Origin of the sequence: Moorena sp. SIO4A5, assembly GCF_010672005.1 — a bacterium.
Classification (GTDB): Bacteria; Cyanobacteriota; Cyanobacteriia; order Cyanobacteriales; family Coleofasciculaceae; genus Moorena.
On sequence record NZ_JAAHHZ010000046.1, the window covers coordinates 1 to 50,456 of the forward strand.

Consider the following 50,456-nt stretch of genomic DNA (forward strand, 5'->3'; position numbering starts at 1 on the left):
AATCCAAATCACATTCAGGGTCTGGGTTGTTCAAATTTATCGTTGGTGGAATCTGGTCATGGGCAATTGCCATCACTGAAGCCACTGCTTCAATGCCACCAGACCCTCCCAACAAATGACCTGTCATGGATTTGGTGGAGCTAATTGCTACTTTATAGGCATGGTCTCCTAAAGCTTTTTTAATCGCTGCTGTTTCAGTTTTATCATTGGCAACTGTACTAGTCCCGTGGGCATTGATGTAGCTAACCTGTTCGGCCGTCAAACCAGCATCCTTCATCGTCAGTGCTATAGCCCTGGCTGCTCCTTCGCCACCTGGTACAGGGGATGTGATGTGATGGGCATCACAGGTCATGGCATAGCCAACGATTTCGGCATAAATTTTTGCTCCACGACTGAGGGCGTGTTCTAGTTCCTCTAGGATCAGAATCCCAGAACCTTCTCCCATCACGAAGCCATTGCGAGCGATATCAAAAGGACAGCAAGCTGACTCAGGAGTATCGTTACGAGTAGATAAAGCTCGTGCTGATGCAAAACCCGCCATTGCTAGGGGAGTCACCGCCGCTTCAGCACCGCCACAAATCATGGCTTGGGCATAGCCTCGCTGGATTAAGCGAAACGCATCACCTACGGCATTAGACCCTGCGGCACAAGCAGTAACTGGGCAACTATTGGGTCCCTTCGCTCCCGTATGAATTCCTGTCTGACCAGCTGCCATGTTAGCAATCATCATCGGGATCATAAAAGGACTACAGCGGTCAGGTCCACGTTTAATAAGAACTGTTTCCTGGTCTTCCAGTACCTTGAGACCACCGATACCAGTGCCAATCATTACACCGACCTGTTCTGCGTTCAGGTCATTGATCTCAAACTGGGCATCAGCTAATGCTTGCTTACTGGCAGAAACCGCCAATTGAGCAAAGCGGTCCATACGCTTTGCTTCCTTACTCTTCATGTAGTCATGGGGATCAAAGCCCTTAACCTCACCAGCAATACGACAAGCGTGCTTGGAGGCATCAAATAAGGAAATTAAACCAATACCATTGCGTCCGTTTAACAACCCTCCCCAGTACTCAGCCACCGTGTTGCCTATTGGCGTAATTGCACCGAGACCTGTAACAACGACCCGTTTTTTATCAAAGTTTGTCATCATGCCATTAAAACTAGGCTTATCGACCGTGAACGCAGAACTTGCGGTAATAAATCAGGCTGATTAAGCTGGAGTTTCTGCTCCTGCTCCTGCTTTTTCCCCAATGTAATCCACAGCCTTTTGAACAGTGTCGATCTTTTCCGCCGCTTCATCAGGGATTTCGATGTCGAAAGCTTCTTCTAACGCCATCACCAGTTCAACTGTGTCTAGGGAGTCAGCGCCCAGATCGTTGGCAAAGTTGGCTTCTGGGGTAACCTCGCTCGCCTCAACGTCCAACTGTTCTGAAACGATTCCCTGAACTTTCTCGAAAATGTCGCTCATATAAATATTCCTCAGCCTTTTTAGCTAGAACCTCTCAAGTACTACTTACTGATTTTATGGGTTTTCTGATCTTATCCGAAAGAGGTCTCATCTTGTAGGTAGGTAATAAGGCTTCAGAGCCTGACCCCACTTCCCTTAATCCTCGGCTTTGGTGCCTTTGTCCCCCGTGTCATCTATATTAATTTGCTCAAGACCCCAGAACTGCTTAGTTTCCACAACATTTGATGGTAACCCAAGAGACATCCTTAGGAATTGTACACCAAACCTCAAAAAACCGCTCCTTTTCTCCTCACATGACCGTTGCCTTCCGAGACTTGACCCAGCCAAACTTTAGAGCTTCATGGACATAATTTCAACATCGTCCCTTGGAATTTGAGTTTCTGGCATCCGAGCTAACCCTGTTAATTCACGATGGTCGATCTTGTAAATTTGAAGTTTTTTTGTATTTTTGTCAAGCTAATCAAACAAAACTTTACAAAAAGCCGTGATTAGCGGGAAGCTGATTTATCAAGCCTTCCTTTGGGTTTGACGGAGTTGCGATCGCAGCCATCGCGCCGACAGTATCGGTATGAATACTGAATACATAATTATACCAATTCTTACAATTATTACTGCTCACACGACTACACATTCATTGGATCTGACTATCTGACCATCTGACCATCTGCATCTGTAGTCCTACTTTGAAGAATTGGTACTATATCATTTCAGGATAATTACCCTTAATAAAAATCTCCCCTATCTCCCCATCTTCCCCTCCTGGGAGGGGTTAGGGGTGGGTTCCCATCTCCCCATCTCCCCATCTTCCCCTCCTGGGAGGGGTTAGGGGTGGGTTCCCACCCTCCCCACCCTTCCAACGCTCTCCTTAATTATGGGTATTCAAGCAGAGTTGATATTAGTTGATGGGCTAACTAACCAATCCCTACTAAAAGGGCAGCAGTAAAAAATTTTTGTTTGATCAAGATGAGCTTTTCAAAATACACGACTTCGGTGAAATTCCTCGTAAGATCAGTTTTGGAATGAGTTAGCTCAGTTAGCTCAATTATGTATTTACACGGTTGTCGTGCTAGGTCAAGTTGATCCTAAAATTGATGTAATCACTTAACAAGGAAAGTCTCATGAATTCAAGTATTATTTTTTGGTTATTCAGCTGGTTTTTATTGGCAATTTATGATTATCCAACCAAAAACAATACTATCAAAGATAGCCATCAAATCCAAAATTTATTAATTTATTGTTTTTTTTTATTTTCAATAACTATGAAGCCATTGAACAAGATCTAAATTTGGCTAATGATAAAATCAAGTGGCTGGACTATGAACTTAAAGAAAGTCATCAGCAAATCATCGGGATAATCAATAAGTTTATTGTAGTTAATAACTCCTTAAGGAGGTTGCATAAAAAAAATGTCTCACTCCAAGAGAGGGTTGAACAGCTGGAGCTGGAAAAGCAGGCTTTTCTTGAAGAGCTTGATGGGGGAGTAGAAACTTCAAATTGGGATTATCAAGCCTGGGAGTTGATGGTACAGAAAACCAAAGGAATAATTGTGGAGCTAAACCAAGTCAAGACGGAAGTTAAATCACTCCTAAGACAAAACAAACAATTGGCATGGGATAAAGCATGCTTAGAAAAGCAACTTGAATTGGAGAGGGCAGAAAATCAATGCCTGACTATGGAAAAACAACAACTAAAGCAGCAAAAAAGTATCTTGGCAGGGAAACTGAGACAGAAGCATCTTGAAACTCAATCCCTACTCACTGAAATTGAAGCACTAAAGATGTAAAAACCAAGATGTGTTGATGATAAATTTTGATCACTCTACAAGCTTAAAGCAGGACAGTGACGGTCATGAGTAATATCGTGTCCGGTTGACTACTTATCATTCTGGGGTTTTAGTTAATTGAAAATTGAAAATTGAAAATGGTCAATCAACAATTAACAATTAACAATTAACAATTAACAAGTCATGGGCATAGGATCAACCATTTTATAAGTGATTAACCGGACTTAATCTTACCACTTACTAATTTCTAATTATTGACTCTACCAGGTTAATTTAGTAGCCGAATAGTACCACAACACATTTGATAGTTAAGTGACCCTTGAGCATACACAGAAAAACCAGGCAATAGCCAAGACAAAATACACAATGGTGATGGGTATAGGTGATGGGTATAATTTATTCAAGTCATTAGTAACCCGTCAGTGGGGCTAGCCCCAAGGGTACCAGAATAAACTAAACCCCGCTGTGTGTCCAGAGTCAAAATTGCCCCATCCCGAATCAATTGGGTCGCATTCTTTACCCCCACAATTACTGGCACACCCAAGCGTAAGCCAATCACTGCTGCATGGCTAGTTATACTATCTTCCTCAGTGATAATTCCTGCTGCCTTGCGAATAACTTCCACAAATTTGGCATTGGTGGAAGGAGCGACTAGGATTTCTCCGTGGTTGAAGTTAGGTAGATCACCATCAGTGTCAGCCACCCGAGCAACACCACTTACTGATCCCTGACCAATACCAACTCCCTGACCCAAAACTGCTTTGACTAACTCTACTTTAATTAAGTCTGTTGACCCAGCCACACCTTGGATTGTCCCCGCCGTCATGACCACCAAATCTCTTTCTGTTAGAAGCTGTTTTTCCTGAGCCACGCTGATTGCGGCTTGGAAGGTCTGACCAGTTGAGGGTAAATCCAGGACTAACAAAGGTCTGACCCCCCAAACTAGCTGGAGTTGTCGAGCCACATCTACATGGGGTGTTACTGCTAATATGGGAGTCTGGGGTCGGAATTTAGAAACATTCCGTGCTGTAGCACCAGTTTTGGTCAGAGTCATGATGGCTGCTGCGTCTAACTGCTCCGCAATGTGACCAACTGCCTGGGATATAGCATTGGGAATGGAACGGCTGGTGTCACGAGCATTACCGATAATCTGTTCTTGCTCAATGCGCACCGCAACCGTGCCCATGGTCTTTACAGCTTCTACTGGGTATTTACCAACAGCTGTTTCGTTAGAGAGCATGACTGCATCAGTGCCATCAAGGATAGCATTAGCTACGTCAGAAACCTCTGCACGAGTTGGTCGGGGTGAGTGAACCATACTGTCCAACATTTGAGTGGCAGTGATGACTGGGATTCCCCGTCGATTGGCTGAGGCAATCAGTCGCTTTTGTAAGATTGGTACATCCTCTGCTGGCAGTTCTACCCCTAAGTCACCCCTAGCAACCATCACCCCATCGCACAGGGAGATAATTGCCTCCATTTGCTCAATGGCTTCATGCTTTTCAATTTTGGCAACGACGGGTACCTGCTTGCCAGCACTGTTAATCAGTTCTTTGATTTCTAATATGTCCTGAGGATTACGAACAAAGGAGAGTGCTACCCAATCCACACCTTGATCCAAACCAAACATTAAATCTCGTCGGTCTTTATCGGTTAGAGCTTTGATGGATAGGTAGACACCAGGGAAGTTAACTCCCTTGTTATTTGAGAGGGGTCCACCGACGGTAACGGTACAGTGCAAGGCTCGTTGCTCTCGGTCTACCTCATCTACCCGCATCTCAACTTTGCCATCATCTAATAGGATGGTGGCTCCCGCAGGCACTTCGTCCGCTAGGGGTTCGTAGGTAACTGAACTGATTTCCTGTTTACCAACCATGGATTTGCTGGTTAAGGTGAAGCGATCGCCATTGTTGACAACAATGGAACCGTTTTCAAACCGCCCCAAGCGAATTTTCGGTCCTTGCAAGTCTTGCAGGATCGCTACAGGCTGATTGAGTTCAAAGGCCGTCTGGCGAATCAGGCGAATATTGCGCTGATGGTCTTCGTGGGTGCCATGGGAAAAGTTAAGTCGTAAAGTGGTGGCACCAGCTTGAATTAGTGCCTTGAGAACATCTGGGCTATTGCTCGCAGGGCCAATTGTGGCAACAATCTTTGTCCGACGTAGGGAATTTGGCGATTGCATAAACGTGAAAGGGATTAGGTTGGTTTCCCGAACAACACCTTAGCATGGCACATTACTGTTTTTTGTCTGATATTAAGTTTTCCTAAATATCTTTACAAAGACTTGTTATGAGTCATTAGTTATTAGTACCAAGCCAGGTTTAATAAGATTCGGTAAACATTCCCCAATCTACACTAAGTCCGGTTAGTGGGGGATGAATTTCCAGGCAAAAAATTTTTGTCGTAATCGAGTCGTAATCAATAAGATAGTATTGCAGGGTAAGCGCAAGAAAAATTGAGCCAAAATGTGATATGGAGTAAGGATTATGACAATAATAAGCCTTAATTCTCAGGACTATTGCATATTTATATCAATATTGTTGATAATAATGCGGCCTTATTGATTCTTGCGTTTCCCCTGGATAGTATTGGAAGAATTAGACTTAAGCAAAGTCAAACAGTTCACGAAAACTAAGGGTGCATTAAGGCCATAGGGAACGACAAAGGAAGCACTGATTACACCTTTGGCTTAGTCGAGGGGACTTCACGGGTCACTATTGCGGTATTGGATCCGGTAAATGCGGTTGTTGGCTTCTTCTGTGACGAGCAGACTGCCATCTTTTAGCACCAGCAACCCAACTGGACGTCCCCAGGTGGTTGGTCCTGAGGAATCGATCAGAAAACCAGTCAGAAAATCTTCATAGTAGCCTAATGGTCGTCTATCAGTTTTAAAGGGAACAAAGACAACCTTGTAACCGGTGCCTCGGTTACGATTCCAAGAGCCACGAAACGCTACAAAGGCACCGTTACGATACTTTTCTGGAAAGGTCTGTCCATCATAAAATTGTAATCCTAGTGCTGCTGAGTGCGATTGGAATAAAACATCGGGAGTTCGGGTTTGGGCAACCAGTTCAGGTTTAATGCTTTGACCATTGGTGGTTTGACGGGGATCGATCAGATGGGGGGCTAAATAGGCATAGGGCCAACCATAGAATTCCCCTTGGCGAATACGGGTGAAGTAATCAGGAACTAGGTCATCTCCGATCAGATCTCGTTCATTGACAGTAGTGTAAAGTTCACCAGTAATTGGGTGAAAGTCTAGGCCGACAGGATTACGTAAGCCATAGGCAAAGGTCTGTTGGTTTGAGCCGTCCAGGTTCATCACCTGTACCGATGCTCGGGGTAGGGGTTCCCTATCGACATTAGACCGTGAACCAATCGAGACGTAGATTTTGTTTAGGTTGGGAGATACTACCACATTGCGGGTCCAATGCTGGTTGTAGCCACCACCAGGAAGGTCAGCAATTTTTTGACCTTTGCCAGTAAGTTGCTCTTGACCTTTTGTGTAGGGAAAGCGGAGTACAGCATTAGTGTTGCCCAAGAAGAAGTATTGATCAGCAAAGGCCATGCCAAAGGGAATATTTAACCCATTACTAGCACTAGCAAAGGTTTTTTTGACATCAGCAACTCCATCACCATTGCTGTCGCGCAATAAACGAATACGATTTGCCCGAGTTTCTGTGACCAAGATATCCCCAGTGGGAGTAAGTGCTAGCCAGCGGGGACGGTCTAATCCATCAGCAAATACGTTCACTTGGAAACCCGCTGGTACTTTTAGGCTTGGGTTGGATGGCACTGCTACCACATTTGGAGGTCGAGAGGCGCTAGTAGTAGCAAAGGGTTGGGGTAAATCCTTCAGGGTAATTTTAATCGGTTGGGGTGTCAGAGGTTTGGTATCGATTAGGGTTTTTGTCAATAAAGCATTTGTTTGTGTAGGTGCCTGAGCAATTTGGGGAGATTCCTCAGACGAGGACTTTTGTAAAATCGGTGCAGCAGGTGCTTGAGTTGAGGTGCTGGTTGAAGCACAGGCTACTACCGTAGTCATCAGCAGTTGCAGGATCAGGAAACGTGGGAAATTCATGGTCAGGACCAAAGGGTGATTTGGGATTGATCGTGACATCCTCCTACACTAACGCTTCGCGTATAGTGTAGGCTTCCCATCTTCACAAACGGGTATTCCTGCCCAAAGCCACTTATCTAGGATTTCTCCCCCGACAGATCGACTATTTGACAGGCGGTTTCCATTTCCCGAATTGTCCACGGGTACTAATTCCAATCCTCGCCATCTAATCACCTGAGCAGCTGCATGATCTCTGTGGGCTGTGTAGCCGCATTCAGGACATTTATGCTCTCTAACGCTCAAATCTTTCTTCACTGTGGCCTGACACTCAGGGCAAGTCTGACTAGTTCCACGGGGGTCTACTCGTTTAAAGTAGTCGGGTAAGGTGAGAAATGTTACCATCTCTCCCTCCCCTAAGAACCGGACTTGAGACTTTCATACTCATCCGGCTCAAGCCTAATCAGGTATCCTGGTGAAGCTTCTTATGTTTGGCTTTGTGACAGTGACTATGTAGAATCTGTAGATTCTTAGTTTCACTGTTTCCGCCTCGCTTGATAGGTATGGTATGATGTACCTCGAAGTTATCATCGAGTTCGATAGGTAGATTGCAAATAGGACATATCCCTTTTTGGTGAATATATACCTTTTCGTATTTGCTACCTTTGGTAAATTTGGACTTCCCCCATTTAGTCTTCCTTTTCTTCCAATATTCTTTTAGGTCAGGGTCAAAGGGGGATGAGTTTCCTTTTACCTTTTCAAATCTGATAATAGGTACATCTTTGGCTGCGTTGACTAGGATTTCCTCTTTCTTTCTTTTTCCACTTGATATGGTGAAGAAGTTCAAGGTATCTTTGTCAATGGTTTTGAAGTATTTCCTCTTAATCCACTTCCAGGCTTTCTTTGGATGTTGTCTCTTTAGATACCTGTATATGGAATTGAGAATTTTATACCTTACATTGTTGAATGTTTTCTTGGAGCATACGAATCTGTAATAGTTTAGCCATCCTCTAATCTTCGGATTTAGCTTTTTGATTACATCTTCTGTATTTAGTGCCCTAGCTTCATTCTTGAGTATGCTACGAATTTCCTTTAAGAATCTCTTAACTTCTTCCTTGTCAGGTGTTATTATACATGAATAGCATATTTCCTCCCTGATTTTGGCGTTTGGGGTCGGGATTCTTATAGCATTTGGTTTTAGATTTTTAAGCATTTTTCGTGCTTTCTTCTTGTACCTCTTGCTATCTAATCTCAGGGTTTTTGTCTTTCTTTGTTGAATCTGGAACCCCAGGAAGGAAAAACCTTCTTCTATTATGTTTCTGATTTTGGTCTTTTCTCTGTTGAGTTCCAGCCCCCTTTTTCTTAGCCATTTTTCTACTCTGGGGATTATTTCTTCCAGGTTTTCTTTTGTTTGGCTGGTGATTACGAAGTCATCTGCGTATCTAGCAAATCTGTATTTATCTACCTCCTTTTTCTTATTTATGGTTTTCCCTCTACTTCGAGTTGTGTAATCTATCTTACATTTTTCGGATATGACTTCTTGGAGTCCATCGAGGGCTATATTTGCGCTTTTGTGGGCTGATGATTCCGCCTTGGGGTGTTCCTGAGTTGGTTGGATGGAATATCCTGTTATCCACGTATCCACATTTTAGCCATTTCTTGATTAGACTTCTTTTCGGTAGTCCTTCCAATTTATCCATGATGAAGCCATGAGATATATTGTCAAATGCTCCTTTAATATCTGCATCAAGAACCCAGTGGTGTGAGCTACCCTTTTTGAGGCCAGTGAACACTTCTTGGATGGCGTCGTGACAGCTTCTTCCAGGTCTGAATCCGTAACTATTGGGTTCAAAGCTTACCTCGAATACTGGTTCATATGCCATTTTTATTATGGCTTGACCTATTCGGTCTTTTATGGTTGGTATTCCTAAGGGTCTTTTCTTCCCATTTGATTTAGGTATATAGACTCTCTTGGTGGGGCTTACTTCACAGGGTAATCGCATTGAAAGAAAGTGATAAAATCACTGTAAATTGACCGAAAATTTGACAGTGAAAACTTGACAGTGTATCATAAGCCATGAAGAGCACTTAAGCCAAAGAAAATCTATCTAAGTACAACAGGGATATTGGATTTAAGCTATCAAAGAATATTCCTGACTTCTAAGGTATTCATAGAGAGAGTTTCCCTTAGAACCCCACCACTCTAGGACTCAGCTACACTCGCACTCAGAATTTTCATCAGAAAGCTATTGTCGATTCCGGCCCTGTAACGCTTCATTTTCAGACTCTGCTTCGAGGGTTCGCGCTTGAGCAAATTAACACTTAAACGGCGCAACAAACCTAGGTTTTCTGCTCCGTGACCCTGACGCACTCGACTGGCATCTTCCTTAAATGTGACATCGAGAACCCAATGTAAACTATTTTCAATACTCCAGTGGGAGCGAATCACCTGATTGTGCCACTGGGCATCCGCTTCCAAGCTACTGATGTAGAATCTAACCTCTGTGGTGGTTTTATTCCATAATTGCCTGTGAGTGCAAACCATCACCACCGTGGTTAAACCCAGCCACTGACTTTGGCGATGCAAAGATGGTAACTGATTTACTGGTACTGCCCAAACTTCGCGAGTTTCCAGGCGATGATGCCCACTTTCAGTAGTTCGATTATAGCTGTAGTCAATTCCCTGCCAATGTTGAGCTTGGGCTTGCTTGAACCAAGTTTTTACCTGCTGATTGAGCCTAGGGTGGTTACCTTTGAGAGCGAGGACATAATCCCCTTGTCCCTGTTTGATTTGCTGCGCAATTTCCCGTTGAGTGCCCATAGCATCCAAGGTTACTACAGCTCCCTTGAAATTGACCAACTTCAGGAGTAGTGGCACTGCTGTGATTTCATTGGACTTGCTCTGTACTTTTTGCTGTGCCAGCACTAACCCATGCTCACTACTCCAGGCACTTACACTATGTAGTGCTTTGAGCTTACTTTCTCTGTCGTAGGAGCCTTTTGCTGTCTTGCCATCTACATGAATCAGTTCCAGATTTAATTTCTCTGTAATGCTGCCGATCCAATCGAGGAAGCTGTGGTTTAGTTCCTCTGGCTCTAGCTGGGACAATACTCTTCCGAAGGTATCATGTGACGGAATACCATTGGGTATCTCGACAAATGTTTCTAGCCATTCTTGCTTTGCTTTTCCATAGGTTTCTATTCCTACAAATCCTTCTGCCCCTGAGAGTATGGCTAAGATGGCTATGGTGATAATTGCCACTAGACTATGAGCTTTCCTCGAACCCACTCTGGGGTCTTCGAGATCCTGAAAATGTTTGATTACGCTTTTTCTGAGGATTTCTACCTCTGGTTCTTCAAGGTCGGTCATAACGCCCTTGCCAAAGCCTTTTGCCATGATCAGTAAACGGGGAATGGGACTCTTAATTTCTCTGATGATAACTTGATAAGATCCTCCAAAACTGCTTCGATTGTTGCCAAGGCCGAGTTTGATTATCCTCTTTATTTCTTTTGTCAAGTACAATTTATACCAAATTCAATGCGATTACCCTGGCTTACTTCATTCCAGTTCCAGTTTTTCATTAGTCGGTTTTTCTCTTTGGTTTTGATGGCTACATAACCGTCTATTCCTGGAGTGTTCCTTCCTTTGTTTTTAACCGTAACTGTCTGTATTGCTAAGGCTAATGCTGACTTGCTATTTATAATTAGTTTCATCAGATTTTTCACCTTATCCCATCCGCTGCCTTTTAGTTGAGCTTCTTTGGTTGCCCTGAATATTCTTCTTTGAAGTTTGAGAACCTGTTTATTGATGACTTTCCAGTCTATCTCAGTCCAGTCCCAGACTCCAGTACCAGTATTGGTTCTACTTTTCATCGGGGTGAGTCTCTATTCCTCAATTCTTGGAACATTCTGATTAGACCAACCTGACGTCTGCTACCTCTCGGTATGATTCATAGGAATCTATATGTCCGGTTATGATTTCCCGTTGACTTTCGTCGTGACATCATTTGCTTTTTCAGGTCTCCTACTCCCTGTCAACCCTGGGCTTCTTTTGCAATCCGCTTTGCCATTTATTGGCGGTTGAAATTTCAGGGGTTACCGTGTTCATCAAGTGAAGTTTTCGATATCCCTTTAGGTTCATCCTTTGCTCCGGAGTTCTTCGTTGCATCAGATTGAGAAGGACACAATCCCCAATCACTTATTATCGAACTCGGTGCCCTTTTGGCTACAGTGTTTCAATCACGTTTCACTGTTCAAGCGTTACGAAGCTTTTATAGATGTTCACTTTCGTTAACCATTGGGTATCTTCCTGCTAGCACTTGCGGCGGTGTGATTCCGACCTTGGGTGCTACTTCCTGTATTTCTACAGGACTTTATCGAGAATCTGCACTCAGGTTCCGATTACTCTTCCCCCCTCATCTCGGCAGGCTGGAGGATGCACTCTCCAGAAAGCCATTTCAGGCTTTGGTTCAACTTGACGCTTTCACGTCGCGCACACCCACGCTTCCAAGCTACCCATTTGAGGAGATCTAAGAATTGACCAAAAGATGCATCAATGCAGTCTTTTCTTAGCATTCCTCGATTCAGTCCTATTGTGTTTAGATCTTCAGCAAAGATTGTCTCAGCCTGGTCACAGAGCAAATGTGCTGTTTTTAGATGGAAGTCTTTACGAGCGTTGGCAATCTTGTGATGCAATCTGGCCACCTTCAGTTGTGCTTTTTCCCAGTTGTTAGAACGCTTCTGTTTTTTAGCTGCTCTACGTTGTAGCAATTTCAGCTTACCTTGCAGTTGCTTGAAAAACTTAGGACGCTCAACTGTGAAACCATCTGAAGTTGTCAGAAACTTTTCTAACCCAAGGTCTATCCCTATTGCTCGGCCAACGGCAGGATGATCTGGGATATCAACTTCCATTGCAATTGATATCACAACATACCATTCTGTTTGTCTAGCCTTAGCCAGAACTCTAACCTGTTTGACTTGGAATCCAACAGGAATTTTTCGATGGAGTCGAATAGGAACTAGGCCAATTTTAGGAAGCTTGATATGTTCGTTTCCTACTGGATTTGACTTGAATTGCGGGAATAAAAACGACTTGTATTGACCCTTTTTCTTAAATCTTGGAAAACCAAATCCGCGCTTACGCATTGCTTCCCATGAATCATGCAACCTTCTAACGGTTGTCTGTAACACCTGGGAATGCACTTTAGCTAGAAATGGGTTGGTTTTCTTGGCTAATGGTAGATTATTTTGTTGACGGTGATAACTAGGAAACGGTGTATCGGCAGGAATAATGTACTCACTTTGCAAAGAACACCTATCCACAGGACATTTACGGCTTGCAATCCAGTCTTTTAACTCTCTTAGCGAATAGTTATAGACTCGTCTACAAGTCTCAAGCCATTCTTTCATGATCTGTTCTTGATTTTGACTTGGGTAAATCCTGTATGTGTAGTTAATTGTCAACATACTCTTATTATACCATAGAAAAAAACAATGGTAAATACAAATAAAGAGGGCATCGAAGAGACGAAACCTTAGAGAGTGGAGCCTTATTACAAAAGCCTTAACCCCTGGTTGACTGACAAATCTTGCTTTGTAGGTTGGGTTTCACTATGTTCAACCCAACCTACGTAAAATCAAGGGTTTGAGGAGTTTTGTCAGTCTAGGTCATCTGCTAAGCTGTTCAGCATTTAGATTGGGATACCCAAATTGGTCAAAGGGAACAGGGAACAGGGAAAAACTAATTTAAATGCACATCAGCTTAGTAGGTGTTGCCGGTTGCTGCTTAGAACCTTGGCCAAAAGGCCACGCTACGGGAACAACCCACCCTACACCGAACGCCACAAGCGAACAACCGGTTAACCTTGACCTTTCAGCCACGCTACGCGAACAACCCTATCTCCCCATCGCCTCCAGTTATCCGTACTTCAGGCAAAGCGTATCGATATATACCATATTTTGGTTATCAAAATATAAATAAATGTTGCAAGTATCCCCAAAATAGGTTAACTTATATTACAGAAGCTAACAAAACCCTAGGAGATCTATAACAATGACTCAAGAGCAAGAATCTAAGTTCGGTTTCACCAACTTTGCTGAAACCTGGAATGGCCGTTTGGCAATGCTTGGTTTCGCCATTGGCTTGGCTACCGAGTTGCTGACTGGTAACGGAATTCTGCAACAACTAGGTCTGATGTAATCGACCATAAGCAATAGGGCGCACACCGTGCGCCCCTAAAGTTGATTTGTGTTCTACTCGATATCTGAAGCGCTATGGTCAGTTAGCCTTGCAATTAAGTAGCCAAAAATCCTGCAGTTAAACCCTAAGGGCTGACCTACTAACCCCCTTTTATCTATTAGTAAATCTGATCGAAACTGCTTTCGATCAGATTTACTAATGACTAATGACTCATGTGAAAATAACTAAAACTCATAACTAATGTAAAAAGTGGCGCATACCGGTGATCACCATTACTAATCCCAGTTCATCTGCTGCCTGAATCGAGTCTTGATCTCGTAAACTACCACCCGGTTGCACAATTGCCTCAATCCCCGCTTTAGCAGCTGTCCGCACTGAGTCATCGAAGGGGAAGAATCCATCACTAGCAAGGATAGCGTTTTTGCTATTTTCCCCAGCCTGTTCTAAAGCTATATTGACTGCACCTACCCGATTCATTTGACCGGCACCCACACCTAAAGTTGTGCGATCGCGTGTCACGACAATGGCATTGGATTTAACATGCTTACACACCTTCCAAGCAAATAATAATTCTGCCATTTGGTCAGGAGTAGGTTGCTTTTGGCTTACCACTTGCCAATTCTCAGGATTATCCATGGCATCATCCGCAGCTTGTACCAGAAACCCCCCTGCAATAGCTTTCACAGTTTGCTTTGATCCCGTCTGTAAGTCTGGTAATAGCAACACCCTTAGCTTCGACTTAGCACTGAGAATTTCTTGAGCTTCTGGTTCACACCCTGGTGCGACTACACATTCTAAGAAAGTTTTCTTTAACGCCACAGCTGTAGCAGCATCAATGGGTTGATTTAATGCCACGATTCCACCGAAGGCAGAAATAGAGTCAGCATTGAATGCCTTCTGATAGGCTTGCGATAGGGTTTCTGCCAAGGCTACCCCACAAGGATTGGTGTGCTTGAGAATTGCTGCGGCTGGAGTGTCAGTAAATTCATTAATGATCCGCCGTGCAGCTTCTAAATCCACCAGGTTGTTGTAACTGAGTTCCTTACCCTGAAGTTTAGTGGCTGCAGCCCAACCTGTGGGAACTGTTCCGGATTGATACCACGATGCCGGTTGATGGGGATTCTCGCCATAGCGTAGAGATTGGCGCTGTTGTCCAGATAAGGTAAATCGTTTTGGTAGGGACACTGGATCTTCGTACCCGATCAGGTAGGATGCGATCGCATGGTCATAGGCAGCGGTATGACCAAAAACCTCTATAGCGCAAGCCTGACGGAATTCGATTGATGGTTGATTTCCATTCTGGCGCAACTCCTCTAAGTAATCCTGATACTGACTGGGATTACACAGCACTGTCAAGTGAGCATAGTTTTTCGCAGCTGCCCTCAGCAGTGTTGGACCACCGATATCGATAGTTTCAATTGCTTCTGCTAAACTCACGTCCGGTTTAGCAACAGTCTGTTCAAATGGATAGAGATTCACCACCACCAAATCAATGGGACGAATCTGGTTTGTCTCCATTTCTGCCACATCTTCGGGCAAATCTCGCCTTCCCAAAATTCCACCATGAATTCGTGGATGTAGGGTTTTGACCCTGCCACCCAAAATTTCTGGAAAGCCAGTGTAATCAGACACTTTCGTTACCGGCAAACCTTCTGATTGCAAGGCTTTAGCCGTTCCGCCACTGCTGATTAAATCAAATTCCAATTCTTCTACTAGCTGACGGGCAAAGTCGATTAGTCCAGTTTTGTCAGATACACTCAGCAGTGCCAGATTTGCCATTTCAAACAATTTTACAAAAAGTCAACCGAATTCTGAATTATCAATTCAGAATGCAGAATTATTAGTTGCTAAATTCAGGATTCAGCAACTTAATAATTCAGAAATAGTTCAGAAATATTCCACCTTACTTCTGGATTATGGATTCTGCACTCTGAATTTTTTTTTTAAATTGTCAAGAGGTTTTTTAGGGTAAATTTCAATAATTCAGCGAACTAAGTAGGTACTTATATTTAATTAGCTTACCTACCAATACCGAATGAATTATTTCCATCTTTTACCCATTCTTCCTAATTACAACGGATGGAAAAGTAGATCAGGGAAAAAGCGGTTAAATTCAATCAAAATTCCAGCCGTAACGGTCATCCAAAGAGCCAATAACACTGGTGCTAGGGACAAATACTTAACTAAATCCTGCATGGAACATTCTCCTAAAATCGATAACTATTTCAAGACATCTTGGCACATCAAGATAATGCCCTGTCTATAAAGCGCGAAAATTTGATTAGCGAGAACGGCAGTAGTTTTTAGCTAACTTTTCAGTGCTAAAAGCGTTCCCGCGAGCGAGTCTAAGTATGATTGCTAGCGTGGTGAGACAGGAATCTCATCATCTTTAGCAAACATTTCACCAGTGGTGATTTCTTTGAATGCTAACAAAGGCCATGAGGCAGCCATTAGCATCTTACTAACTGCCAAGGGGACATCAATGATGACTTCTTTGTCTTCTGGGTTCTTACCCTTTTGAATCGCTTGTAGATAGCTGCGACCTGCCCAGCCAATCCAGCCAGTGATATAGAGGAAGAGTAAGCTAGGAATGAGGAAGTCACCCATATGGGAGAAACGACCATCCACAATCAAGTGAGGATATCCCTCATCACCACAAAGTGCTTGAGAATACCGCTCAAATCGGTTCGCCCCGGAATTGGGGTTAGCTGTAGTGTTTAGGAATTCAGCCTTCCGGGCTTGGAATGCAGCAGACTCACTACAAGGGGTGAGATGATCCAAAGAAGCAGAGGCTGGGCTGATGGCGCAAAACCACACAGAGACGGCAAAAATTAAAGCTAACAATCGTCGCATAGAAAGTGTCTCCTTTTGTTAAGAAACAAAAAGTTTTTTGTACAAACCAAAAGATCAAATTATTTGTACACTCAGGCAATCTTACTCTGAGCCGTGTATCTAGTAAAGTTTAATTAACTAAAAGTAGTGTTTCAATAAAGGTCATTGGTGAATGGCTTGTGTTTTAGCAATAGAAACCAGTTGTGATGAAACAGCTGTGGCGATTGTTAAAAATCGTAAATGTTGTAGCAATATCGTTACTTCCCAAATTCCTATGCATCGGCAGTATGGCGGTGTGGTGCCAGAGGTAGCATCCCGTAGCCATCTAGAAACCATCAATAATGCGATCGCGCAAGCCCTAGAAGCAGCTCAACTGGACTGGGGCGCAATTGACGGCATTGCTGCTACCTGCGCTCCCGGCTTAGTGGGCTCTCTACTAGTGGGGGTCACAGCTGCCAAAACTCTGGCCATTGTCCACCACAAGCCGTTTCTGGGTGTCCATCATCTAGAAGGTCATATTTACGCCACCTATCTCAGTGAGCCAGAACTAGAACCACCATTTTTGAGTCTGTTGGTGTCTGGTGGTCACACTAGCTTAATTTATGTCAAAACCTGTGGTAGCTATGAGATACTGGGCGCAACCCGTGATGATGCTGCCGGTGAAGCCTTTGATAAGGTAGCACGATTATTAAAGTTAGGCTATCCCGGAGGACCAGCTATAGATAAGTTAGCACGAGAGGGCAATCCCAAAGCCTTTCCCTTGCCAGAAGGTAAGATTTCCCTTGCTAGTGGTGGTTATCATCCCTATGACTCCAGTTTTAGCGGCTTGAAGACAGCGGTGCTAAGGTTGGTGCAAAAATTCGAGCAGGAACACTCAGAAATTCCAGTGACCGACATTGCTGCCAGCTTTCAGGAAACCGTAGTGCGATCGCTTACCAAGCGTACCATTGCTTGTGCTCTCGACTATGGTCTGGACACGATTGCGGTTGGGGGTGGGGTGGCTGCTAATAGTCGATTGAGACAACAGTTGCAAGCTGCAGCAACTGAGCATAATTTGCGAGTTATTTTCCCTCCCCTGAAGTTTTGTACCGATAATGGCGCAATGATTGGCTGTGCCGCAACTGACCATTTAAATCAAGGACATACTTCCCCTTTAACTTTGGGGGTGCGATCGCGAATGCCTATCACTAAGGTGATGGAACTTTATTCAGAGGTTTAAGAGGTTGAAGGTTTAAGAGGTTGAAGGTTTAAGAGGTTGAAGGTTTAAGAGGTTGAAGGTTTAAGAGGTTGAAGGTTGAACGCGATCGCGTGGCCTTTTGGCCAAGGTTGAAGAACCTGCTAACCTGTAACCTGCTAACCTCTAACCTGCTAACTTTTAAAGTTATTGCACAAGTACAATCGGGATGACAGGATTTGAACCTGCGACCCCTTCGTCCCGAACGAAGTGCGCTACCAAACTGCGCTACATCCCGATAAAGTCATAATTTAAGATTTCATCTATTTTATCATGCCTTAGGGGCAATCCGCCCCTAGCTTGTTAGGATCAAGATTAAAGTAACGTAACTTAAATTTATATATATATATAGTTGGAGTATAACCAAGAGTGGTAGTTAAACCAGAATGGTTGCGAGTCAAAGCGCCCCAATGGCAGCGTGTCGGCAATATTAAAGAAACCTTAAGAGATTTGGATCTCAATACTGTCTGTGAAGAAGCCTCTTGTCCCAATATCGGAGAGTGCTTCAATGCTGGTACTGCCACCTTTTTAATTATGGGACCAGCCTGTACCCGTGCTTGTCCCTACTGCGATATTGACTTTGAGAAAAAACCCAAAGCCCTTGACTCCACTGAACCCACACGGCTAGCAGAAGCCTTGCAGCGCATGGGTTTAAATCATGTAGTTATTACCTCTGTCAACCGGGATGATTTACCCGATGGTGGAGCTTCCCAGTTTGTACAGTGCATTGAAGCCATTCGCCTGGTCTCACCTCATACCACTATTGAGGTTTTAATCCCAGACTTGTGCGGGAACTGGGATGCCCTCGAAACAATTCTTCAAGCTAAACCGGAAGTCCTCAATCACAATACAGAAACAGTACCCCGACTCTATCGGAAAGTACGGCCTCAAGGGGATTATCAGCGTTCCCTTGAATTACTGATGCGGACGCGAAACTTGGCTCCATCGGTTTACAGCAAATCTGGTATAATGGTAGGTTTAGGAGAAACTGATGCGGAAGTCCGGCAAGTCATGGCGGATTTAAGGCAAGTAAACTGCGACATCTTAACTATTGGTCAGTATCTTCAACCCACTCAAAAACACCTAAAAATTTCTGAATTCATAACCCCTAAACAATTTGATACCTGGAAAGAGTATGGTGAATCCCTCGGTTTCCTGCAAGTTGTTTCCTCTCCCCTCACCCGCAGTTCCTATCATGCCGAGCAAGTTCGAGAATTAATGCAGCGGTATCCCCGATGAACGCTTTCATGGTTGCAAAACAATTGAAACTAACAACTAACCAAGAAAGCGTTTCTTATACTGATCAGGTAAATTCAATGTTCTTACCCCTACTCCCTACTCCCTACTCCCTACTCCCCAGGGCGAAAGCACCTCACCTAATTGAGAACTGCAATAACAAATAACAAATGACCAAAATAACTATAATCGGAGCTGGTGTTTGGGGTACAGCCCTCAATAGCCTAGCCTCTCAAAACGGTCATCAGGTTTGTTTGTGGTCCCGTCGGAGTCAGACAAAATTAGCAGATGCCATAGAATCTAGCAGTATTATCCTTTCTGCTGTTTCCATGTCGGGGGTAAATTCTGTAGCGCAACAGCTAAAGGGGTTATCAGTATCTCCTGAGGTGATATTGGTCACAGCGACTAAGGGGTTAGATTTGCAAACCACCCGTACTCCCTCCCAAATCTGGCAAGCTGAATTTCCCAACAATCCTGTAGTCGTGCTATCAGGTCCTAATCTCTCCAAAGAAATTAAACAAGGACTCCCAGCCGCTACAGTAGTAGCTAGCACAGATGTAAAAGCAACTCAGATACTACAACAGGCGTTTTCTTCGCCAAATTTCAGAGTTTACACCAATCGAGACCCCCTCGGTGTAGAACTAGGGGGTACCCTGAAAAATGTGATGGCGATCGCATCTGGAACCTGTGATGGTTTACAACTAGGAACAAATGCCAAAGCAGCTTTACTAACCCGTGGACTTACAGAAATGATCCGTATTGGTGAAGATTGGGGTGCTAAGGTAGAAACATTTTACGGTTTGTCGGGACTAGGAGATTTACTGGCAACCTGTAGTAGTAGCCTCAGTCGCAATTATCAAGTTGGTTATCAGCTCGCTCAGGGTCAGAAACTTGCAGATATTCTCGCCAACTTGGAGGGAACAGCAGAAGGGGTCAACACTACAAAGGTTGTGATGGAACGAGCTAAGCTCAAAAGAATTTCAGTACCCATTACTTATCAAGTCCATCGATTGCTCCAAGGGGAGATTACCCCCCAAGCTGCTGTTGAAGCTCTAATGCTACGAGATACTAAGCCAGAGTAAGGAACCTGACTGAGTTGTTATATCATGTCGGGATAATTACCCTTAATAAAAATATCCCCATCTCCCCATCTCCCCATCTCCCCATCTCCCCATCTCCCCACCCTCCCTCTAATTATGGGTATTCAACCTGACTTGATATTACCCTTGCTCCCTGACTGCGAAAGCTCTCCTGCTCCGGAAGCTCGCCTGCTTTAAAACTCAGACAGGAAAACTCAGACAAAAAACTGCGACATTTTGCTGTTGTCTATGACAAAAAACTGAGACAAAAATTGAGACATTTTGCTGTTGTCTATTAGGCATCCTGAAAATATAGAATCTTTAGAGACATGCCACTGCTTGAGCTGAAGCGACTGGATCAATAGATTGTAATCTTTTGTAAGGTTTTATAAAGTTTTGTAATATCATTACCAATCTGGCCACATAGCTGGGTGGCAATAATATTTCATAACTCTGGTAATTCGGCAATAATTTGGCAATTTTGAACTATGTGTATGCACTTATTCATAAGTTCGTTGTTTCTTCAAACCCATTCCAGCAGAGGATATCCGCAAGTAGCTTGCCTACTGCTTAGTCCCTGATACCCATAAATAAAATTTTTTCTTGAATTAGCGAGAATATTTCTGGAATCGCCATGATGCCCACTGTAGATTAATACAGCTTTTGACCAAGGTCTCTATTTACCTATAGAGTTACTTCTAAAATAGCTCAAATCAATAGCTTAAATCAGGAAATCCCGTTCCTTTTGCCATCTATAAACCTTCAGCCCTTACGGGCAAGGTTGGGTGGAGACATCGGGTGAACCGTTAGCTACGGATACTAATAAGGGCTACCAGGGATAACCGGTAAGTCTTGCCGGAAAAAATTTATTTTAGTAACTGTTTCTCCGGTCATCATGGGTGGGAATTCTAGTACTAAGTGTGACAAACACAATTCCGTGTTGTCACTGGTTGTAATCGAGAGATCATTATGCCAGCCACTCCTTTCTATGCCGACACAGAATTAGATCACGAGACTTCTGCCTATAGCTTTGAGCTTAATGGCCCAAGGGACGATGGGGAAGGATCAGTGGATGACTTAGTTGATGTGGAGATTGAGGGTGCAGACGCGGCTAGCTTAACTAAAAATAGCACCCGTCGCACCACCGACCTAGTTCGGTTATATCTCCAGGAAATTGGTCGGGTTCGTCTACTGAGGCGAGATGAGGAAGTCTCGGAAGCTCAAAAAGTTCAGCGCTACATGAAACTACTACGGCTGCGCAATAAGTCGGCTATATCCGAAGATAAAGTCATGGAGCGCTTTGTCCACCTGATTGAAACCCATGATCGTCTAGCGTCCCAGTTAGGTCACCGTCCTTCCTTGGAACGGTGGGCAACGGCTGCAGGAATTGACGTTTCTCAACTTAAGCCGAGTATGTCAGCTGGAAAACTGCGTTGGGCAGAGTTAGCCGAACTGACATTCAAAGAGCTAGAGCAGGTACAAGCTGAGGGGCTCCAAGCTAAGGAACACATGATCAAAGCTAACCTACGTCTGGTAGTGTCAGTAGCGAAAAAGTATCAAAACCGTGGCTTGGAACTTCTAGACTTAATTCAGGAAGGAACTCTGGGATTAGAGCGAGCGGTTGAGAAATTTGACCCGACCAAAGGCTACCGATTTAGCACCTATGCTTACTGGTGGATCCGTCAAGGAATCACCAGGGCGATCGCTACTCAAAGCCGTACTATTCGCCTGCCAGTTCACATTACTGAAAAGCTCAATAAAATCAAAAAAGCCCAACGGAAGATTTCCCAGGAACGTGGCCGCACAGCAACCATTGATGATATTGCTGTGGAATTAGAGATGACTCCGGCTCAGGTACGAGAAGTATTACTACGAGTACCTCGCTCTGTTTCTTTGGAAATTAAAGTTGGTAAGGAACGAGACACCGAACTGGGAGATTTACTCGAAACTGAGGAAACCTCTCCAGAAGAAGTGTTGATGCGAGAAGCCTTACAACGGGATTTACAGCAACTCCTAGCCGATCTAACCAACCGTGAACGGGATGTGATTCGGATGCGGTTTGGCTTGGGAGATAACCAGCCTTACTCTCTAGCTGAGATTGGTCGCGCTTTGGATTTATCTCGGGAGCGGGTACGCCAAATTGAAGCTAAGGCTTTACAAAAGTTGCGGCAACCCAAGCGCCGTAACCGAGTTCGGGATTATCTGGAAGCTTTGAGCTAATCCCTTGGTGACATATTCCCACACTTACCTATAACTTACCTATTAGGGAAGTGTGGGCTTCTTGCCAATCCTATCCTAGCTATCACCCTAGCTATCCCTTGTCCTAGAGTTCTAGTTATTGAAAATTTATTGTATTTATAAATACCTGAGGTTAAATACCTGAGGGAGCACCCCGATCTATTTCTTTGTTAGTGGACTTGAGCTGACTTAAAAATAGGCTACCCGGGCATCAAATCCTTGCGATCGCAATTCATAGGAAAGACTTTCGGCCTCACTACGGCTAGAAAAGGCTCCAGCATTAAAATAACGGCCTCGATTGTCCTCAGATATAATATCATCGTCTGATATAATTCCACTACTTAGCTTGATCTGATTTAGTACTTTATCATTATGAATCGGGATCACCACCACATAGCGATTCTTCTCAGTTTCAGGATTGATATCAATAAATCCCAATGCTTGCAGGGTTTGTAAATCAGCTATCCCGGTTGGAAGTAGATTATTATTACGTATCTGAAATTTAAACACTGCATCCTCAGTTTGTTCGCCATATCTCCCATCAACCGGACCGGGATTAAACCCCCGAGATCTCAACGCTTGCTGAAGCCGTTTTACCTCTGGACCACGATCGCCTGGTCGTAGTTCACTGCTACGGATAGGAGTACCAAATGCTATCGGTTCTTGACTGCTAAAGTCAGCAGGAGGAAGAGGCATCTCCCCAGGCAGGAATCGAAACGGTTGTGATTGAGTAACTAATGCATTAGATAGTTCTGCTCTAGTTTGTGATCCCACAATCCCATCCGCCCTGAGACCATAGTCTGTTTGGAATCGAATCACTGCTTGTTCTGTAACTGGACCAAAGTAACCGGTTGGGTCGGCATTGAAATACCTCAGTTCTCTTAACTGTCGCTGCACTTCCGTAACCGCTGATCCACGAGACCCTCGTCTGAGTCCAGATTGATTAAGATTCCTACGGGATGGTGCTACTCTGGTTTGCGATGGAAAGAGTGTTGCTCTGGTTCGTGGTCCGACTTCCCCATCAGCAGGAAGCCCCTTGTCTCGTTGGAACCGAATCACAGCATTTTTAGTAATTGAACCAAAATAGCCAGTTGGTTGCCGATTGAAATACCCAAGTTCTCGTAAACGACGCTGAACCTCTGTTACATCGGCTCCCCTACGACCTTCCCGCAGCACCCTTTGGGCTAGGGCTTCTTCTGCCATCCCCACAATGCTAAGTGTGGCAACTAGCAACAGTAAATAAATCCGATGGTGAGTAACTAGCTTATACTCCTTCAGCCACTGAAAAAATGTTTGATTCGACTCCGTCAAAACCGCAGGAGTATCTGCAAGTTCTTCTTCGCTTAAGGCAAGATGAAGATAGGCAAGGGTCTCCATGATTCTTCCAAGGAAACTGTTACCGTTAGTTTAACAAATCACAGTAGACCATTGGTAATGTTTCGGACAAGAGAATCTCAGAAATTTTACGTAATCCGATAGTAAAGCATGTAGTTATAGAGCAAGACTCTTACCAAAACAGAGCAATTCTCCTCTTTTACCATAACGCAATAGTTTTAACTCATGACCACTATTCGTCACTGGAGTACGTTTTTCCCCCTGCTAGCTTTAGTTTTGAGCAGTTTAGGGGGAGTAGACGCTAGGGCTACCGTAATTCCCAGCACCAATTCCGCCAACACCATACCATCGGCAACACCAACCCAAGCCCAGACTCAAGGGAAATTTCAACTGGCTCAGGAATTGATGGGTGAATGTCGCGCCGCTGCTGAGTCAATGTTTATCTACAAACAGCGATCAACCTCTAACCCAATTAGAACCTTAGACCTTAATGAACAAGTTATTCTGGCCGAAAACAAGGTTAGCAAAGATGGTTGGATCGCGATCAAATTCCCCATTAATGGATTTGTCCAAGCCCAAGATCTGAAGTTCTGTCCGGGGACAGGAGGAGTACGCCCTACTCAAACACAATCTCTCTGCCGCCAAGCTGCTAAGTCAATGTTTATCTACAAACAGCCATCAATCGAACCAATCAGAACCTTAGAGCCTGATGAAGAAGTTATTCTGGCCGAAAACAAGGTTAGGAAAAATGGTTGGATAGCGATCAACTCCCCCGTTCCTGGATTTGTCCGAGCTAAAGATCTCAAGTTCTGTCAGCAGACATTAAGAGTAAGCACTAATCAAAGACAATCTCTCTGTCGCGAAGTTATATATAAAGGTAATGATGGTATAGCTGTCCGTAGACAACCGGATATTAACTCTTCCCGACTGGGTCTTGTCTCCTATGGAGTGGAAGTAACACTGGTCAACCGTCCGCCTCAAGAGCAATTTGTTAAGGACTCCCAAGGGCGCGAGTGGGCAAGAATAACTTATCCTGTTAATGGATGGATGTCTAACGGGTTTCCTCGTAACGGTGATCAGAATCTTGTGGTTTGTTCCAATTAGCCCACTACTGAATTAGCAAGTTGTTAATTACTTATTATAGGACTTTTATTTATACCAAGTCAGCCTGATGTAACAAGGCACCAACTAAGCCAGCCATAGCAGTAATTCCTATAGCAATCATTGGGTGTTGACCTTGGCTGACAGCAAAGGAAGTGACAATCCCTGCACCCAAAGCAGCAGTCACAGCAGCACCCAAAAGATCTTTATTTGTATTTTTATTGTACATAAACCTGTTAGCCAGAAATTCAGTTAGGTAGAAATTTAACTTTTTTGGTGGTGTTAAAAGTTAGTTTCATAACCTTATCATTCTGGATTCTGGCGTTAAAGCTAGATCGGCAATATCGCAATCAAGATTAATATTTAGCTAATTTTCTTAACAATAACCAGACTTGTTAAGTGTGGACTGTTGCTCCAAACTATTAATCTATTGATTAGTCTATTTTTTTGACATTACCTGCTTTAACCCAACCTTTTTGGTCACTACCAGGCAAGCGTACTCTCTGCCATCGCTTATCATCACTGTATCCGAGGATGATCAGGGTCTGATTGTAGCCAATACCACCAATGCGTTGAGCGTTCAGGCTAGGGGAGTCCCTCAGAATCAACCCCTGTGGCCAGGTAACACTGGCTCGATAAGCACCCGGTTCTAGTTTTGGTAAAGGACTAGGACTAGGAATGGGTTTGGGAGTAGTTGCTGGTTTAGACTCCCCAGATGAACTGGTGGGCTGAGCTTTTGGTGATGGTGAGGTCTTGGGTCGCTCCTCAGCAAAGACAGGTTTTTCAGGCTCAGCTGCTAGTTTAGTAAAGAAGTAATATACTGTACCAACAGCAGCACCTGTTAAGATGGCAATGCCGAGAATAAAACCAATGATAAACTGAGCTATCTTGGACAGACTCATGGGAAGCTATTAAAGATAAAGGTTGAAGGTTGAAAGGTTGAAAAGTTTAAGGTTGGAGGTGGTTAGGTTGAAGGTTGAAAGGTTGTTCGCGTAGCGTGGCCTTTTGGCCAAGGTTAACAGGTTGTTCGCGTAGCGTGGCCTTTTGGCCAAGGTTAACAGGTTGAAGGTTGTTCGCGTAGCGTGGCCTTTTGGCCAAGGTTGAAGGTTGTTCGCGTAGCGTGGCCTTTTGGCCAAGGTTAACAGGTTGTTCGCGTAGCGTGGCCTATTGGCCAAGGTTAACAGATTGTTCTAGCAACAGTTAATGATAAAATTCTAAATTAATCTAGTTGACATTAATCGATAGCGTCGATCCTACTTATCAGGTCAAGTCAATTTTATTAGCCCTACTCCCTACTCCCTACTCCCTACTCCCTACTCCCTACTCCCTACTCCCTACTCCCTACTCCAATTAACCCAGGATGAAGTCTCTGACCCAATTGAGAACTGCTATATATAATTAATTACTGGAGTTGGCGCTGAATGCGATCATTTAAGGGAGTATTGCGAGAAGCCATACGAGCTTTTCCGGCAGCTGCCCAATCCTGTAAGAATTGGATTTGCTCTTGGGCTGTCCGTGCTAAGGGGATAATTTGGCTAGCGGCTTCGAGAATATCATCTGTGGTAAAGTCTCGGTTTTGGCTAAAGCCGATGTGCATGGCTTCGATCAGGGTCTGCTCAATTTCTGCTCCGGAAAAATCAGGGGTTTCGTAGGCTAATCGGTCTAAAGCGTAACTCTTGAGATTATGAGGTCGCAGCCGGGATAGGTGTAGGTCAAAAATAGCACGACGTTCTTCCTGGTTGGGCAAACCAACAAAAAAGATTTCGTCAAATCGACCCTTGCGGAGCATTTCTGGGGGTAAGGCTTGGATATTGTTGGCAGTAGCTACCACAAATACTGGGGATTTCTTCTCAGCTAACCAGCTAATAAAGGTACCAAAGACACGACTGGTTGTGCCTGCATCCCCTTTAGAGGATAGACCAGAGAAGGCTTTGTCAATTTCATCAATCCAGAGGATGCAGGGAGCGAGAGCTTCGGCTAGCTGAATCATCTGCCGAGTACGGGATTCTGATTCCCCTACTAAGCCACCAAATAGACGACCGACATCTAAACGTAGCAGGGGTAGGTGCCAGTGGTTTGCGATCGCTTTTGCAGTTAACGATTTCCCAGTTCCTTGAATCCCCACTAATAGTAAACCACGAGGATGGGGTAAGCCGTATTGTCGGGCCTGTTCTGTAAATGCTCCACCTCGTCGCAGTAGCCAGTCTTTGAGGTTGTCTAAGCCACCTATGTCTGAAATTTTTTCTTGGGTTGGGTAGAACTCTAGGATTTGGGTTTGCCTAATGGATTGACGCTTTTCTTCTAAAATTAGTTCCACATCTGAAGGTTGGATGGCATTATTAGAGGCAATCCCACGAGCTAGGACCCGACGAATTCTTTCTAAGGAAAGACCAAGAGCCGAGCGCACCAGCTCATCAATGATTTTTTCAGTCAGATTTTGACCCGTTGCCCCCAACAAACGTTTCACCTCAGCTTTAATTTCCGATGCGGTTGGTAAGGGGAATTCCAGCACTGTCAGCACTTCGGTTAAATCCGAGGGGACGGACACTTGGGGGGTAACGATAACTATATTCTTAGGCTGGGATTTGAGGGTACGTGCCAGATTTCTGAGTTTACGAGCAACTGATACATCTTCTAAGAATCGGTGAAAATCTCTTAATACAAAGATGGCAGCAGCACTTTCGCCAATTCTATCTACAAATTCTAAGGCTTGTAAGGGATTGCGGCGTCCAAAGCCGATATCATTAGGATTTCCTTGGTAACCATCCACAAAATCCCAGATATAGACACCACGATTACCCAAACGTTTAGCGGATTGCTTGATCGCTGTTTCTACTCGCTCTTCTTCTAGAGTGGGAATATATAACAAAGGATAGCGAGCACGTAGCAGAAGCTCAAACTCGTCATTGAAATTCATATAGCAAAGGGAACAGGGAACAGGGAATAGGGAACAGGGAGTAGGGAGCAGGGAGTAGGGAGCAGGGAGTAGGAACCCGTGGCGAATTAAATTACGGGTCAAGCGCACCTAAGCGGCCAAAGGGGGTTTCCCCCAGTCGTGCTTTGCCGTGGTTTCCCCCATGAGCGACTGCATTAAGACGGGAATATGCCATCAAAAATTATGACAATTCCTACATGGATTTTTATATAGCGTTTCTCGCAGTTATGAGGTAAGCTTTGCAACCTCAAAGTCCCCCTTATTAAGGGGGATTTAGGGGGATCAATTTATACCTTATGGGATATAGAATTCCTATATAGGAGCCAATTACTCAAAAAGTTAATGCTATAAATAAATATTTAAACCTTAAACATAGCATTTTTTATTTCCAATAAACTTGGATAAAGGCTCTGCTGCTAGTAACTCCCTGACCAATTTCCCCTTCAGCATTATACTACCAGGCAACTCACTATCCAGGAAGTTTTCTCTTCAGGGATTCTAGAGCCCCCCAACGTTGATCCCGTAGTTGATCCCGTAACTCTGCTTCACTGTTATTCTTAATCTGGATACCTATACATTCTTGGTCACACAGCTGCCGTGGCGGAATTGCCAGACATAGTTGTTCGTATAACCAAGTGTCTGGATAAAAATACCCCTGAGCTGGAAGGGTTTCTTGTAAATCATCCCAAGTTATCTCCTGCTCTAGGGATACATCCGACAGTTGGTCAGCTGAGGAAGCTAACCAAACTAATTCGGATGTATCGATGCTTAGGCGGTGGTTGTACTGTTTTAAGCAGCGGTGACAAGTCAAGGTAATGATCGTTTCTGCTTGAGCACAGACCTCCAGGTAATTTCCTTGATGAGCCACTTGCACTTGACCTCGAACTGGGGTCAGTGTCTGTAAATCCACCAAGAATTGATTGACCGGAGTTACTTCTGTGTGCTCTGGTAATTTGAGCAACTCAGGAATATATATCGCCTCCATAATGCTTATCCTTTGCAGTTGACTGTTAAGCGTTGATGGTTAACCTTGAGCTTCTCAAACACTCATAGGACTTACGCATTTGCCCCCTAAATCCCCCAATATTGGGGGACTTTGACATCATTACCCCCCAATATTGGGGGGCTAGGGGGGCGAAATCCACTTAAGCGCGTAAGTCCTGACTCAGCAAAAAGCGACCATTTATAGACTTAAATAGTTATATAGAGTTAATGCATTATGTTAGCCAGGTGATGGGAAGAATCCCAAGTGCAATCAGCAGTGAGAGGGGTAAAACTCTTAATCTGTCAATACCTGCGACGCACCACCAGTCGTCGGTCTGGCTCTTGCCCTCGACTAAGAGTTTCTAAATCCTCAAAAGCCTTGAATAGGGTATGGACTTGACGCCGCTCTGCTGCCGATAGGGATTTCAATTCAAATTCTTTCCCGGTCTGACGGACTTTCATAGCAGCGTGTTCAGCGATCGCTTGAAGTTCCACTTGCCGTCTGGCTCGATAGCTATCGATATCGATAACGTAAACGGCTTGTTCTTCCTCTTCATGACCCAAGTTAAGGAGGGAATTTGCTAAGTACTGGATAGAATCGATAACTTCCCCTTCCCGACCAATTAAAGTTTGAGTGTCTTTCGAGGTCAGTTGACTATTATCGATTGTCAACCAGTAGCTGGGTCGCTCTCCTAGGGGAGCGTCACCATCAGCTACCTCTATACTGGCGGGCAATCGAGATAAGCGCAGGAGTTCTTCTAACCACTCTTTACCACGCTCCTGATGTTGATTTACCATACTAACTTGATGCTTTTTTCTTTGAACGCTTGGGCTCAAAAGGCAATGCCTCTCGACCCTCTCCAGACTTAGCTGCTTGTCTTTTTGCCTCTTTTTCCTGCTGCTCAACTATTTCTTGCAAATTCTCTGGCAGAGGTTCTCTCGAGAGAATGAAAGTCTGGATAGTTTGAAATATATTAGCTACAACAATATACATCAATACCCCAGCTGGCAGGGGAAAGAATAAGAACATGCCAGAAAACAATACTGGAGTAATCTGATTAACTACCTTTTGCTGGTCACCGGCTTGCCCTGCACCTGCACCTGAACCAGACAACAGCTGGTTGACGTACAAACTGATCCCAAAGAATAGAATCATACCTACGATATCCCAGTGGATAGTGCCATCGTCATCAAAAGCACCCACTCTTCCTAAAGCATCAATAAATAGAAAGCCTTTGTTAGCAGCTATTCCCGTTAAGGTTCCCTGAAGCTTTACCTCTCCAGGCATCAGGGCTTCTAGTGTCCCATCTTCAAGAATACGTAAGCGGTCTTCTCCGTTGACTATTTGCCAAGTGGGAGTGATATCGGTTTCTGGATGCTGAGCAATTAGTTGATTTAAGGGTTGACCTTCAACAGTTTGAAACTCTACTTTGGTTTTTTCCCCAACTACCAGCTTATTTCCTGCCGGAAGTAGGGCGATGACTGGTTCATGTAAGCCATCGGTAATGTAAATATTTTGGGGTTTGGTGGTAAAGACTTTAGGCTGGATATATTCCAGCTGTTCTTGGGGAAAAATTTGTAAGTTGACGTCGTAGTTAATGTTTGCAAAGGGTGATCCCCGCAAGGTGGCAAATAGGGCAAACAGAACCGGCATTTGTACCAACAGTGGCAAACAACCGGCTAGGGGGTTGCCAAACTCTTGAAACAGCTTACTCATTTCTTCCTGCTGTTTAGCCGGGTCATCCTTGTAGCGCTCTTTTATTTCGTCTTGCCGCTTCTTCATCAAGGGTTGGGTGACTTTCATGCGCCTCATGTTGCGAATGGAGCCAGCATTAAGAGGGAAGAGGGCAAAGCGAATCACCAGGGTCAAGGCTATTATGGCTAAACCATAGCTAGGCACAATCCCGTAAAAGAAATCCAGGATTGGCAGCATGATGTTGTTGGAGATAAATCCGATACCAAAGTCCATTCGTTTGACGTTAACCTAGGCGCTATTGTAAAGTTTTCTGTGTCTAATGTAACTAATCTCCGTCCCTATGCGGTTCGGGTTTCCGACTTTTATCAGGTATATCTACTGACATCAAGGAGTTGAACCGATTTTGGTGGCCAGATGTAGGAAAGGGAAGACTAGATCAGGGCAAGTGACCGATGTCAAGGTTTTCTTGGCAATGTTCTGTCTACATCATTTTGATGGCACTAACGGCTTTGCCTGTTTTGTCTGCTGCTCGTTCGGCAATGTAGTCGTAAATTTCTCTAAACCGGGGTATTGCCCGCATTTCCAAACGGCTACCATCTTTTAGGGTAACGACAATATCTCCCCAAGTTCCTATACCACGGGGAACTGTGGCAATCTTTGAAATTTCAGAATAGATCACATCTGAGCGATCGCGTCCCCGCCAACCCCCAGTTATTGATATGCGGCGGCTGGTAATCCGATACCGTAGCCATAGAGCCCTGACAATAGCAGCTACGGTTAGAGGTATGAATATAATCGTAAATGCCAACAATATGCTAATGATCAGATCTCCCCGGTGGGGGCCACCCTCATAAAATACATCTTCTCTAATGCCCATCCAACACCTCTGCTTTTACCAACAACTTTTCTAATTCTCTCAAAAGTTGTGCATATTCGCACTCTCTGGCTTCTGGTTTTACTATTACGACTAGCTTCCAACCGGGGGATAGGCGTGGTAATAACTGCCTGAGGGCGGCTCGAAGTTGCCGCTTAATCCGATTTCTAACAACTGCTTTCTTACTGACTTTTTGGCTGATGGAGATGCCAATACGGGAGGGAGGGTGATCCTCTGGTAGGGATTTTTCTGGTAGGGATTTTTCTGGTACAATGGTTTCTTTGGCAATCGGGTAAATAGTACTCTGTTGTAAACCCCGTAATGTTAGGTAACGCCCTGAACGACGAATACCTGAGCGATAGACTGTTTTAAAATCTCGCCAGTGCTTAAGTCGATTGGCTTGAGGCAATCCCAATGCTTAACTGTAATCCTTGATTAATATCAATTCCTTGAGCAGGATAAAGGCAGAAGAGCCACGGGAAATGGCTGTTTCTTAACCTTTTACCTTTCACTTGCAGCAGGTCGGCATCAATGCTTAGATGACTAGACCGAGAGACGACGCCGTCCCTTGCTTCTGCGAGCTCTAATCACATTGCGACCATCTTTGGTGCGCATCCGGGCACGAAAACCGGATTTTCTTTTTTGCTTACGGTTGGTTCCGCCTAGAGTGCGTTGAGTCATGGGTTTGCTGGAGGAATACTATTAACGAATACTATGAAGGATTGATTGCCAACTATAGCTGATTGTTGATCATACCATGTCAAGGGGTGATCTATCAAGCCAAGCGATCAGTTATCAGTTATCAGCGATCAGCTATCAGTTATCAGCTTATGGGTTATTTCACAGGCTAGAAGCCTGTGCCACAAGGCTGACCACTGACCACTGACCACTGACTGCTTACATACCCTCAGATAGTTTAGTCCTGCCATGGTGTAGTAGGGGATGGCTCTTCTGTTGAAACCACCTTCAGTAACTTCCGAAGACCTTGATTCCACTTTTCTAGTTTTAAATATTCGGTCATTTCAATTTCCTCAATTAAGCAGTTAAGGGATTCATCAAGATTAGCTAGCTCTAGGATTTCCGCCATCCGATTTGCCTCTAATTCAGACAAAATCGGAAGAGCTATTAGCTGGCGATACTCTTCTGATAATTTAACTTTTTGAGGATTATTATTTTTGGTTGACATTTGTTTGTTAGGATTTTCATCCTTAAACATAGTTTGTTATTATATTATTTGAATCATTTCATAAAAACTATCTAAAATTTACTTAATGATTAAATAAAAGTGGGGGCAATCAGATCAGGAATGCCCCCAAGCGGTTTCCGCACCCTGATTAGCTATAGCTAATCATAAAATTGTCTTTATTGATGATCAGCCTTAAGCTCAAAAAACCTATTACGTAAACGCTTTAGGGCACGATTACCTCGCTGTCTGGCAGACGCCTCAGTAATATATTCTCCCTTAGAAGCCAGATGGTTTACTACTTGTCTCCAAGACAAGCCTTCTATTTCCCGTAAGACGATTAGTTTGGAGTCCTTTGGGTCTAACTTTTTAAGGGCTAGCTCCAGCAGCCTTAAGTCTTCATCCTCAGAGTTTGAGGAGGAAAGGCTATGGCTGTCTTCTAGTCCTAGTTGATCCTCGATTAAATTAGAGTCCCATAATTGCTCTTTTTTTTGTTCCCGGCTCATTTCACGGATGACATTGAAGGAAGTAACCCTGATCCATGCTCCAGGGTTTTCAATTTCTTGCCCTGATTCTATGAGTTTTATTCCCCGTAAATAGGTTTCATTAATTACCTCGTATATTTGATAATCCGGAAAATTAAATTGCCGTATTTTTTTCTTTATTCCGTTAAATAATGCAGCATAATATGTTGCTTCCTTAGTTTCTAAAAAAGTTTGGCTAACTAAATGTTTAACCGCTGATTCAAACTTTTGACGAGGGGTCATATATTAGGTTTCCTATGGTGACATTAAACACTACCTCCTGTTTGAATAATCATTTTTATTTAGGCACACACTGGAACTTATTTTTTATACCTATTGTTGCATCTTCGAAATGATTTTTCGAAAAATCATATTGTGCCTATTGTGGAACTCACGATTTATTAATTAGGTTTCCTAGGGTGACATGGAATACTACCTCCTGTTTTATTGGGTTTTCTAACCAATTAGGTCTCCTAGGGTGACATGGAATACGGGTGCATCTCATTTTTGCCGTTTGACCAGATGGTGCGTTACGGGACGGATTGTCCTAACACTGGCTACCAATACAATAATGGCTCCCCCGTCCCTAACGCACCCTACTGGCGTGGCACACCTAAAAATGTAGGTTGGTTAGAGCGGTAGGGAAACCCAACAAAGGGTTACTGGTGTTGGGTTTCATTCTTCAACCCAACAAAGGGTTATTGCACCATTTTAGATGTGTCGGTCCACTACGAACATTTACAAAAGTGAGATGCACCCTGGAATACTACCTCCTGTTTTAACAATCATCACTGAATCATCTTGTGTCTATGGTGACATGGAACACCACCTCCTGTTTGAACAATCCTCTTGTGCTTATTGTGGTAAATCAGAGCTTCACACATTCAGCTTCAAAACACTACTTGTATAGGTTAACGGGTTTGTTAAAACTACAAGTAGTTTATTGCGTAAGGTCTGACTGAAGTAACCCCTAGCACTATCTGTGAGTTCAAGAGACGAAATATTTTTTATGCTTAGCAGAATATGCTGCTACGCAAATCATCACATTGCCTCTTCTATATATATGTGCAGAACTGTCAGAAAGTGTGACACCCTCTCGGGAAAATTTCCAAAAAAACAGGGTGCTTGAATCTTGAATAGCAGCACCTCTAGAAGAATGACCCAGTCAATGTCACAGAATCCTTGAACCGGCACATTAACTATGTAGCCTCGAAATCAGAATCTAAAGCTGCTAGTAGACGTTGAAACAACATGCGTACTAATCTTGCTCAAAACTTCTTTGGGGTAGGAATTCTACTCTGAGTCAAAACCTGCTGGATAGTTTGTAGCGTCTAGGCAGGCAATCAACAGGAAATCGTAGCTATTCAAACAGTCGTATCTAAGTGTTCAATCACTATGTTAAAGAAGAATCAACAGAAAAAACCAAGTAACCACAACTTCCCAGTTTGGCAAATTACCTTACCGCTCTGTGGAGTCCTGATCCTGACTGCCGGACACAAGTGCCTCAAAGCCTGATTATGCCTGGGTGATGGGATGCAGGTTTTGAGGGGAAGGTCTCAGACAACTGGTAGAAAAGAGCGATTGACCTTTGCTCACGCTACGGGAAGGCCAGACTCGATCAAAAAGGGTAGAGGGATATGCGAGGCTAGAGTCACTACACAACCAGCCCATCGGAGCATGTCCAACTCTACCCAAATTCATGATCAACTGTTAGACTTTCTGTGTCAATACAGCAGCTACCCTCGATCTGCGCCATCTAAAAACCTTAGCCTGGATGGTGAGTGCCTTAATTAGCAGTGGTAAGCTTTGCCTTAGTGCCATAGAACCTTATGTCTGATGCCTCGCCAAACAAGCCCAGAGCTTTGAACGTCGGTGGCACCGCTTTGTGAGCAATCGACTCATTGGTGTGAAGGGGCTATATATTCCCTTGGTGCTAAAGGCAATTGAAGAATTGGCAGTCTCATCGTCTGTACCTTGCACTCGATACCACAGTGCTTTGGAATCGCTACTGTATGATTCATCTATCACTGGTGTGTTGTGGTCGTGCCGTTCCATTTCGCATGGCTTGTGAAGGAGCATAGCAGTGCCACGGTGGCTTTCGAAGAATATCAACCATTGTTACGCCAAGCCCGGTGGATATTGCGTCAACATGCCGATGTGATGCTCAAAGCCGACCGAGGTTTCGCCAACCATGCTTTGATGAACTGGTTACTTTGGAGCAATTGGCACTATTGTCTACGGCTGCCCTGTGATGTCAATTTGCTTCGGTCCGCGTCGCTATCCGATTGAAGTCAGTTATCTGTGGCCACAAAACGGAGTTGCAGTTTTCTATCACCATGTGGGTTTATGGCAAGATGGAAAACACCGCTCTCATCTGGTGTTAGCCATAGTCATTGGGGTCAAAGAGCCTTGGGCGGTCATCACCGATGAAACCACCACCATTATGACTCTGTGGCAATACGGTTTGAGGTTCCGGGTCGAGGAATTATTTAAGCGACAGTAAGTCGGGAGCCAAAGAAGCTCGAAGACTCCCGCATCCGCAATGGCGAGCTCTCGAACGGCTCTACGAGCGTGGCTGCGGTGGCACTACTGTACGGCACGACTCAAGGCATGGCTGTTCAACTACAAGGTCTGCGACGGCAGGTCGTTCGCGTAGCGTGACCAAAGGTCAATCCTCATTGGCAAAGGGGTCTGAGCTACCTGAAAATTGGTCTGCGCTGGCTAACGGGAGTCCTCCACAAAAGTCGTCAACTTTTAACACCCGTCCCCTTGCTACCCAAAGACCCGCAACCGTGCTTTGCTTCTCAAAAAGCTCGTCAGGATTTTTACGTTCGCGTAGCGTGACTGCATGTCAATCGCATCTGGTTCTCACGGATTCAGTCGTTACAGTGTCGAGCCTGATACGTCTTGGTTTCACACAGATGTGTCAGGCAGCCAGGTCCTGATCTTTGCTATAGGAGCTATCACCACAGTCTATATGATCAACGGTCGGTACCTTTTTCACCTAAAGGCTACTCCCAAGGGACTCGAAATAATGACTGACGTAGACAAAAGGGAAATTAAAGAGAAATCAAAAACAAATCAAATTAGCACAAGTGATCAATAGACTTCGCTAGTTTTCCTGGGAGGTCTAATCAATAAGGGGGTATGGCAGGTGTGGTGAGGAGGGGAGTGGGAATAAGCTGTTAGCGATTTAAATTCTGAATGGGGGCGCTTTGGGGAGATGGGGAGAGGCTATGACGGGGTGACGGTTACCCTACACCGGAAAACCAACACTCTTTCCCCTACTCCCTACTCCCTGCTCCCTGCTCCCTAAAACCTAGGACGAGTTACCTGACCCAATTCAGAACTACAATAGATTAACGACCAATACTCACAATCCAGGTACCGACATAAGTGGGTAGTGGAATATCACCAGCAGCTAAGACATAACAAACGAAGTAATAAGTACCCCCATCAGGGTTTTTGACATTGGAAAATACTAATTCCACATTTTCATTGGCTGGAACTGGCTCTTCCATGTAAATCTGAAGGCTATAATTCTCTTTGTCCCAGACTACTTCAGAGACCGGGAGGGATTTACCGTCAACGCGCACTTCAATTTTGTTCACGTCGAACTTACCATCGTAGTAATCTGGATAAGAAATAGAAAACTGAGCAACTCCCAATTCCAGTTTCTTCTTGGGAATCTTCAAGCGGTAACGATCCCAGTAATTGGGGGCACCGTTAAAATCTAGGTGATATCTCAGGATATTTTCCCGCTTAACACCACTCCAGAGTACCAATCCGGGATTACTCTGGGCTAAGCTCCGAACCGATAGCCCGGTCAAGACACAACCAGCTAATGCGATCGCGGAAATCAGACGTTTGATGGAAGATTGTGTGGATAGCATAAATCTAATGCTGCTGACTTGAGCTGACAATTAACAGTTATTTGTTTTTTCACTGTACTACTTATATATATATACGCAAGCTATACACAAAATATCCCTAATACCAATTTCAAACCCTATCGCTACACCTTAATCACTCACTACACCCTATTACCCCATCACCTATAAATCGATCTGACTAGTAAAGATTACCTACGACAACTGAGTGCAACAGCACAATTCCTAAAACAAGTTAAAAATAATCCTCTCTTTTGGCAGATCACCATAGGATCCAAAAAGAGATCCGGTTATGGGGACACATGTATTTGAACAGTCAGGGAAATTTATATAGAGAAATTGATGCCAGCAGTTCAAATTCAGCAAGAGGCGATGCCTGGTGTTGGATACCACGACAAGTAGCATACAAGGACAAGTAGCACAGATGGGAAGCCAGTCAGCTGATCATAAGTGAGTTAATCGCCCAGGCTTAAGAGCGTTGGCGGTATCAGGGGGCAAACTGATCCCGTTCTAGTTGAACTTGGGAATCCTCTAAACAGGGTGAACATCCCCCAGCAGCAAGAAGCTACCAGTTGCTAAAAACCACTCGAAATCAAAAGAAATAGAACGAGAGATTGTCATCAAGGGACAACATTTCGATAAGAAGTTGTTACTTGATTCTATTTACCGAAAATAGTTACGGAAAACAGTTATTATCGTCAGTTTTCCTGATTCTTGTTGTCCTCACCTAAGGAGTATTTGTCACCCATGACCAAAAGCTATGTTAGGAGATACGGTGGCCTTAGCCCCTGAAAGTGGCTGGTCTGGACATCCTTTGCCTGATGCCTCTAGACCCACTGTAGTGATCAATGAATTTTCCGTCCTTATTCCATTTAGACAACTGAAGGAGAGTCAATGACCCTAGCCATTCCCAAAGAGGCTGAAACGTCAGATTTACAGCCAACCAAAACTCGCATGAAGGTTGGTATCCCGAAAGAAGTTTACCCAGGTGAATGCCGGGTAGCTGCTACACCGGATACAGCGAAGGTGCTCCAGAAACTTGGCTTTGATGTGCTGATTGAATCGGGAGCAGGAGAGACAGCTAATTTTCCTGACAATGCTTACGAACAAGCAGAATGCCAAATCATTCCTGATGCCAATAGCCTTTGGTCAGAGGCAGATATTGTCCTAAAAGTGCGTCCTCCTCAGATGCATCCAACTCTAAACAAGCATGAGTCTGAGTTGCTATCGGAAAATGGCACTTTAATCAGCTTTATCTGGCCAGCCCAAAACCAAGAACTGCTCGAACAACTTTCAAGCCGTAAGGCTACCGTGTTGGCTATGGATGCGGTACCCCGCATCACGAGGGCGCAAAAGATGGATGCCCTCAGTTCTATGGCCAATATTGCTGGTTACCGGGCTGTGATTGAGGCAGCCAATAACTTTGGTCGCTTCTTTACTGGGCAAATTACTGCAGCGGGGAAAGTTCCCCCAGCTAAAGTGTTGGTGATTGGTGCTGGGGTAGCTGGACTAGCTGCTATTGGTACCGCTAAAGGTCTGGGTGCTGTTGTGCGCGCCTTCGATACCCGCCCCGTGGTTAAGGAACAAGTGGAAAGCATGGGGGGAGAGTTCCTGGAACTGGACTTCAAAGAAGACGGTACAGGATCTGGGGGCTATGCCAAGGTGATGAGTAAAGAGTTCATCGAGGCGGAGATGGCATTGTTCGCTGCACAGGCTAAAGAAGTGGACATCATCATCACCACTGCCCTGATCCCTGGTAAAAAAGCACCGCTACTGATCACCGAGGAAATGGTAGCGAGTATGAAAGAAGGCTCAGTGGTTGTAGATATGGCAGCTGAGCAAGGGGGCAACTGTGAGGTGAGCAAAGCCAATGAGGTCTACAAATACAAAGGTGTGACCATCATTGGTTTGACTGACTTACCCAGCCGTATGGCTACTCAATCTAGCCAACTCTATGGCACAAACCTTTGTCATCTCCTCAAGGACATGGGTGGTAGTGAAAATTACCGTGTCGATATGGAGGATGAAGTGGTTCGGGGAGCCTTAGTGCTAAACGCTGGGGATGTAACCTGGCCCCCACCCAAGCGCCCTACACCTCCAGCACCTCCCAAACCGGCACCGGAACCCCAGACTGCGGTAACTAAAGAGGAGTCTGTGCCAGAGACTAAGAAATCAAAGGGTATCATGGGCTTGCTCTGGCCAGTGTTAGTGGGACTCGCCCTAATTGGCTTGGGAATCGGAGCACCACCTTCTTTCCTCTCCCACTTCACGGTATTTATCCTGGCCTGCTTCGTAGGCTGGCAAGTGATCTGGAACGTAAAACCAGCCCTGCACACACCCTTGATGAGTGTTACTAATGCCATTAGCGGCATCATCATCATTGGTGGCATGCTGCAAATTTCCGGCGCAGCTACCTCACCTACTACTATTCTGGGTGCGATCGCAATTTTAGTTGGAACCATCAACATCTCCGGTGGCTTCCTCGTAACCCAACGCATGCTCAAGATGTTTCAGAAATAGGTTAGACCCTTGAAGGTTTGAAGGTTTGAAGGTTGAAGGTTGAAGGTTTGAAGGTTGAAGGTTGAAGGTTTGAAGGTTGAAGGTTGAAGGTTTGAAGGTTGAAGGTTTGAAGGTTGAAGGTTTGAAGGTTGAAGGTTTGAAGGTTGAAGGTTGAAGGTTGAAGGTTTGAAGGTTTGAAGGTTGAAGGTTTGAAGGTTTGAAGGTTTGAAGGTTGAAGGTTTGAAGGTTTGAAGGTTACAGGTTATCTTATGAACCTTGGCCTTTCGGCCACGCGATCGCGTTCAACCAAACCAGCTACCCTACACCGAACGCCAAAGGCTAACAACCAACTAACCTTGGCCTTTGGCCACGCTACGCGAACAACATTCAACCAACTAACCTTGGCCTTTGGCCACGCTACGCGAACAACATTCAACCAACTAACCTTCAACCAACTAACCTTCAACCAACTAACCTTCAACCAACTAACCTTCAACCAACCAACCTTCAACCAACTAACCTTCAACCAACTAACCTTGGCCTTTGGCCACGCTACGCGAACAACATTCAACCAACTAACCTTAAACATTCAACCAACTAACCTTCAACCTTAACGTTGAACACCATAAAACTAAGGAGACTATGTCAAATAATCTGTTGACAGTTGCCTATATTGCAGCTAGTGCTTTATTCATTCTCAGCCTGGGGGGATTATCTAACCAGGAAAGCGCCCGTAAAGGTAATATTTACGGGATTCTTGGAATGCTGATTGCTTTTGTTGCGACTGCCCTAAGTAGCAATGTAACGGCATACCTCACTCTGGGAGGGATGATTCTACCAGGAGTGATCATTGGTGCGATCGTGGCATCTCGGGTAGCCATGACCTCCATGCCAGAACTGGTAGCAATTCTCCATAGTTTTGTCGGTCTTGCAGCTGTACTGGTGGGTATTGCCAATTACCTGCAAGGGGGGGAATCCCTAACGGGTGCAGAAGTAACTATTCACCAGTTAGAAATTTATATTGGTGTGTTCATTGCGGCAATTACCTTCACCGGTTCAGTGATAGCCTTTGGTAAACTACGAGCTATCATCAGCAGCAAACCCCTAATGTTACCAGCACGCCACCTACTCAATCTGGCTATGCTTGGGGCTGTAATCGGGCTGGGTTACCAGTTCATGACAGCAGAGGGGACGGCTGGTCTGCAACCCTTGTTGATTATGGCTGCGATCGCATCAGTGTTAGGCATCCACCTGGTAGCTGCTATTGGGGGTGCTGATATGCCAGTGGTCATCTCCATGCTCAATAGTTATTCCGGATGGGCCGCTGCAGCAGCAGGCTTTATGCTGTCCAATGACCTGTTAATTATCACTGGTGCCCTAGTAGGTAGTAGTGGTGCTATCCTCAGTTACATCATGTGCCGAGCCATGAACCGCTCCTTCATCAGCGTGATTTTAGGAGGCTTCGGCGAAGGTGCAGGAACTACAGCTAAAGCTAAAGGTGGTGATCAGCCGGAAGGTCAAGTCACCGAGACCACAGTAGAAGATACCGTAGAGCTGCTACAAGGGGCCAAGAGTGTTATGATTGTTCCCGGTTACGGCATGGCAGTAGCTCAGGCTCAGCATCCGGTGTCCGATATTACCAAGATTTTGAGGAATGCCGGTATCAATGTTCGCTTTGGCATTCATCCAGTTGCTGGACGACTACCAGGACACATGAACGTGCTGCTAGCTGAGGCAAATGTGCCTTATGATATCGTTCTAGAAATGGATGAGATTAACGAGGACTTCCCAGAAACCGATGTAGTACTCGTGATTGGTGCTAATGATACCGTTAACCCTAGTGCCATGGAAGACCCCAGTAGCCCAATTGCTGGGATGCCAGTCTTAGAGGTTTGGAAAGCTGGTACAGTTGTGGTGATGAAACGGGGAATGTCCAGTGGCTATGCTGGCGTTGGCAATCCCCTGTTCTTCAAAGAAAACACCAATATGCTCTTCGGTGATGCCAAGACTAACGTTAGCGCTATCCTAGGCAAGCTCGTAGAATCTAGCCGGGACAGTGCAGCATCTAGCTCAGGAAAAGTCTTAGCTACATCCTCTGCGGGCTGAGTAAGGGTTAGAGGGGAATGACACCCTCGTTAAGGCTCAAACCTTGACTTGATGTCGAGTGTGGCGGAAGGTAGGAGTGTGGAAAGGGGATATTTTATGGTAAAAATTCCCTGCGATTCTCTCCTCCTTCTTCTTCCTCTTCCCTATCTTCGTAAGCATTAGCTGTTGGCGTAGCCTGCGCGTAGCGCATATGCTTACATTTTATCTTTGATTTCAACAGCAAGATAACGGAAATAATTGATATGGGTTTTTCTGTAGACGTTACTAGCAGCAACTACGCCACTGAAGTTTTAGAAAAGTCTTTTGAGAAGCCTGTATTAGTAGACTTCTTTGCTACGTGGTGTGGCCCTTGTCAACTCCTAAAACCAACCTTAGAAAAACTAGCTAAAGAATACGACTTTGTTTTAGCCAAAGTTGATATTGACCGCAACCAAGATTTAGCAAATAACTTTCAAATTGAGGGAGTACCCGATGTCCGAATTGTCACCAATGGTGATATGATTCCTGGTTTTGTCGGGGTTTTGCCAGAGATTCAGTTGCGGGAAATGTTAGCTAGGTTAAATCTGAAGTCTGAGCTAGACATTGGACTAGAAGAAGCTCGGGTTGCCATGGCAACTGAGGATATATCCCGAGCCAAACAGCTGTTTGAACAGCTAATTGCCAAGTATCCAGAGAATCAAAGTTTAGTCATTGAAGTGGCCAATTTTTTGGTTCACATTAATGAGCCAGAAGAGGCAACCATACTCTTAGAAACCATTCAATACAATGATCGAGAATATTTCCCCAGAGCTCAGGCAATCAGAGCATTGATTCAATTTAAGCAGCAGGCGAATCCTATTGGGGAAAGTGAATTAGATCAGTTATTTGCTCAGGCATCTCGGTTAGTTGTAGAGGGAGACTATGAAGCAGCCCTGAAAATCTTTTTAGAAATTGTCAGTAAACATCGTAACTATAGAGATGATGGTGCAAGAAAATCCATGATTGCGGTGTTTGATGTGCTGGGTAATGACCATCCCCTGACGAAAAAGTATCAGCGGGAGTTGATGCTATCCCTATATTAGTTTTGGCTAAGGGTTTAATAGGGAAAATCGAAAATAAGAATGCTCTTCCGTAATTGTTATGCTAAATAAACAGTCTGTAATAGGGAACAGGGAACAGGGAATAGGGAACAGTGGGAAGAGGCTGTATTCAGTAACTTTTGTTAGTTGAATAGCATAATTTTCCTTGTACAGTAAGCTTTATGAGTTTTTTTAACTGGAACTTTAGCATAAAAGGTACTGAAGAACCAATAAAAAAAATAAATCTCTTATCAAGTAACCAGTTACCAGTAACTGGTTGCATGTAACTTGTTTTAACCTGAAATATCAGTAGGGTAATCTGTATGAGCAGCTTCTAACTTCATCAAAATCTTTGGCTTCAGCTTTTGAAACTCTTGCTTAAGTATGCGTTTGCTCAACATTGCTTGATTAGTTGAGTTTATTGTCTTAGACGAATTCGCCCAATCAATGAATAGCTGGCGTTGGGCAGGAGCAATGGTTGAGGTCATGACATTAGCACACTTTTCTGGTTTTGATTGATCAAAAAACAAAATACTGTAATATCCAGTATCTCCCAAAAGTCTGATTATGTTCTGACCCTGATTTGTTTTGAGGTCTAAGTAGCAAGGAAGCCAACAAGCACCGTGGTAGCGATTATGCACTGCGGTAATCCATAGCACCATTGGATGAGGTAGAATAAGATACAAGAATTGGTTGTAGCGTGTACTAACCTGACGGTTCTCAATCTCTTCTTTAGTCAGCATCACCCAGAGGGTAGGAAAGGTTTGGCTTGTGGTACGAATTATCTTAGAAAAGACAATAGATGCTTTAGGCTTGTCATCGGGCCAGGAGGTTTGCCGACAAATATCATTCCCTGATACGGGAAGTATTTGTGTTACCTTACTCAGAGGCTTCTCGGATAGTATTGTTTGAATCCGATGACCCAGATAGCGACCGCGATCATGACCTTCGTTTAATGAATCCAATGTTCGTAGGATAATCCCGACATTTTGAGGACGATCAGATACCTCTTTCGCTATACAGGTCATGATTAGCTTCTCTAGGGACTTCGGCAGCTTTAGCTTGGGGTTAATCGATGCAAATGATTTAGGTGGGCTGAAGTGATGAGCTTTGTACCAACTACCAAAGGAATGATCTTCTGGAAGAATGGGCATGTGACCAGTTAACATCTCAAACATCATCACCCCTAGACTATAGATATCAGAGCGTTTATCCAGTTCCTTTCCCTCCATTTGTTCCGGTGAACAATAGGCTAGGGTACCCATAAAAGAATGGGTTTGAGCACCATCAAACTGAAGAAGCTTAGCAATGCCAAAGTCAAGGATTTTGATCAGTTCACCGAAGGAGGAATCTTCGACAACGATAATGTTACTGGGTTTAATATCACGATGCACAATTGGAGTGAGTGTGCCTTTAAATACAATGCCTTGGTGAGCACATTGTAATCCCAGACAAATTTGACGGGCAATATGCAAAAATCGGGGTAAGGATAGGGTTTTAGTGTGAATTATTGCGCTTAAATTTCCCCCTGCCAAGTATTCCATGACGTAGAAGGAAATATCGTTTTCATCTATGCCATAGTCCCTAACTCGCACGATGTGATTGCTTTTCTCACCAAGCAAAGCGCAAATCGTTGCTTCCCGCTCAAAGCGATCGCGCATTTTTTGGTTCAATAATGTATGGGAGAGAAACTTGACAGCAACGGTTACACCTCCGAGGAGCATATCTTTGGCTTGATACACTTGACCCATAGCACCTTTGCCGATCAACTTGACCAGTTGATAGCGATTGGCGAGTAGACGACCTTTGTTAGGGTCTGTGATCATAAGTTCCTTGGTGAAATCTGGAAAATAACGTGTTCATGAATCATTAGTCTCTAGTCATCGCTCATTGGTCATTGGTCATTGGTCATTGGTCATTGGTCTTTTGTAAATACCAGCAGACTTAATGTGGATCACAAAAAACTAAGGACTAAAGACTAAGGACTAAACTGACTAAGGACTAAGGAAGATGAACTAAATAGCAACGGTCACAGGTGTACTGCTATTAAAACTCCCTTAATTCCAGAATACTTCTATTGTGGCTGACGTTCCAAAGTTGCTTCCATTGTGCTACTGAGATAATGACCTGCCATAATGCTACTGGAGAGGTAGTATATATTTTCATTACGTTGATACCGGGTTTCAAAACCACTGCGTCGTTGGGGATCCCCTAATACCCAATACCGTTGCACAATGGATTCTCGAGCCACCCAGCCTTCTCCCTCGACACGACCTAGGAGGCTATGCTGTAAGACAAAGGTATACTTCTGGTCGCCAGTATCGAGACGCCCTAGATACTGGCAAGAGATATCCTCCCGTTCACGATTGGGAAAAACCAGTCTTGTGACCATGGTAAACCAGTTTTCCCGACTCCAGGTAACCATCGTCCCACCTCTGACTACAATTAATTTTCCATTGCGTTCCAGCCAATTGCCCCGAAGTCTCCAGCATCCTGCCTCCAATAAAAAGGTGTGAGCCACGGTGTTACTCTTTATCTGTTACTGAATATTACTGCTACAAGCCCTCTCATCGTTCCCCACTCATTCTAGCTGCTATACCTAAGGTTGTGGGGTTTACCCCCTCAGGTTATACCATTGGCAAACTTCCGGGAGTAGCCCGACTCCTACGGAGTAACAGACAAACTAGTTGAACTCTCCCACAGTCTCAGCCAACGGGGATTCTAAGCTGATATGGCAAGAGCAGCTTATTAACTGCATTTGACAACGCATAGGAACCCTAAAATACCCAGTTTTAGGATGAGTGGTGTTGCGATCTCGGAGAATACAGGTTTCCTAGACATACAGCCTCTGAAGCACCGGTTACTTGAGGGAGATTGCCGGGAATACCCAGGTTACGCCAATGAGCCAAAACAGCAAATGCGATCGCTTCTTTAAAATCCCGACTTAACCCAACCTGGTCAGTGGTTAATACTGGCACCGAATCTAGTCTAATTTGCAACCGTTGCTTCAAGTATAAATTGCTTGCCCCTCCACCACACAATAGTACTTGATCTGGCATTTGAGGCAAGAAGTTGCGATAGCTCTCAACAATAGAGGCAACAGTGAGTTCTGTGAGTGTTGCCAGGAAATCAGCAGGAGCAAGGTTATAGGCTTCACTTTCTACCAAACACTGCTTGAGATAATCTCGACTAAACAACTCTCGTCCGGTAGATTTTGGGGGCGGTATATTGAAGAACTCTTGAGCAAGCCACTGTTCGACGAGAGCCTCACAGGGAGTGCCACTTGCTGCCCACTCTCCATTGTAATCATAGGTTTTTCTACCGTTGGTAAAATACTCGACAGCCAGATCTAACAGGGCATTCCCCGGACCAGTATCCCAGCCATATACCTGTTCCAACCAGTTCCCTTCACTAACTGGCAAGTAAGTAACATTACCAATACCACCAATATTTTGGATACATCGGTTATGGGTAGATGACCGGAGCAAACAGGCATCTATCTTAGGAACCAGAGGCGCACCTTCTCCCCCAGCAGCAATGTCAGCCACACGGAAATTGCTGATGGTCTTGATACCGGTAATCTCAGCAATCACCTCTCCCCGTCCCAGTTGAAGGCTATATCCCAGAGTCGTTAGAGGTTGAAGGTTAGCAGGTTGAAGGTTAGCAGGTTGAAGGTTAGCAGGTTGAAGGTTATCAGGTTGTTCGCGTAGCGTGGCCTTTTGGCCAAGGTTAGCAGGTTGAAGGTTAGCAGGTTGAAGGTTAGCAGGTTGTTCGCGTAGCGTGGCCTTTTGGCCAAGGTTAGTAGGTTGAAGGTTATCAGGTTGAAGGTTAGCAGGTTGTTCGCGTAGCGTGGCCTTTTGGCCAAGGTTAGCAGGTTGAAGGTTATCAGGTTGAAGGTTATCAGGTTGTTCGCGTAGCGTGGCCTTTTGGCCAAGGTTAGTTTCCGTTGCAGGTTGTTCGCCTTTGGCGTTCGAGAAGGGTAGGTTACCAGCTTGAAGGTTATCAGGTTGCAGGTTGTCTGGAAAACCTTGGCCAAAAGGCCACGCTTTCGGCAAAGCCGTTCGCGTAGCGTGGCCTTCGGCCTCCGCTGCGCGAACGCGAACAACATTCAACCGGCCAACTTTCAACTCGGAAGAACTTTCAACATTCAACCTGTCAACTTTCAACTCGGAAAAACCTTGGCCAAAAGGCCACGCTACGCGAACACCCTTGACCCCTAATGGTCGATGGTATACTGTTTGACCATGGGAACCAATTAACTCAGCGGGGGGTAACCCAGTCCCAATTGCCAATGCTGCTTGGGCAAATTGAAATGCGATCGCATCATCCAATGCTGCCAATTCGGCCATGGATAGGGGAGTGCCAGTACAGACAGCTAGAATTTTCTCCCTGAGTTCAGTGGGGTAGCCATAGGTAGCACCAGCCAGTAGCTCAATCTTTAAATCTAAGTCTGAGCCAGAAATCTCTACTAGTGCAGCATCGATGCCATCTACAGATGTACCGCTCATTAAGCCAATTACACGGGTCATCTTAAAATTGTGTTGGGTTAAGGTAAGCTAAAAGTACCAATATAGGATAAATACTGCAACTGATGGGTAACGGATGTAACGGATAGGAGGAGAGGGAAAATAAAAACAGGTTTATTTTTAGCCTTATGTTAGCTACTGACTAGCAATTAATGTTTAGTTAGTCTATCGCTAACTATTTATTGTTCATTTCTAATATTACCACCTAACAATAACAAAACCCCTAAGACTTTAAGCGCAGGAATCAAAATAAGTTGCTAATAACTTTAGCTGAGCTATTTTAAGATTTGGGGAATTTTTGGATGTTGGCAGAAAGTCCAGCAAAAAAACCCTAAGCCCGAAGGAACGGCTCAGGGTGGTAATTAAATTTCATCTACTTCTTTTAACTCCACCATTTCTGCCACTGTATCCGGAAAACAGAAACTCAAATAGTCCTTTTCCTATTCCCGTCCTACCCTGCACCGAAGCGCTAGCGCGTCTATGGGCTTTTGGAGTTTCATCAAAAACTATTAGCCCCATAAAGCACACGAGCATTATCACACAAAATCCCCATAGCAACTGACTCCGCCTCCTTAGCAGTCAAATCCCCATCCTGAATCGCTCCCTCCAAAACCTGTGCCAATACTATCCGTGCCCACTTGGCTCCCAAGTAATATAATTCCGGGATATTGTGAGCATCAGAAGAATACATCAGTTTACTGGTTGGGACAAATTCCAATAACTGTTGCGCCACGCTACGCATCCCAGCTACACTTAAAAAAGGCACCGCTAACCCGAAATCTAAATATACTTGAGGATAGACGGCTGCTAGATAACCGGCTTCTTGGGTATAAGGATAAGAGCTATGCAGTAGGACAATCGGAGCGTTACGGAAGCGTTGGTCTTCCAAAAGCGAACGCATATAAACTGGATTAGCCAGCGGTAAGTCTAAATCTGGGTCACCAAACCCTGTATGAAACTGCACAGGTATTCCATGTTTAGCTGCAATTTATAGCGCTTGGGTAATCAAAAAATCAATTAAAGGCTTATCTACCAGCCGCAAGGGTTTTCCCCTCAAGACTTCTTGCTTGAAGGCATCAAAACATTCCTGAGCTACCTCCTGTGGTATCATTTGGATATCCAAACCTGTACGATAGGCAGCAACACTCTTGAAGCCTACCACTTCTGGTAGGGGTGGGTCAATGTTGTAGCGGAAAGTTTCTAGGAAGGTAGCAAAGTCATCTATCTCAGCGATTAGATTTTCTGCTAGATATTCCAAACGAAGGATGTGCTTGACTGCCACAAATTGTTCATGCCATTCTCTAGGAATAATTTTATTTGGTAGCAAACCATCATCTAAGAAAATTGCTTCTAGTTGAGATGATTTAAAACACTCCTGGGTGAGTTTTTTCAAGCCCAATGTCTGGCGACGTTTAAGAATTGCCTCTTCCTCTGGTTCACACTCTAAGAGTTGGGAAATATCCCGAAGGCTTCGTTTGTAGAAAAGGCTGTGACGGGCATGATGATTAATGATATCAGGGTCATAGGCTTCACTGAAGAAGGCAGGATAGGGATAATTCGCAGCAGCTTCAGGAGTTAGCAGGTTGTGAGCGTGTTGGTCAATAGCGGTGATAGTCCACAGCTTAATCATTTCACATTATTAGATGCTAGAGATAATTGTCTGGTAGTTAACGTAAAAAAAAGTTTATTGAACTACGAAGGCAGGAAGTCCCCGAAGACCCCTAGGGTCTGTTTGGAGGATTGGTAGCGATCGCTTTAGTTGTTGGTGGGGTAAACCATTTGGATGGTGATACCTCTAACTGTGTATTTGGTAACTGTGTCTTTGCTAAGATTGCTGGTAATATTATGACAGTAATCCCTAATTTTAATTCAACTAGAATACTGCTTAACCACCAAAGATGAAAAATTTCCCGTTTAAAGTAGTAGTATCCCTAGCTACTTTGCTCACGACAAGTATGGCTAGTGGTAATGCTCAAACTGTCGTTGCTCAGATGGATTTTGACCGCCGTAACGCCTCGACAGAGAAACTTGTGGCACAAGGGAGAATAATCAATGAGTTGTGGCAACAAGCCAGTCAGTTACGAGGAATTGGTAAGTATAGTGAAGAGATAACGATACGGTCGCAGATTGTAAAACTTCAGCCAGACTCTTTCTTAGCTTGGTATTGGCGAGGGGATACGTTGAGTAGCTTGGGCAAGTACGAAGCCGCGATCGCTTCCTATGATCAAGCGATTAAAATTAAGCCCAATTACCTTTTAGCGTGGTTTGAGAAAGGCAAGGCAAACCATGAACTCAAACGATACGATGCGGTGATTACTGCCTGGAAGCAAGCACTTTCAATTCAAGCCACATCAGAATTTGAACAGCAGTTGGTACAGACAATTATTCCTAAAAAAATTGCCAGTGTGCTGCTTTATGATTTAAAACGGTATTCTGAGGCGATCGCATTCTACAACCAAGTACTGGAACTGGATGCCAAGGCTGCTTCAATTTGGATTGACCGAGGCACGGCTTTTTACAAACTTGGTCGATATGAAAAAGCAATCACGGATTTTGACAAGGCGATTCAACTTGATGCTCGAAACTCTTTGGCTTGGAAACAGCGAGGATTTGCCCTCTATCGCATCGGTCACTACGAACATGCGATCGCTTCCTTTAAAAAAGCAGCAAAATACGAGCCTGACGATGTGGAAGTAGCTGGATTACTGACAGTTTTACAAACTTCAGGAGAATCTCAAAGGGAGTTACAAACCTCACAGCAAAGACTCGTTGCGGTTCGCACTGAGATCAGCACGGCTGAAGAAAAACTCCTTCTCCTTAGCAGTGAAACCCAGGCAGCAACAGCACAGCTTGAATCTTCTCAAGCCCAAGTGCGTCAATCTCAGCAGCAGTTAGTGGCTCTCAGAGACAAAATTAAAACCGCACAGTCACAACTAGAATCTTCTCAAGCCCAAGTGCGTCAATCTCAGCAGCAGTTAGTCGCTTTCAGAGGCAAAATTAAAACCGCACAGTCACAACTAGAATCCTCTCAAGTAAAAGTGCGTCAATCTCAGCAACAGTTAGTGGCTCTCAGAGGCGAAATTAAAACTACCCAAGAACGGTTTAAATCCTTCAAGGCAGAACGCCAAAGTTTAGACCAGAAACTAGTGGGTATGCGAGGGGAAATCAAAACTTCCCAAGAACGGCTAGAAGCCTCTCGCCGTGAACAACGAGGCTTAGACCAGAAACTAGTGGGTATGCGAGGGGAAATCAAAACTTCCCAAGAACGGCTAGAAGCCTCTCGCCGTGAACAACGAGGTTTAGACCAGAAACTAGTGGCTGTGGGAGGGGCAATCAAAACTTCCCAAGAACGGCTAGAAGCCTCTCGCCGTGAACAACGAGGTTTAGACCAGAAACTAGTGGCTGTGGGAGGGGAAATCAAAACTTCCCAAGAACGGCTAGAAGCCTCTCGCCGTGAACAACGAGGTTTAGACCAGAAACTAGTGGCTGTGGGAGGGGAAATCAAAACTTCCCAAGAACGGCTAGAAGCCTCTCGCCGTGAACAACGAGGTTTAGACCAGAAACTAGTGGCTGTGCGAGGGGAAATCAAAACCCTACAACAACAACGAAACACTTTCCG

At 44.5% G+C, this 50,456-nt stretch carries 51 protein-coding genes, 1 tRNA gene and 2 pseudogenes; 18 read left to right on the forward strand and 36 right to left on the reverse strand.

Annotated features, from left to right (window positions below):
• The 3 genes from fabF to F6K57_RS16015 form a co-directional block, all read right to left on the reverse strand.
• Positions 1-1,147: beta-ketoacyl-ACP synthase II (gene fabF, locus F6K57_RS16005; protein WP_293069200.1), on the reverse strand; the 1,147-nt coding region annotated here is incomplete at its 3' end.
• 63 nt (positions 1,148-1,210) lie between these two features.
• Positions 1,211-1,468 (reverse strand): acyl carrier protein, encoded by a 258-nt coding sequence (gene acpP / locus F6K57_RS16010; protein ID WP_293017260.1) that lies wholly within the window; start codon positions 1,466-1,468, stop codon positions 1,211-1,213.
• Between the two features lie 722 nt (positions 1,469-2,190).
• Positions 2,191-2,325, reverse strand: coding sequence for a hypothetical protein (locus F6K57_RS16015; RefSeq protein WP_293017261.1), 135 nt, complete (start codon positions 2,323-2,325; stop codon positions 2,191-2,193).
• 377 nt (positions 2,326-2,702) lie between these two features.
• On the opposite strand from F6K57_RS16015, the gene F6K57_RS16020 reads away from it, so the two are divergent.
• A complete protein-coding gene (locus tag F6K57_RS16020; protein WP_293017262.1) occupies positions 2,703-3,251 on the forward strand; it encodes a hypothetical protein in 549 nt (182 codons plus the stop codon).
• A gap of 400 nt (positions 3,252-3,651) precedes the next feature.
• Here F6K57_RS16020 and pyk read toward each other — a convergent pair whose 3' ends face one another.
• The 8 genes and pseudogenes from pyk to F6K57_RS16060 form a co-directional block, all read right to left on the reverse strand.
• Positions 3,652-5,433, reverse strand: coding sequence for a pyruvate kinase (pyk, locus tag F6K57_RS16025; protein WP_293017263.1), 1,782 nt, complete (start codon positions 5,431-5,433; stop codon positions 3,652-3,654).
• 522 nt (positions 5,434-5,955) lie between these two features.
• Positions 5,956-7,332 carry a sorbosone dehydrogenase family protein gene (locus F6K57_RS16030; protein ID WP_293069203.1) on the reverse strand — a complete coding sequence of 459 codons (1,377 nt, stop codon included), beginning with the start codon at positions 7,330-7,332 and terminating at the stop codon, positions 5,956-5,958.
• A gap of 48 nt (positions 7,333-7,380) precedes the next feature.
• Positions 7,381-7,686, reverse strand: a pseudogene (locus tag F6K57_RS16035) (zinc ribbon domain-containing protein); the annotation flags it as partial.
• A gap of 85 nt (positions 7,687-7,771) precedes the next feature.
• The gene (locus F6K57_RS16040; protein WP_293069242.1) at positions 7,772-8,941 is read right to left on the reverse strand and encodes a group II intron maturase-specific domain-containing protein; all 1,170 of its coding nucleotides are present in this window, start codon (positions 8,939-8,941) and stop codon (positions 7,772-7,774) included.
• Positions 8,826-9,311: a reverse transcriptase domain-containing protein gene (locus F6K57_RS16045; protein ID WP_293069205.1), complete on the reverse strand. Its 486-nt coding sequence runs from the start codon at positions 9,309-9,311 to the stop codon at positions 8,826-8,828. The genes F6K57_RS16040 and F6K57_RS16045 overlap by 116 nt, the downstream gene beginning before the upstream one ends.
• A 200-nt stretch (positions 9,312-9,511) precedes the next feature.
• Entirely contained in the window at positions 9,512-10,678 is a 1,167-nt protein-coding gene (locus F6K57_RS16050) for an ISAs1 family transposase (RefSeq protein ID WP_293031099.1), read from the reverse strand.
• Positions 10,679-10,821: 143 nt separating this feature from the next.
• Positions 10,822-11,181, reverse strand: coding sequence for a reverse transcriptase N-terminal domain-containing protein (locus F6K57_RS16055; RefSeq protein ID WP_293069207.1), 360 nt, complete (start codon positions 11,179-11,181; stop codon positions 10,822-10,824).
• 528 nt (positions 11,182-11,709) lie between these two features.
• Positions 11,710-12,774, reverse strand: coding sequence for a transposase (locus F6K57_RS16060; protein WP_293017267.1), 1,065 nt, complete (start codon positions 12,772-12,774; stop codon positions 11,710-11,712).
• Between the two features lie 283 nt (positions 12,775-13,057).
• Between F6K57_RS16060 and F6K57_RS16065 the strand changes: the two genes are divergently transcribed.
• A complete protein-coding gene (locus F6K57_RS16065) occupies positions 13,058-13,288 on the forward strand; it encodes a hypothetical protein (RefSeq protein WP_293069209.1) in 231 nt (76 codons plus the stop codon).
• 72 nt (positions 13,289-13,360) lie between these two features.
• Positions 13,361-13,507 (forward strand): chlorophyll a/b-binding protein, encoded by a 147-nt coding sequence (locus tag F6K57_RS16070; protein ID WP_070394076.1) that lies wholly within the window; start codon positions 13,361-13,363, stop codon positions 13,505-13,507.
• A 237-nt stretch (positions 13,508-13,744) separates the two neighbouring features.
• Here F6K57_RS16070 and purH read toward each other — a convergent pair whose 3' ends face one another.
• From purH to F6K57_RS16085, 3 genes are all read right to left on the reverse strand, one after another.
• Positions 13,745-15,286 carry a bifunctional phosphoribosylaminoimidazolecarboxamide formyltransferase/IMP cyclohydrolase gene (purH, locus tag F6K57_RS16075; protein ID WP_293069211.1) on the reverse strand — a complete coding sequence of 514 codons (1,542 nt, stop codon included), beginning with the start codon at positions 15,284-15,286 and terminating at the stop codon, positions 13,745-13,747.
• Positions 15,287-15,577: 291 nt separating this feature from the next.
• Positions 15,578-15,703, reverse strand: a complete 126-nt coding sequence (gene psaJ, locus F6K57_RS16080) for a photosystem I reaction center subunit IX (protein ID WP_071105376.1) — start codon at positions 15,701-15,703, stop codon at positions 15,578-15,580.
• Positions 15,704-15,865: 162 nt separating this feature from the next.
• The gene (locus F6K57_RS16085) at positions 15,866-16,360 is read right to left on the reverse strand and encodes a Photosystem I reaction center subunit III (RefSeq protein ID WP_075901654.1); all 495 of its coding nucleotides are present in this window, start codon (positions 16,358-16,360) and stop codon (positions 15,866-15,868) included.
• Between the two features lie 151 nt (positions 16,361-16,511).
• On the opposite strand from F6K57_RS16085, the gene tsaD reads away from it, so the two are divergent.
• The gene (tsaD, locus tag F6K57_RS16090) at positions 16,512-17,558 is read left to right on the forward strand and encodes a tRNA (adenosine(37)-N6)-threonylcarbamoyltransferase complex transferase subunit TsaD (RefSeq protein WP_293069214.1); all 1,047 of its coding nucleotides are present in this window, start codon (positions 16,512-16,514) and stop codon (positions 17,556-17,558) included.
• 179 nt (positions 17,559-17,737) lie between these two features.
• On the opposite strand, the gene F6K57_RS16095 is transcribed toward tsaD, so the two are convergent.
• Positions 17,738-17,811 (reverse strand) — tRNA-Pro (locus F6K57_RS16095).
• Positions 17,812-17,942: 131 nt separating this feature from the next.
• Here F6K57_RS16095 and lipA point away from each other — a divergent pair.
• From lipA to sigC, 4 genes are all read left to right on the forward strand, one after another.
• Entirely contained in the window at positions 17,943-18,812 is an 870-nt protein-coding gene (lipA, locus tag F6K57_RS16100) for a lipoyl synthase (RefSeq protein ID WP_293069216.1), read from the forward strand.
• 8 nt (positions 18,813-18,820) lie between these two features.
• The gene (locus tag F6K57_RS16105; protein WP_158069695.1) at positions 18,821-18,976 is read left to right on the forward strand and encodes a hypothetical protein; all 156 of its coding nucleotides are present in this window, start codon (positions 18,821-18,823) and stop codon (positions 18,974-18,976) included.
• A 3-nt stretch (positions 18,977-18,979) separates the two neighbouring features.
• Positions 18,980-19,891, forward strand: coding sequence for an NAD(P)H-dependent glycerol-3-phosphate dehydrogenase (locus F6K57_RS16110; protein WP_293017274.1), 912 nt, complete (start codon positions 18,980-18,982; stop codon positions 19,889-19,891).
• Between the two features lie 966 nt (positions 19,892-20,857).
• Positions 20,858-22,108 carry an RNA polymerase sigma factor SigC gene (sigC, locus tag F6K57_RS16115; protein ID WP_293017275.1) on the forward strand — a complete coding sequence of 417 codons (1,251 nt, stop codon included), beginning with the start codon at positions 20,858-20,860 and terminating at the stop codon, positions 22,106-22,108.
• 207 nt (positions 22,109-22,315) lie between these two features.
• Here sigC and F6K57_RS16120 read toward each other — a convergent pair whose 3' ends face one another.
• Complete coding sequence (locus tag F6K57_RS16120) at positions 22,316-23,503, reverse strand: peptidoglycan-binding protein (RefSeq protein WP_293069219.1); 1,188 nt, start codon at positions 23,501-23,503, stop codon at positions 22,316-22,318.
• A 183-nt stretch (positions 23,504-23,686) separates the two neighbouring features.
• Between F6K57_RS16120 and F6K57_RS16125 the strand changes: the two genes are divergently transcribed.
• A complete protein-coding gene (locus F6K57_RS16125) occupies positions 23,687-24,565 on the forward strand; it encodes an SH3 domain-containing protein (RefSeq protein ID WP_293069221.1) in 879 nt (292 codons plus the stop codon).
• A 49-nt stretch (positions 24,566-24,614) separates the two neighbouring features.
• On the opposite strand, the gene F6K57_RS16130 is transcribed toward F6K57_RS16125, so the two are convergent.
• The 3 genes from F6K57_RS16130 to F6K57_RS16140 all read right to left on the reverse strand — a co-directional run bounded on the left by F6K57_RS16130 (position 24,615) and on the right by F6K57_RS16140 (position 25,737).
• Entirely contained in the window at positions 24,615-24,791 is a 177-nt protein-coding gene (locus tag F6K57_RS16130; protein ID WP_009148761.1) for a hypothetical protein, read from the reverse strand.
• A gap of 205 nt (positions 24,792-24,996) precedes the next feature.
• Positions 24,997-25,464 (reverse strand): SH3 domain-containing protein, encoded by a 468-nt coding sequence (locus tag F6K57_RS16135; protein ID WP_293017278.1) that lies wholly within the window; start codon positions 25,462-25,464, stop codon positions 24,997-24,999.
• A gap of 9 nt (positions 25,465-25,473) precedes the next feature.
• On the reverse strand, positions 25,474-25,737 hold the full coding sequence (locus F6K57_RS16140; RefSeq protein ID WP_293069223.1) for a hypothetical protein: 264 nt from the start codon (positions 25,735-25,737) through the stop codon (positions 25,474-25,476).
• A 53-nt stretch (positions 25,738-25,790) separates the two neighbouring features.
• On the opposite strand from F6K57_RS16140, the gene F6K57_RS16145 reads away from it, so the two are divergent.
• Positions 25,791-25,916 carry a hypothetical protein gene (locus F6K57_RS16145; protein WP_293069225.1) on the forward strand — a complete coding sequence of 42 codons (126 nt, stop codon included), beginning with the start codon at positions 25,791-25,793 and terminating at the stop codon, positions 25,914-25,916.
• A 48-nt stretch (positions 25,917-25,964) separates the two neighbouring features.
• On the opposite strand, the gene F6K57_RS16150 is transcribed toward F6K57_RS16145, so the two are convergent.
• The 9 genes from F6K57_RS16150 to F6K57_RS16190 form a co-directional block, all read right to left on the reverse strand.
• On the reverse strand, positions 25,965-27,479 hold the full coding sequence (locus F6K57_RS16150; protein ID WP_071105385.1) for an AAA family ATPase: 1,515 nt from the start codon (positions 27,477-27,479) through the stop codon (positions 25,965-25,967).
• A gap of 487 nt (positions 27,480-27,966) precedes the next feature.
• Positions 27,967-28,482, reverse strand: coding sequence for a YceD family protein (locus F6K57_RS16155; protein WP_293069227.1), 516 nt, complete (start codon positions 28,480-28,482; stop codon positions 27,967-27,969).
• A 302-nt stretch (positions 28,483-28,784) separates the two neighbouring features.
• The gene (locus F6K57_RS16160) at positions 28,785-29,318 is read right to left on the reverse strand and encodes a R3H domain-containing nucleic acid-binding protein (RefSeq protein WP_364303117.1); all 534 of its coding nucleotides are present in this window, start codon (positions 29,316-29,318) and stop codon (positions 28,785-28,787) included.
• The gene (yidC, locus tag F6K57_RS16165; RefSeq protein WP_075901672.1) at positions 29,281-30,450 is read right to left on the reverse strand and encodes a membrane protein insertase YidC; all 1,170 of its coding nucleotides are present in this window, start codon (positions 30,448-30,450) and stop codon (positions 29,281-29,283) included. The genes F6K57_RS16160 and yidC overlap by 38 nt, the downstream gene beginning before the upstream one ends.
• A gap of 208 nt (positions 30,451-30,658) precedes the next feature.
• Positions 30,659-31,054, reverse strand: a complete 396-nt coding sequence (locus F6K57_RS16170) for a PH domain-containing protein (protein WP_293017280.1) — start codon at positions 31,052-31,054, stop codon at positions 30,659-30,661.
• The gene (gene rnpA, locus F6K57_RS16175; RefSeq protein ID WP_293017281.1) at positions 31,044-31,466 is read right to left on the reverse strand and encodes a ribonuclease P protein component; all 423 of its coding nucleotides are present in this window, start codon (positions 31,464-31,466) and stop codon (positions 31,044-31,046) included. Before rnpA ends, F6K57_RS16170 begins: the two co-directional genes overlap by 11 nt.
• Positions 31,467-31,594: 128 nt before the next feature.
• Entirely contained in the window at positions 31,595-31,732 is a 138-nt protein-coding gene (rpmH, locus tag F6K57_RS16180) for a 50S ribosomal protein L34 (protein WP_044494288.1), read from the reverse strand.
• 235 nt (positions 31,733-31,967) lie between these two features.
• Positions 31,968-32,267 carry a hypothetical protein gene (locus F6K57_RS16185; RefSeq protein ID WP_293069231.1) on the reverse strand — a complete coding sequence of 100 codons (300 nt, stop codon included), beginning with the start codon at positions 32,265-32,267 and terminating at the stop codon, positions 31,968-31,970.
• Between the two features lie 146 nt (positions 32,268-32,413).
• The gene (locus F6K57_RS16190) at positions 32,414-33,001 is read right to left on the reverse strand and encodes a sigma-70 family RNA polymerase sigma factor (RefSeq protein ID WP_293017284.1); all 588 of its coding nucleotides are present in this window, start codon (positions 32,999-33,001) and stop codon (positions 32,414-32,416) included.
• Between the two features lie 240 nt (positions 33,002-33,241).
• On the opposite strand from F6K57_RS16190, the gene F6K57_RS16195 reads away from it, so the two are divergent.
• Positions 33,242-33,400, forward strand: a complete 159-nt coding sequence (locus tag F6K57_RS16195) for a hypothetical protein (protein ID WP_293017285.1) — start codon at positions 33,242-33,244, stop codon at positions 33,398-33,400.
• Positions 33,401-34,585: 1,185 nt separating this feature from the next.
• On the opposite strand, the gene F6K57_RS16200 is transcribed toward F6K57_RS16195, so the two are convergent.
• Positions 34,586-34,813: a hypothetical protein gene (locus F6K57_RS16200; protein ID WP_293069232.1), complete on the reverse strand. Its 228-nt coding sequence runs from the start codon at positions 34,811-34,813 to the stop codon at positions 34,586-34,588.
• Between the two features lie 12 nt (positions 34,814-34,825).
• Here F6K57_RS16200 and F6K57_RS16205 point away from each other — a divergent pair, with 12 nt between their 5' ends.
• Together F6K57_RS16205 and F6K57_RS16210 are read left to right on the forward strand one after the other, a co-directional pair.
• Entirely contained in the window at positions 34,826-35,047 is a 222-nt protein-coding gene (locus tag F6K57_RS16205; RefSeq protein ID WP_293069233.1) for a hypothetical protein, read from the forward strand.
• Complete coding sequence (locus F6K57_RS16210) at positions 35,010-35,261, forward strand: hypothetical protein (RefSeq protein WP_293069045.1); 252 nt, start codon at positions 35,010-35,012, stop codon at positions 35,259-35,261. The genes F6K57_RS16205 and F6K57_RS16210 overlap by 38 nt, the downstream gene beginning before the upstream one ends.
• An 856-nt stretch (positions 35,262-36,117) precedes the next feature.
• Here F6K57_RS16210 and F6K57_RS16215 read toward each other — a convergent pair.
• Positions 36,118-36,651, reverse strand: coding sequence for a DUF2808 domain-containing protein (locus tag F6K57_RS16215; protein WP_293017287.1), 534 nt, complete (start codon positions 36,649-36,651; stop codon positions 36,118-36,120).
• A gap of 951 nt (positions 36,652-37,602) precedes the next feature.
• Here F6K57_RS16215 and pntA point away from each other — a divergent pair.
• From pntA to F6K57_RS16235, 4 genes are all read left to right on the forward strand, one after another.
• Complete coding sequence (gene pntA, locus F6K57_RS16220; protein WP_293069243.1) at positions 37,603-39,168, forward strand: Re/Si-specific NAD(P)(+) transhydrogenase subunit alpha; 1,566 nt, start codon at positions 37,603-37,605, stop codon at positions 39,166-39,168.
• Positions 39,169-39,416: 248 nt separating this feature from the next.
• Complete coding sequence (locus F6K57_RS16225) at positions 39,417-39,761, forward strand: hypothetical protein (protein ID WP_293069236.1); 345 nt, start codon at positions 39,417-39,419, stop codon at positions 39,759-39,761.
• A 28-nt stretch (positions 39,762-39,789) separates the two neighbouring features.
• Positions 39,790-41,253, forward strand: a complete 1,464-nt coding sequence (pntB, locus tag F6K57_RS16230) for a Re/Si-specific NAD(P)(+) transhydrogenase subunit beta (protein ID WP_293069238.1) — start codon at positions 39,790-39,792, stop codon at positions 41,251-41,253.
• A gap of 242 nt (positions 41,254-41,495) precedes the next feature.
• On the forward strand, positions 41,496-42,314 hold the full coding sequence (locus F6K57_RS16235; protein WP_293017291.1) for a tetratricopeptide repeat protein: 819 nt from the start codon (positions 41,496-41,498) through the stop codon (positions 42,312-42,314).
• Positions 42,315-42,604: 290 nt separating this feature from the next.
• Here F6K57_RS16235 and F6K57_RS16240 read toward each other — a convergent pair whose 3' ends face one another.
• From F6K57_RS16240 to F6K57_RS16260, 6 genes and pseudogenes are all read right to left on the reverse strand, one after another.
• Positions 42,605-44,137, reverse strand: coding sequence for a serine/threonine-protein kinase (locus F6K57_RS16240; protein WP_293017292.1), 1,533 nt, complete (start codon positions 44,135-44,137; stop codon positions 42,605-42,607).
• Positions 44,138-44,385: 248 nt separating this feature from the next.
• Complete coding sequence (locus tag F6K57_RS16245; RefSeq protein ID WP_293017293.1) at positions 44,386-44,832, reverse strand: hypothetical protein; 447 nt, start codon at positions 44,830-44,832, stop codon at positions 44,386-44,388.
• A 271-nt stretch (positions 44,833-45,103) separates the two neighbouring features.
• The gene (locus F6K57_RS16250) at positions 45,104-46,477 is read right to left on the reverse strand and encodes an anhydro-N-acetylmuramic acid kinase (RefSeq protein ID WP_364303136.1); all 1,374 of its coding nucleotides are present in this window, start codon (positions 46,475-46,477) and stop codon (positions 45,104-45,106) included.
• A gap of 57 nt (positions 46,478-46,534) precedes the next feature.
• Positions 46,535-46,840: pseudogene (locus F6K57_RS42010) on the reverse strand (anhydro-N-acetylmuramic acid kinase); the annotation flags it as partial.
• Positions 46,841-47,336: 496 nt separating this feature from the next.
• Positions 47,337-47,825 carry an amidohydrolase family protein gene (locus F6K57_RS16255; RefSeq protein WP_293069244.1) on the reverse strand — a complete coding sequence of 163 codons (489 nt, stop codon included), beginning with the start codon at positions 47,823-47,825 and terminating at the stop codon, positions 47,337-47,339.
• Positions 47,826-48,467 carry a hypothetical protein gene (locus tag F6K57_RS16260; RefSeq protein ID WP_293069240.1) on the reverse strand — a complete coding sequence of 214 codons (642 nt, stop codon included), beginning with the start codon at positions 48,465-48,467 and terminating at the stop codon, positions 47,826-47,828.
• 268 nt (positions 48,468-48,735) lie between these two features.
• Between F6K57_RS16260 and F6K57_RS16265 the strand changes: the two genes are divergently transcribed.
• Positions 48,736-50,456: tetratricopeptide repeat protein (locus F6K57_RS16265; RefSeq protein WP_293069241.1), on the forward strand; the 1,721-nt coding region annotated here is incomplete at its 3' end.

Coding starts and splice junctions, on each gene's coding strand:
- acpP (WP_293017260.1), bottom strand. CDS start 1,468: ATGAGCGACATTTTCGAGAAAGTTCAGGGAATCGTTTCAGAACAGTTG.
- pyk (WP_293017263.1), bottom strand. CDS start 5,433: ATGCAATCGCCAAATTCCCTACGTCGGACAAAGATTGTTGCCACAATT.
- F6K57_RS16030 (WP_293069203.1), bottom strand. CDS start 7,332: ATGAATTTCCCACGTTTCCTGATCCTGCAACTGCTGATGACTACGGTA.
- F6K57_RS16045 (WP_293069205.1), bottom strand. CDS start 9,311: ATGCGATTACCCTGTGAAGTAAGCCCCACCAAGAGAGTCTATATACCT.
- F6K57_RS16050 (WP_293031099.1), bottom strand. CDS start 10,678: ATGACCGACCTTGAAGAACCAGAGGTAGAAATCCTCAGAAAAAGCGTA.
- F6K57_RS16055 (WP_293069207.1), bottom strand. CDS start 11,181: ATGAAAAGTAGAACCAATACTGGTACTGGAGTCTGGGACTGGACTGAG.
- F6K57_RS16060 (WP_293017267.1), bottom strand. CDS start 12,774: ATGTTGACAATTAACTACACATACAGGATTTACCCAAGTCAAAATCAA.
- F6K57_RS16065 (WP_293069209.1), top strand. CDS start 13,058: ATGCACATCAGCTTAGTAGGTGTTGCCGGTTGCTGCTTAGAACCTTGG.
- F6K57_RS16070 (WP_070394076.1), top strand. CDS start 13,361: ATGACTCAAGAGCAAGAATCTAAGTTCGGTTTCACCAACTTTGCTGAA.
- purH (WP_293069211.1), bottom strand. CDS start 15,286: ATGGCAAATCTGGCACTGCTGAGTGTATCTGACAAAACTGGACTAATC.
- psaJ (WP_071105376.1), bottom strand. CDS start 15,703: ATGCAGGATTTAGTTAAGTATTTGTCCCTAGCACCAGTGTTATTGGCT.
- F6K57_RS16085 (WP_075901654.1), bottom strand. CDS start 16,360: ATGCGACGATTGTTAGCTTTAATTTTTGCCGTCTCTGTGTGGTTTTGC.
- tsaD (WP_293069214.1), top strand. CDS start 16,512: ATGGCTTGTGTTTTAGCAATAGAAACCAGTTGTGATGAAACAGCTGTG.
- F6K57_RS16105 (WP_158069695.1), top strand. CDS start 18,821: ATGGTTGCAAAACAATTGAAACTAACAACTAACCAAGAAAGCGTTTCT.
- F6K57_RS16110 (WP_293017274.1), top strand. CDS start 18,980: ATGACCAAAATAACTATAATCGGAGCTGGTGTTTGGGGTACAGCCCTC.
- sigC (WP_293017275.1), top strand. CDS start 20,858: ATGCCAGCCACTCCTTTCTATGCCGACACAGAATTAGATCACGAGACT.
- F6K57_RS16120 (WP_293069219.1), bottom strand. CDS start 23,503: ATGGAGACCCTTGCCTATCTTCATCTTGCCTTAAGCGAAGAAGAACTT.
- F6K57_RS16125 (WP_293069221.1), top strand. CDS start 23,687: ATGACCACTATTCGTCACTGGAGTACGTTTTTCCCCCTGCTAGCTTTA.
- F6K57_RS16130 (WP_009148761.1), bottom strand. CDS start 24,791: ATGTACAATAAAAATACAAATAAAGATCTTTTGGGTGCTGCTGTGACT.
- F6K57_RS16135 (WP_293017278.1), bottom strand. CDS start 25,464: ATGAGTCTGTCCAAGATAGCTCAGTTTATCATTGGTTTTATTCTCGGC.
- F6K57_RS16150 (WP_071105385.1), bottom strand. CDS start 27,479: ATGAATTTCAATGACGAGTTTGAGCTTCTGCTACGTGCTCGCTATCCT.
- F6K57_RS16155 (WP_293069227.1), bottom strand. CDS start 28,482: ATGGAGGCGATATATATTCCTGAGTTGCTCAAATTACCAGAGCACACA.
- yidC (WP_075901672.1), bottom strand. CDS start 30,450: ATGGACTTTGGTATCGGATTTATCTCCAACAACATCATGCTGCCAATC.
- F6K57_RS16170 (WP_293017280.1), bottom strand. CDS start 31,054: ATGGGCATTAGAGAAGATGTATTTTATGAGGGTGGCCCCCACCGGGGA.
- rpmH (WP_044494288.1), bottom strand. CDS start 31,732: ATGACTCAACGCACTCTAGGCGGAACCAACCGTAAGCAAAAAAGAAAA.
- F6K57_RS16185 (WP_293069231.1), bottom strand. CDS start 32,267: ATGTTTAAGGATGAAAATCCTAACAAACAAATGTCAACCAAAAATAAT.
- F6K57_RS16190 (WP_293017284.1), bottom strand. CDS start 33,001: ATGACCCCTCGTCAAAAGTTTGAATCAGCGGTTAAACATTTAGTTAGC.
- F6K57_RS16195 (WP_293017285.1), top strand. CDS start 33,242: ATGGAATACGGGTGCATCTCATTTTTGCCGTTTGACCAGATGGTGCGT.
- F6K57_RS16200 (WP_293069232.1), bottom strand. CDS start 34,813: ATGGAACGGCACGACCACAACACACCAGTGATAGATGAATCATACAGT.
- F6K57_RS16210 (WP_293069045.1), top strand. CDS start 35,010: ATGTCAATTTGCTTCGGTCCGCGTCGCTATCCGATTGAAGTCAGTTAT.
- F6K57_RS16215 (WP_293017287.1), bottom strand. CDS start 36,651: ATGCTATCCACACAATCTTCCATCAAACGTCTGATTTCCGCGATCGCA.
- pntA (WP_293069243.1), top strand. CDS start 37,603: ATGAAGGTTGGTATCCCGAAAGAAGTTTACCCAGGTGAATGCCGGGTA.
- F6K57_RS16225 (WP_293069236.1), top strand. CDS start 39,417: ATGAACCTTGGCCTTTCGGCCACGCGATCGCGTTCAACCAAACCAGCT.
- pntB (WP_293069238.1), top strand. CDS start 39,790: ATGTCAAATAATCTGTTGACAGTTGCCTATATTGCAGCTAGTGCTTTA.
- F6K57_RS16235 (WP_293017291.1), top strand. CDS start 41,496: ATGGGTTTTTCTGTAGACGTTACTAGCAGCAACTACGCCACTGAAGTT.
- F6K57_RS16240 (WP_293017292.1), bottom strand. CDS start 44,137: ATGATCACAGACCCTAACAAAGGTCGTCTACTCGCCAATCGCTATCAA.
- F6K57_RS16260 (WP_293069240.1), bottom strand. CDS start 48,467: ATGATTAAGCTGTGGACTATCACCGCTATTGACCAACACGCTCACAAC.